The organism is Clostridium tertium (assembly GCF_017873245.1).
Taxonomy (GTDB): Bacteria; Bacillota; Clostridia; order Clostridiales; family Clostridiaceae; genus Clostridium; species Clostridium tertium.
Map to the genome: position 1 here is coordinate 1 of NZ_JAGGJY010000019.1, position 57,671 is coordinate 57,671.

Genomic DNA, 57,671 nt, shown 5'->3' on the forward strand with positions numbered 1-57,671 from the left:
CTTAAGTAAAGTTAATAGGTATATTTTTAATACATACACTTCTATCTCAACTCCTCAACTTTCTTTCTAGCTTTATTAAATTCATTTATGCAGTTCTTTCTATATCTTCACTTGCTATTATTTCTACATTGTTAAAATACCAATTTAAGCAATATCTCTTTAACTCTTCATGTTCTACAAATACTGGCATATTTTCTTCATCTATTTGTGTTACAAATTCTTTAGATTCACCACCTGTTAAATAGACATCTATCCAAGGATATCTTTCATCTATTTCAAAGCTTAATGTTCCAATTTCAACTACTAAAATTGTTGATTCCTCTATCTTTATATCTGTATCTGTTGTTTTTATCATCTTTGACATATTAAAATTCCTCACTTTCTATCAATGGTAAAATATTATTTTTCTTTAATAATTCGTATATGAATAACCTTCCTTTTTGTGTCCACTTAGTAATCATATTCACATCTTTCATGCCATTTTTTCGAGTTATTGGTATAGTTTCAGAGTGTGTATATCCTTTAGCATGATATTTAGAATATAAAAGCCATTGTTCACCTATTTTATATTGAACTTTTAGTTCATGGAGTTTATCATTTAATGCTTGTCCACTAAGTCCATAATCTTTAGCTATTTGTGTGATAGTTACAAGACCTTTATTTTTAAGAATAATATCTGTATAATCTGCTTTAGGTTTAAGTTCTCCTATTATTTGCTTCTGTTGAGTATTTTCTAATCGAAGATTCTCTACTCTCTTATTTGCAATCTCTAAAGCTCTCTTCATTATCATTTCTGGGCTATTCCAAGCCTTTTCTACTTCTAAGAAGTATTTTCTAGCTTGTTTACCTTTTTCATTACGTTGTATCATTGCTATTTCTTTTGCCATGTCTAATTTGATTTCATGATTAATGATAATTCCTTTAGCACTTCTTTGATTCGCTGACATTTTTTCAGCGTCGTCATTTTTGACTTCGCTTGAATTCTTATCATAGTAATGCACCAAATAATCTTCACCTTTTGTAAATCCATACTCTGTCATTCTTTCAAACCATTTTGGATATTCTGTTCCAATATCTAAAAACTCATGAAGTTCTCTACCACTTAATGTAATATCATTTTCATTTGTTTTAATTTTGATTAGTTCATTCATTTTCCATCCTCCTTAATTTTTATTCTGTAAAGTTAGAAGATATTGCCTATATTATCCTCTAACCATTCATCTAATTTAGATAAAATTATTTTCTTTTCCCTTCCTACTTTAATTGCGGGGAAGTCTTTAGCTCTTGTTAATTGCCTTGCTTTATCTATGCTTATATCTAGCATTTCTGATAATTCTTTTGTATTTATTACTTTTTTCATACCCATCCCCCTTGAACTTAATATTTCATTAAATTATTATTTAAGCTTTCTATTAGTTCATTCCAACCTAACAACTCATTTGGTGTAGTTCCTAAAGCTAGACTTAATCTTATAATCTTACTCTCGGTTGCTTCATATTTACCTCTTTCTAATTCAGATAAATAAGATTGACTTATAGATGAGATGTTACTTAACTTCTTTAATGAAATATTCTTTTCTTTTCTTATCTGTCTCAATCTCATTTAGCAATCTCCTTGCTAACTAAAATCTCGTAACGAGAATATTTAGTTAAAAAAAATTTCATCTACTGTTAGTTCTGGGTCATAATTCTTAAGTATATCAGTATACGCAATCATTTCGCTTTTAGTAAAATCACCCTCGCCTTTTTCTTTTTTTCTTAATGTTTTTCTCGATATACCTAATTTATCAGCTACTAATTCTTGTGGAATAGCATATCCACGTCTTAAGAATAAAACTTTGCTCATTTTCTCACCTCTCTTTCTGTGACTATGATTTAATTATATTCTCGTTATGAGAATATGTCAACCCATTAAAAGAAATTTTTTCTCTTTTTGTGAACTTTAATTATAAATAATCGCAAATTGTATATAATATAGTTAAGGTTATGAATGAGGTGTAAACATGAATATTGAAAGTTTAAATACTTTTGGCAAGAGATTAAAATTCCTTTTAGAGCTAAAAGAAATTAAAAACAAAGAGTTGGCAAACGCTTTAAATCTAGCACCTAATAGTATCAGCTCATATTTAAGTGATCAAAGAAGTCCTGATTTAAAAACACTTACTAAAATTGCTGATTATTTAAATGTAAACTCTGATTTTTTACTAATGAGAAGTGATGATTATAGTACTTACTTAAAGACAAATTACAAAGGCCAAGAAATTGTTATTGAATTTAACGATAACAAATTGATTTTGACAGATAAGCAAATCAAGGATTTATTAGAAAAACTTGATAGTGTCGGCTTCGATATAAAGAAGCTATTATAATTTTTAAAAAGTAACTTTCAAAAGTTACCTAGGAAAATATTAACATTGTTGGTATTTTCCATATTTTTTACATTTTAAGAGAACATATGTTCTTTTACGGTATACCGATATTTTAAAGGGGGATTATTATGGTCATTCTAAGTAAAATTAAATCTATCACAATAGATGGAAAGTTAATATATATAAAAGGAGATGGATCAAATGAAAAAGTCGACAAAGAAAGGGAATGGAGAAGGAAGTATAAGTAAAATAGAGAAGAATGGGAAAATGGTATGGAAAGGAACTATATCAATAGGATATGATGAAAATGGTAAACTAAAAAGAAAAGTTTTCTATGGAAATACCAAAATTGAAGTGGTCGATAAAATAGCAGAATTTAAAGCTAGACAAAATCTTGATGATATTCCTAATGATGATAAAATAACTTTTGAAGAATGGTTTTATAACTATTTATTTCAATTTAGAGTACATGATATGAAACCTTCTACTTTTGATAGATATTATGGAATCTATTCAAATTATGTTTTAAATTCTCAAATAGGTAAAAAGAAGTTGATTGATTTAAGGACAATAGATTTTCAAAAGTATTATACTGCACTATTAAAAACTAAACCTGTAAGTACTGTTAAAAGTATAAATAGATATGTATCAACTTGTATAAATGAAGCAGTTAGACAAGGATATATCAGTAAAAATTACACGGTAAATGTGAGGTTGCCAAAGGCTGACGAAAATGAAACCATAAATGTTTTATCCATAGATGAGCAGAAACGGTTTGTTAATTATATAAATACTGCAGATGTTGAATTGAAGAATTTTTTCATTTTAGCTCTAGGAACTGGTATGAGACAAGGAGAAATAATGGGATTAAAATGGAAAGATATAAATTTTAAAGATAGAGCTATTAAAATCACAAGGTCTTTAAAGAAGGTTACATTTATAGATGCAGATGGAACCAGACGAAGTGAATATATAGAGCAAACTCCTAAAACTAAATCATCTATAAGAGAAATTCCTATAAGTGAAAGCGTATATAAATGTCTTAAGGATCAAGAGAAAAAGCAAAAATTAAATAAACTATATATAGATAACTCTATCTACATAGAAAGTGATTATGTCTTTACAGACAAAATAGGAAATACTATAGATAAAAATAAACCCAATAGGCATTTTAGAGCTATATTGAAAGAACTTAAAATTAATCCTATAAAATTTCATAGTCTTAGACATACTTTTGCAACTAGATTATTTGAAAAAGATGTTCCTGTTAAAACTGTTCAGGCATTATTGGGTCATAAAGATATTAATACAACAATGAATATCTACACTCACGTTATGAAAGAGCAGAAAGAAAAAGCTATAAATATACTAGATGATATAATTTAGGGTGCAACTAGGGTGCAACGGAATGAGTTCTTTATAAATAATTATAAATATATATAACTACTCTAAAGCCTTACAAATACTTGTATTAGCGTATAATCCAAGTGTTAAGAAGGCATATGAAATATATATCAGGACAAATCCCTCTGCCGGCACCAATAAGCACTTAAACTCTTGTAACTCAAGATTTAAGTGCTTTATTTTTTATATTTAATTCATCATAAAACAAATTTAGAAATTATCTATACCAAATTGTATAAATATGGTTACTACATAAATATAATTAAGTAACTACTATATCCCCCACTCCACTTTAAGCTTATTAACTATTTTCATCATTTCTCCATCATCTTTTGCTATATCGGGATGATATACCTTTGCTAAAGTTTTATATATTTTCTTATACTTGTCCCTATCCGCTTCATTGTAGTTACTATATTTACTTTTATGGTAACTACTATCAGAATTATAACTTTTGTAGTTACTTTTAAAATCTTCATAGTAACTACGTTGTTGTTCTTTATCTGATTCATATTGTCTTTTTATTTGTTCTAGCATTTCCTTATTTCTAAGTACACCAAAAACATCATAACATTTATCATAAGAGTTAATACCATATATTTTCTGAAATCTTTCTTTATCTTTTAAATATTTATTAATTATTTTTTCGTGTTTTTTGTGAGTTTTATATTCATTTGTTTTCTTATGTTCTTCCTCTATTCCTTCAACTAACGGATTAAGTTTTTTATATATCATTTTACAAAGCTGTTCTTCTGTTATCCCGATTGATTCACATTTATTATTTAAATTGCAATAATCACCTATCCATGTATCAGAATTAGTAGCAATTTCATAATATTCAATTGTACCTAAACTCCATTGTTTCTTTTTAACCTTACCATTTTCCCTATAACTCTTATGAATACTTATTTTATAAGCCTTCTTTATAGATCTTTTAAATCTACCCCCTGTATATTCATACCCATAATATCCACAATTAACACCATATTTAACTGATGATGTATAATATGCCTCAAGTTCTTTGTATTCTCCATAAGTATTTTCTTTTTTAAGTTTTATTTCTTGTATTACACAATACACTTTATATCCCCCTCCTCGTAGTTACTTTAATATAATTTTTAGTAGCTACTCTATACTATATAAATATGCAATAAAACTTCCTATTTAATTTAATTATCTTATTTTTTAAATAATTGGGGGCTACTATATAAGCTTTCTTCATAAACAAATAAATATTTTTAAAATTGTTTATTGACTATATTATTATGCACAAAAAAGGGACTCTTTCTAGAATCCCTTTTATCAATCTATTATCAAAAGTTGTTATTCTTTTTCTCTATTATACTTATCCTTAATAATGTTAATAATTAAAGGAGCTAATTTTATCATAGAATCTCTATAACCTAATTCAATATTGTCAATTAACTTACTTTTGTTCATCATTACGCTTCCAGCTCCATTAACTAATTCTATCTTTTTAGATGGATATATTTCTATGATTTTATTTTTATCGAATCCTTCTTTGTTTAACCTATCCTTATTTGATAAGCCTACAACAATTATTAAATCACAATCATAGTTCTTTAATGGTGCTATTGGAATATTATCAATATTATTTTTAGAGTACTCTGGTGACTTAATTCCTCCATCTGCATATCTATTATTTTCTATTTTTATAGGACTAAAGATTATTGGTATAGCACAAGATGCTAAAACTATATTCAATATTTCTTCATTACTATATTCATTTAACTTGAAGTATTCTGGACTTTCTTTATCTATATTATATGCACATGCATAGATATCTCTATTGTGCATATTTATAGTTTCTATATTTACATACTCCTTTATAAAATTTTCTATACCTATTTGTGATAAAAGTCCTATATCATTGTTTTTTATTTGCTCTATTATACTCTTCTCATAATTACCATGAGTAATAGTCTTTATAAGTTCCGGTATTTTTATACTCCTAGTTCTTTCTTGTAACCTTATAAATCTAGAATATGTTATACTACTCCAACTATCTTTTATAATTTTTCTATCATTCATAGCAAATAACAAAGCATTCACAGATCCTACAGAAGTTCCTGATATAACTTTTACATTATCTACCAATTTCAACTCCCATAATGTTTTAAAAACTCCTGCTTCATAAGATCCCTTAGCTCCGCCTCCAGAAAGTACAAGCCCAATTTTAAAGTCTTCTAACAAACTACCCATCTTAACCTCTCTTAGTAAAATTATCACTATATATTGTAAATATGTAATGTGTTTTCTTAATTAATTGAATTATATAATATCGATATTACATCAGTAAATATTTATTATTTATATTTTTTAACATTGTATATTTATTTTATAATACTAAAGGGGCTATATAAAAACGCCCCTTAATTTAAAATGTATAATTTATTGTTCGAAATTCAATTGTTCTTTCTAACTTAACTAGGAATTAATCTTATAATTTTATCATCCGAAGTATTAATACTTCCTCTTCCATCCCTATTACTTGTTGTAATATAAATAGATCCATCTTTACTCTGAACAACCTCACGTAATCGTCCGTATTTATTTTTAAATAATAAGTCTATGTTATTTACAGCTGTCCCATTTGAATCTAATGATATTACAATTAACTGTTCTCCACGTAAATTAGCCACTAGTAATTTCCCTAACCATGGGCCTTTATTTATAAAAGTCATTCCTGATGGTGCCCATGTAATATTTCCACTTTGAATCAATGGCAATTGTGCTTTTATTTCATTAGAAATTTCATCCCCCTGAACTAAAGGCCACCCATAATTAGCTCCAGGTTTTATAATATTTATCTCATCATGTGCTGTTTGTCCATGCTCTGATTCATATAACACATTATTTGAATTCCATGCTAACCCTTGTGGATTCCTATGCCCTAAACTATAAATTGGTGAATTTTTAATTGGATTATCCCCAGGAATACTTCCATCTAACTCTATCCTTAATATCTTTCCTGCTAAACTTCTAACATCCTGTGCTAAATTGGGGTTTCCTGCATCTCCTGTTGTTATATATAACTTATTATCTTCGCCTATCTTTATACGTCCCCCATTATGAATTTCTCCACCTGGAATTCTATCTAGAATAATTTTATCAATAAATGCTTTATTATTTCTTTCAATTAACCTAACTACTCGATTATAAATTTTATTTTCTTCTAAATATGAATGCATTACATAAATATAATTATTCTCCAAATGATTTGGATCTAGTGCAATTCCCATCAAGCCACCTTCCCCTCTACTGATAAAAGGTGAAGTAAACATAATTAATGGTTCTTCCTTAAGTTTACCATTTTCAATTACCTTAACTGTACCTGATCTTTCTGTAAAATATATTTTACCTTCATTACTTATGTCTATAGCCCAAGGAACAAATAAGTTTTCTGCTATAACCTCTATTTTATATGGAAATTCTTTTGATGAAGATAATTCAGCTTTTGTATTCTTCACATTTTCACTACGAGATAACATATTAGATAAAACACTATATATTATTCTTTTCATAGCAACATCCTCCATATTATAATTAACACTTTCTTTATAATATGAATATATAACTATATTGCATCATCTTTTATTGCATATTACAAATATATATTTTCTTGTATTTAAAAATATAAATAGAAATTAAATCTCTACCTTTTAACACAAACTTTAATATAATTGACCCTAGATATTTTCTTGATTATTCTCAGGATTTTGTTCATCATTTATATTTGGATTTTGCGTAGGCTTGTCTTCCGGAGCATCATTAGGTTTATCTTCTGGAGTATCGGTAGGCTTCTCCTCTTTATCAGGCGTTGGATTTACTTCAGGTTTGTCCTCTGGATTCTCAATAGGCTTTTCAACTGGTACTTCAACTGGTTTATCTTCTGGATTAACAATAGGTTTATCTTCTGGTCTTGAATTTAAATTGGGACTTTGACCTTGTTCGTATGTATTATCAAATTGAATATTTGATTCTTCAATTGTAGTATTAATCGAATTTTCTTCAGCTTTTTCCTCTTCTTTCTTTTTTAACAACTCATTATATAAGCTCTCATAATATAGTAAATCTTTATCTAAATCCCCTTTTAATTCATCTACATTAATGTTGTTATCTAGTTCTTTTATTTTAATTTTTAAAGATTCTAACTTTTCCCCTTTTTTAACTTCTAAATTATTATCCTTGACATTTTTCTCTTGTTCATTTTTTTCAATTTTCTTTGTAGAAAACATTTTCAAAGATAATTTTTCGTTATTTATTTTATTTGAATAAATAATTCCACTTGTAATCACAATTATTAAAATCATTATTAATCCTATGCATATTCCTAATTTTATTTTAAAATTATCATTGACTATTTTAAATATTCGTCTAATAAACTTCATATTAATCCTCCATTTTATATTAAAGTGTTTTTATCTATATTCTAGCAAAATATAGATAAAAATACAAATTAATACTATTCATAATACTACTTTATCATTAATATTTACTTATATAATTAAACTGCTTTTATATTAATTATATAAGTAAAATATTATACAACTCTATATTAATGCTAAGTCCATAAACTAAATAATATCAATTTCTTTCAAAATAATAACTTTTTCATCATTTTTTTAGTAAATATTATACAAAAAATTGTATATATGGTAAAATATCTTATATATTCGTCATTTTATGGAGGTTATATTAATGGAAATTATCAACAAAGAAATAATACGTAACTCTAATAATTTTTATATAGATATAATAAACAATTTACTTTTTACCCCAAATATCTTTATAAATAGAAATTATCTTAAAGATTTAATTGAGGATATGGAAAATAGATTGATTAATGATAAAATCGATAAAAATGAACAGTTTATAATAAAACTTATAATTGGACTTTGTAATGAGAAATTAGAAGAATATTTCTATGCCATAAATATATTTAATGAATTGATTAAAAGTAAAGAATTTATAAAAGATTTATTTATTATAGGTGTCTTATATATTTCTTTGTCCCTTATTAATTTAAAAATAAATAACATAAATTTACAAAAGAAATATTTTAATTTAAGCAAATCATTTTTAGAAGATAATAATCAATTTGAACTTTTACTTTTTCTTTATATAAATACTTCTGTCGTAAACTTAAAAATTTATAAATTTGATATTTACTTATATAATAATATTGATAGTTCATTTAAAATTTTAGCAAAACATGAATATAAATATGCATCTCAAGCATATTTAATACTTGGAATTATATATTATAAATATCTAAATTTAAATAATATATCAATAAAGCTTTTAAGTAAAGCTTTATACATAGCAAAAATTAATGGCCAAAATGAAATACAAATTTTAGCAAAGTATCATATAGGTTCAGTTAATATGCAATTATATAAATTTAAATATAGTAAAAATTTATACAAAAGTATCTTAAAAGATTATGAGCATTTATTGCCTATTAATATTAAAATTGATATCTATATTAAGTTAGTAAAAATATATATTAAATCTAATGCAAATTCAGCTGAGATAACTAAATTATTAAATATTATTGAAAAAAGTATTTATAAATTAGATCTTTATTATATTGATATTTATCTTATAAAGTATAATATACTACTAGTCCAATGTAAGATATCTCAAACCTATGAATCTATAATCGATTCATCATTAAGTGGCTTATTTTACTACTTGGACAATGCATACTATATATATAAAAGTAATATTTCAAAGTTTAAATTTATGGATTTTGATTATTGGCTAGAAATAACGTATGGAAATTTATTTTTTAAATTAAATGACTATGATAATGCATTATTCCATCATAAAAAATCATTACTTTATTCTGAGAAATATAAAAATGAGAATACAATATGTTCATATAAATTAATTTATAAGGATTTTGAAGCTCTTGAAAATTATAAAGAAGCTCTTAGTTATCTTAAAGCTTCAACAGAAACTCTTGAAAGTTATACTAGAAATAAAAAATCTGATCTTTATATTCAATTATTTGATGATTATGAAAATCTAAAATACTATGATTCAATTAAGAACGATTTCTTCTCTAATCTCAGTCATGAACTTAGAACTCCTATTAATATAATTTATTCTTCTGTTCAGCTTATAAGTTCATTAAAAGATAGAGATCCTGATTCACTAAAAGAATGTTTTTTTAAATATGAAAAGAGTGTAAGACAAAATTGCTTAAGGATGTTGAAACTAATAAATAATTTAATAGATATAACTAAAATTGATTCTGGATCAGCTAAATTAAATCTTGTACATCTCGATGTAGTATCCTTTATCGAAGACTTAACCTTATCTATAATTCCCTATACAAGATATAAGAAACTTAATGTCACTTTTGATACAAACGTTGAAAAATTATATATGAATTTAGATACTTATGCATTAGAAAAAATATTGCTAAATCTTCTATCTAATGCAATAAAATTTACCAATCCTAATGGTAATATTTTAGTTAAAATTGATGCTAATAAAAATTTCACTAAAATAATTGTAAGAGATGATGGTATAGGAATACCAAGTAATTTAAAAACCCTTATCTTTGATAAGTTTTTTAAAGTAGATGATACTCTATCTAGAAAAACTGAAGGGAGTGGTATTGGTTTATCAATAACAAAAGGACTAGTTGAGATGCATGGAGGATTTATTATTGTTAATGATGAATATACTAATGGCACTGAATTTATAATTAATTTACCAACCCTTCCTGAGAAGAAAACTTTAGAAAATAGTGATTTTAAATACTTCATAGATGACGAAAAAATTATAAGAGAATTATCTGATATTTATGAGTTATTTTAAATAAATAGTAAGTTATACTGAGTTTTATTATTTAATACTTAGTATAACTTTTTCATTTATTAACTATAATTTCTATTTTTATTATTGTTAAACAAGCTTTACTTATCCCCGCCCTCCCCTAAAGTTTATCATACATTTATTATTAAGTATTCTAATTTACTTTAATTCAATATTAACACATTCTATAATTTATGATTTTAAAATAGTACTTTTTTATTAATTATGTATTTTTTATGACATTTAGTAAATACTAGTATTACATTTTAGATTATTATCTAAATTTATTTTAAGGAGGATTCTAAATGAAAAAGTTTGTTTGTACTGTTTGTGGCTATATCCATGAAGGAAATACACCACCAGAATTTTGTCCTGTCTGTAAGGTAGGTCCTGAAAAATTCCAGGAGATCACTGATGAAATGAACTGGGCAGATCAACATAAAATTGGTACTGTAAGTAATCTTGATCCTGAAATTTTAGAAGCATTGAGAGCTAACTTTACAGGTGAATGTACTGAAGTTGGAATGTACTTAGCTATGTCACGCCAAGCAGATCGTGAAGGATATCCAGAAGTTGCCGAAGCATATAAAAGAATTGCTTATGAAGAAGCTGAACATGCTTCCAAGTTTGCAGAAATTTTAGGTGAAGTTGTTGTTGCTGATACAAAAGCAAATTTGCAAGCTAGAGTTGAAGCTGAATATGGTGCTTGCGATGGCAAAAAGAAGCTTGCTGATTTAGCTAAGCAACAAAACCTTGATGCTATTCATGATACAGTTCATGAAATGTGTAAAGATGAAGCTAGACATGGATGTGCATTCAAAGGCTTATTAGATAGATATTTTAATTAATTATTTGTTAAGAAGGAGAGATTTCAATGCAAAAAATTTATTGTAGCGCAAATAATTGTTCTCATAACAAAGAAAATATTTGTTTTGCTAACCGTATAAACGTTGTTGGGAAAAATTCAGATATTGAATCTGATACATGTTGTGGATCATTCTTAGATAGATATACCTATGGGAATTTAACTAATAATGTTTACGATGAAGGAGATCCTTGTAGTTGTTTAGTATGCAAAGTTAATAGTTGTAAATATAATGAAAATCAATTATGTTCATTAAACTCTATAAATGTTTCCGGAAATGATGCTAAATTATATAGCCAAACTAATTGTGAAAGCTTTTGTAGAGAATGATATAATAAAAAAAATGATATCCCACCACGGATATCATTTTTTTTATTAAGGGGATAAATTATTAATTGCTAAGCTGCGCTAACAACTATATACATATATTACTATGTTTTTATGTCAGTACTGTTACAAAAACTATAAGAAAATATTTCTTTTCCCTTAAGAATATTAATTTTTAATAAATTTGTCTAGCTTTTTTTGAAGACTATATATCCTAACATTAGACTTTAGCTTCGCTATAAATAACTCCTCATCTATTGGTTTAGTTATAAAATCATCTGCTCCACAATCTAAAATTTTAGATAATGCTTTATTATTATCTAACGCAGTTACAGCTATTATTGATGAGTCAATATTACTTCTTCTTATTTTTCTAATTATATCCTTACCAAATTCATTTTTCAAAATAATATCTATTAAATATATATCATACTTTTTCCCACTATCTATTAAAGATTTTCCATCTTTATAGTAATCTACGTTATATATTCTTCTACTTCTTAATATTTCTTTTTCTAACTCTATAAAAAATTCATTATCTTCGACTATTGCTATATTAGCTTCTTGAAGATCTCTCATATACTCATCAGTTCTAAATATACTATCTAAATAATTTCTAACTTCTTCTTCTAAATCTTTCTTTAGTATATACTCACTTATTCCAAGATTAACCAAATCTTTTCTTTTATCATCCATATCTTCACTAGTTACTACAAAGATAGGAATATCAAATCTTTTGTTTATTGCTTCTACAAATTCTTCAATATCTCCACCATTAGCATATAATGATGATATTATAAGACTAACGTTTTGTGAATTTAAAACGTCTCTTGCCTCATTAAAATCCCTTACATTAATATACTTATGTCCCTTTTCTTTAACAATTTTTTCTAATAATTTAGAGAAAAAACCACTTTGTTCTATATGTAATATATTGTACATTTTCTTCCCACCTTTTATATCATTTTAAATCAATTATACATTAAAATTAAATCTGATTCTTTATATTTATCGAAATACTTTTAAATTTATGAATATTTTATAATAAAAAAAATATAATATAATTTCATCTATTCCATCCTTTGCTTTAAGTCAAAGTAACGTCACATATAACACTTACAAACTAACAGCAAGAAATATAAAAATCTTTGAATATTACTTCAAAGATTTTTATTTTAAATATATGTTTCAATTAATAATCTATATAATTAAAACTAGTATCATATTAAATATTAATATGATACTTTAAAATATATATTAGTAAACACATTTATATACATATAAAAATAATAAAATCATTGCAACTCCTAAAAGTACCCATAATACTGAATAAATGATATTTTCTATCTTCTTACTCATTTTTACCACCTATGTTATAGTACTCTATTGCATTTTTTAAGAACTTAACAGTTTGAATAGGTGCTTTTCCTATAGAAGTTTCTCCTGCTAATAAAAATCCATTAATACCACATTTAATAAATTTATAAATGCTTTCAATTTCTGGTAAAGTTGCAGGATGTCCGTTCTTCATGCTATTTAATATATGTGTAGCTACAATCACCTTTTTATCATTTTCCTTTATAGTTTTAATAGCTTGCTCTTGAAGGTTCACAGCATTTAATATACCTGACTCAGGTACTAAATCTCCCCTACCTATAATAATAGAATCTGTTAATTCTAAAATTTCTTTAATATTATTTATACCAGTAGGTGTTTCTACTTTAGCCCATAGCTTGCACTTATTATTTGGATACTTTTCTTTTATTAATTTATTTATTATATTTATATCTTCTTTTCTTTCAACGAAAGATTGACAAATTATATCTACGTCATTAGCTAACGCCCATAATATATTTTCTTTATCTTTTTCACTTAAAAAAGCTTTATCATCATATATATTAGATAAATTACATCCCTTTCCACCTCGTATAATTCCACCTCTAAGAACCTTAGTCTTTATTACACCCTTATCTATTTCTATAATTTCAAAATTCATAGTATTATCCTTCATAGAGATAGCTTTTATATCACTTTTTATTATTTCTTCAGTACCTATTGTTAAAGGAATAAGCTTCATTTCTTTAAGTTTTGAAGTATCTATACTACTATAGAAATCTTCTCCACAAAAATATACTTCTTGTCCATTATAAATCTTATATATATATTTTAACTCTTTAGATACCCTTATTTTTTTCCCACATAAATCAACCAGTATATGTACATCTCTTTTTATCTCCTTAGAAAACTTTATTACATATTCAAATTCTTCTTTATTAAAATGAGAACAATTCAACCTTAATATGTCTACTCCATTTTCTATAAGTTCTTTAATAATCCATTTATCTGTAGATTTTGGTCCTATAGTAGCTATTATCTGCATCATACTCTCCCTATTATTACTAATACTTATTTCTACTACAAAAACTATATTTTTATTACTAAAATCTCTTTATATAATTTCATAAAAATATGATATGAAATTATATTTTCCAAGCAATTTCATACCATATTCAGACTATTATTTTTACTATCACACATTATAAATTAAAATTAGCTAATATATTAACTATTCCTTCTATATTTAATTTTTCCATTATCTCTTCATTTTCTAGTGGTACCCTTATATATAACCCAGGTGCATTTATATTTTTTAGCAAGTAAAGATGCTCACCTTTTTCACAAATCGTTTTTTTTAGGTTATCCTTCAAAAGATTTTCTACCATTTCACAGCAAACTTTTGAATTTCTATCATAGAATATTTCACATATTGAAATATCCTTTTTAAATTCTATTCCAACATAAAAATCTATATTAGTTATATTCGCAATAAGAACTTTTTCTAATAAGTTTTTCCCCATATTTTTATTTTGATTTTTAGATAAATCTACAACAAAATTTCCTGTTTCCTTTAATCCTTGTGAAATGGCATTTAAAATTCTAGTATTATTTATATCTATTCCGTACTTCACCCTGCCTCCAAGGAAAATTGTTATTAGTTTATTCTATTCTCTTTTATTTGAAAATGTTCTAAAGTCTTTTTCATAAGAATAAGTTTATATATAGCTTATTATTTGAGGAGGTACATCGTGAAGAAATATTTTTTTGCTTTTAGTTCTGTATTAATTATATTTTTATTTACTGGTTGCAATTTTAATAAGTCACAATACATAAGACCAAAATCTAAACCTAGTAATAATTACTATACGAATGAAATTCAAGAAAAACTAAATAATAAAGAGTCATATACCATTAAGATTTTCGATTTAAATGTATATAAGTATTATAGTGTTAATGAGGATGAACACAGTATTTTACCTGAATTTATAGAATCCTTAAACAATGAAAACTATGGATCTGAAATAGAAAAAGAGCTTACTCCTGAATATAAATTAATTATAGAGTTTTCAAATGCAAAATATATAATCAATGCATATAATGATAAATTAATATCAATTCATCCTTGGGATGGAGTTTATGAGGAAGATATTATTTCTATGGAAGGTGTCTCTGATTATTATAATTTATATAAATTTTGTGAGTATATAAAGAAAGTCTCAAGTGGATTTGAAGGATAGTTTTAAAGACAGTAGATACACTCTTGTTTTTACCAAAGTCTATCTACTGTCTCATTTTAATCTAACTTATTTTTTATCATAAAATTATTTTAATTATAATTTTATCTACTATTTTATTTTTTTATTTCTTCTAATATTCTAAACACTCTTTTTTTATTTAAAGGATGTATCATGTTAGGAGCTATTTCATTTAATGGAGCTAATACGAATTCTCTTTCCTCCATCCTAGGATGTGGTATTGTTACAAAATCATCACTTGTTACTAAATCATCGTAAAAAATAATATCTAAATCTATTACTCTTGGTCCCCATCTAAATATTCTTTCTCTTTTCATATCCTTTTCAATGTCTAAAAGTAAAGCCATCAATTCTCTTGGGTTTAATATAGTATTTACTTCTATTACAGCATTTTTGAAGCTATCTTGATTTTCATATCCCCAAGGTTCTGTTTCTATTATAGTTGACTTTTTTATCATCTTTATTTGTTTATTGCTTTTAATTTTTTCTATAGCAATATTTATGTTTTCTTCTTTTTCTCCAATATTGCTACCTAATGCAATATAAGCTTTATGCCATCCTCTATTTATTTCCACAGCTGCTGTATCTAAATGTCTTCCTATTGGTGCCCATGGCTTTTTTAATAATACTTTTATATTTTTAACTAAATCATAATTATATAACACATATTCTGCTATCTTTTCTGCGGCAGTTTCTATTAAATCATAACTTTCTTTTTGAAACTCTTTTTCTATATTATGACAAAGCTCTCCATAATGAACAGACTTTGTTAAATCTCCACTTTTAGATGCTAAACTTAAATCTACATCTAATTCTAAAGATAATATAAATTTTTGTCCAAGAGATTTTTCTTCATTAAACACACCATGATTTGCAAATATCTCCACATCTTTTAAATATAACTTATCCATAGCCTACCCTCTATTTCATTTTTAATATTTTATCAGTCATAATGCAAGCTCTTTTATTTTCAAGTACATCATGTACTCTAACCATTTTGCATCCTTTCATTATCCCCATTACAGTAGTTGCTATCGTTCCTTCTACTCTCTCATCTACTGGTAATTCTAACGCTAGTCCAATCATTGATTTTCTTGAAGTTGCAAGTAAAACAGGGAATCCTATATTTACGATTTGCTCCAAATTATTCATTACAATTAAATTTTCTTCGTAATTCTTAGCAAATCCTATACCTGGATCTAAAATAATATTTTCTCTTTTTACTCCAGCATCTAAAGCTACATTTATACTTTCTATTAAATCTTCCAATACATTCTTCATTAAATTTGTATAAGGTTTATCTTCTCTATTATGCATTAATATACATGGAACATTATATTCTGCTGCTACTTTAGCTATATTTTCATCTTTTTTAAATCCCCATACATCATTTATAATATCAGCTCCTGCTTTTATAGCTTCTTCAGCAGTTTTACTTTTATAAGTATCTATTGATATTAAAACATCTAACTCACTTTTTATAGCTTTAATTATTGGAACAACTCTTTTTATTTCTTCTTCTTCAGACACATATTCTGCTCCTGGTCTTGTTGATTCTCCACCTATATCTATTATATCGGCACCTTCTTCTACCATTTGCTTTGCTCTTTTTACAGCTTCGTGAGTTTCATTATATTTGCCACCATCAGAAAAAGAATCTGGAGTTACATTTAATATTCCCATTATATAAGTTCTTTCATCTAAATTTACTATTTTATTTCCTATCTTCATATTTCTCTCCCCTTTAGCTTATGGTTTTATAATATTATAATTTTATTTTTCTTATTTTCATCCCAATAGCAATCATTATAAGATTTACAATTAAAACAATTTCTTGAAAGCTTATCGCTTTTATATATTATTTTTGAAAGCTCATCATCACTTTCCTTTCTATGCTCTTTTATGCATTTAATAATTAATGTTTTATCTGCATCAGAAAAATTTGTATCTTCCAATATTTCTGCTGCTATTATAGCACTTCCCTTATGATGATCTATTCCTTCATTATATTGTAAGACTCTTCCTATATCATGTAATAATGCTATTGAGTATATTACTTCTTTATTATATCTTAATCCTTTTTCTAGAACAGTTATATAAGCAATTCTTGCAACATCTAAAAAATGTTCAAGAGTATGATTACAAAATTCTCTATTTATTTCTAATTCATTTAATTCATTTAATAAGTTTTTATATTTAGGATTATTTAGAATTTTATTAACATTTTCCAAAAATCTACCTCCTATTTTAATAAACTCATTACTTCTTTTCTTAATTCGTAATCTTCTTTAAAACATCCTCTATATGTTGTAGTAACAGTTTTTGTCCCTGGCTTTTTCACACCTCTCATAGTCATGCACATATGTTCACCTTCAATTACTACCATAACACCTTCTGCATTTAAATATTTCATTATTGCATCAGCAACTTCTGTTGTTAATCTTTCTTGTAATTGTGGTTTTTTCGCATAAACTTCTACGCATCTTGCAAGTTTTGAAAGTCCTGCAACCCTTCCTTTTGGTATATATGCAATATGAGCTTTACCATAAAAAGGTACAAGATGATGCTCACACATTGAATAAAATGTTATATCTTTTTCAAGTACTAAATCATTACCTTCAACAGTAAAAGTTTTGGACAATTCATCTTCTGCTTCTTTTCCTATTCCTGAAAAAATTTCTTCATACATTCTAGCTATTCTATCTGGAGTATCTAAAAGCCCTTCTCTATTGGGATCTTCTCCAATACCTTCTAATATTAACTTTACTCCTTCTAATATCTTTTCTCTATCTATCATTAAACGCCCCTCCTATTTTCAATTTTTGATTCATACTCTTCTCTAATCTTAATTGTGATTTTATTTTCTGTCAAAATTCTATTTTCAAATTTACTTACACCCATTATACCTAATAAACTATTTGTTATAAATATTTCATCAGCATTCATCACTTCATCTAAGTTTATTTCTTTTTCTACTACTTGAAAATTTTTAATTACATAATCTCTAACTACTCCTGGAAGTAATCCACTTTTAACTTCTGGAGTCAATATTATGCCATCTTTCACAATAAATATGTTAGATAAACTGCCTTCACATACATATCCTTTTTCATTTAAAAATATAACCTCATTATATCCTTCTTTTAAAGCCTCTTCTCGTTCTAAAAGATTTTCTAAATAATTCATAGATTTTATATATGTTAATTTCGATGTAGAATTTTTTAATGTTCCAGCTACCTTTAATGAAAATCCTATTAAATAATCTCCACTTTTATATACTAGTTCTCTAGTTTCTAATACCATATTTTTTTCAGTCACAACTATCTTTAAAACACAATTTTTTATATTAAAATCCTTTATTATATTATTAATATCTTCTACTTCAACTAATTCTCCAATTTGTAGCATATTAATACCATTATTAAGCCTATTTATATGTTCCTCTAAAAATATTGGCTTATCTTTTACTAGTATAGTTTCAAATACACCTCTTGCAAAAAAATATCCACTATCTATAGTTATCTTATCTTTTCCTACTATTACATTTCTCATTATAATACCCTCATTAAAGCTCTTGCTTTATCTAGTGTTTCATTATACTCATCTTCTTCTATAGAGTCATAAGTTATCCCACCACCAACTCCAAAGTAAGCTTTATTTTCTTTTTTAATAATTGTTCTTATAGCTATATTAAAATCTGCATTTCCCCTAAAATCAAAATAGCCTATGGAGCCTGTATAAAGGTTTCTTTTTAAACCTTCTAATTCTTCTATTATTTCCATAGCTCTAATTTTAGGGGTTCCTGTTATAGATCCTCCAGGGAAACATTCTCTTATACACTTTACTGCAGATACATCATCCTTTAATATTCCCTCTACAGTTGAAACTAAATGGAATACTGTTGCATATTTTTCAAGTTTAAACAGTTCAGTTACTTTTACTGAGTGAGGTTTGCATACCTTACTTAAATCATTTCTTTCAAGGTCTACCACCATTAATAGCTCAGCTCTATCTTTTTCACTATTTATAAGCTCTAAACTATTTTTTATATCTTCTTCTTCATTTTCTCCTCTAGGTCTTGTCCCTTTTATTGGTCTTGTAACTACTTTCCCTTTATTTATTTCTATAAATCTTTCAGGTGAAGAACTTATCACTTGAAAATCTTCAAAATTCATATAAGCAGAAAAAGGTGCCTTATTTATAGTTCTTAGCTTCTTATATATTTCAAAAGACTCTTCTTGATTTTCTGTATAAAACCTTTGAGTCATATTAGCAATATAAACATCACCACTTACAATATAGTTTTTTAATTTAGTAATTGCATTTTTGTAATCTTCTTTTTCAAAGTTAGATTTAAAATTACTATTTACTGATTCAAAATTTTTCTCTTTTATTATAGTTGCCAAACTTATCTTTTCTTCTAAGTAATCTAACTCCTCATTATAACCATAATCAGTTATTGATGTTATGTATTGTTTGTTATTTTCTAAATCAAAAACTATTATATTCCTATAAAAAATAAACTTCATATCGCTTATATTAAAATCTTCATCACTTGTATCTGGAAGCTTCTCCAATATTCTTCCTGTATCATATGATATATATCCTATTCCTCCTGAAATAAGAGGAATATTGTTATAATCATTATCATCACATTTATATTTTTCTATAAGGCGTTCTAAAACTATAAAAGGTTCACCTTCAACTTTTACTTTGTTAATAAATGCCTCTTGTCCCTTTGATTCAAAAATCATAAATGGATTTATTCCTATAAATGAAAATTTAGATAAAACTTTATCTTCTTTAGATGAATCTAATAATATTGTATTTATTTCATCCTTGAAAACATTATACACCTCAAGAGGATTATAATTTATTTTAACTTCTCTTACTTTAACCATTCATATCCTCCTTAAAGTTCTTTGATATTTCAATAAAATTCTTTATTATTTTATGTCCATCTTCTGTCATTTCAGCTTCAGGATGAAATTGAACTCCAAAGATAGGATATTTTTTATGTTTTACTCCCATAACTACATCATCTTCAGTATAGCTAGTTACTTCTAAAGCATTGCTAAGATTTTTATCATCTATTATAAGTGAATGATATCTTGTTACCCTTAATGGATTTTTTACATCTTTAAATATGTCTTTATTTGAATGATTAATATAACTTATTTTACCGTGTACAGGCTCTTTTCCTTTAATTATACTACTAGAAAAATAATGACCTATACACTGATGACCTAAACATATTCCAAGTATAGGCTTAATTCCTTTGAAATTATGTAAAATCTCTAATGATATCCCTGCTTCAATTGGTGTCTTTGGTCCTGGAGAAATTATTATTCCATCTATATCTAATTTTTCTATTTCTTCAATTGTTATCTTATCATTTCTATATATTAAAACTTCTTCTCCTAGCTCTTCTATATATCTAACTAAATTAAATACAAAAGAATCATAATTATCTATCATTAAAAGCATAAATATCCTCCATGTTTTGTATTAAAAGTAAATCTATTGTGTTAAAATATTTTTAATGAATAGATTATATCATAATAATATATAACTTTAAAATTTTAAGTTATATATTATTAATTTGAAAGGAGAAGATATATGTTTAAATGCGATTTGCATATTCATTCTATTTGCTCTGATGGTAGATTTACTCCTAGCGATATAGTAAAAATGGCAAAAGAAAAAAACTTAGACTATGTTTCATTAACAGATCACGATACATTAACTGGTATAAAAGAAGCTTTAAGTGAAGCAGAAGCTCTTAATGTTAAACTAATTCCTGGAATAGAACTATCTACAGAATATAATGGAGAATCAATTCACATTTTAGGCTTTTTTAATAAAGATAATTATAATAATCCAGAGCTTAATACTATATTAAATGAATTTAAAGAAAAAAGAATTTCTAGAGCATATAAAATAGTTGATAACTTAAAAAAATATCACAATATTGAAATTGATATAAATAAAGTTTTATCTAATGGGAAGGATACTATTGCAAGGCCTCATATAGCAAAAGCTATAATTGATGCTGGTTATCCTTACGAGCATGATTTTATATTTGATAATTTTATAGGTAATAATTGTCCTGCTTATATTCCATCAACTAAGCTCTCTACTAAAAAAGGGATTGAGCTATTAAAAAAATATAATGCTTTAGTTTTTTTAGCACATCCTGTATTAGTTAAAAAGACTCCTGTTATAGATATATTAAATTTAGGATTTGATGGACTTGAAGCAATTTATTATAAAAATACAGAAAAAGATACAGAGAAATTTTTAAAACTAGCTAAAGATATGAACTTATTTATTTCAAGCGGATCTGATTGTCATGGAATTCCTAATGATGAAGGGCACGGAAGTGTAGGAGATGTAAATATTCCTCAAGATGATTCTATAATCTCAATGCTAAATTGGGTACTATCCTACAATTAAAGAGCTGTATACAACAGCCCATTAATAATATAAATTGAAATATTTTAGTGTAAAATGCTATACATAATTTATATTTTACATTCTAAATAAAGAGGTGTCTCAGGCATCTCTTTATTTCTTTGATATAAATTTATAGAATATTGTACTTACTATTAATACTGAAATTCCTCCAAATAAAACTACTACATAAGCTTCTATACTTTGAAGTAAAATTCCTGATATTAAATATGATATAGGTACAACTACCTTTACTATACTTATTGTTAAACTTAAAGATCTTGCTCTAAATTCTTCTTCTATATTGGTTTGTAAAGTATATGAAAATGGAATATCAACTAAAGATATACATACTCCCATAAAAATCATTATAACTAAATAGTAAATAACATATATATTTATATTGCTTATGGTATTAATAAAAAGCGGAATAGAAAGTAATATCATATTCACAGACATAATTATCCCTGTTATTGAAAATATACTATTTAATTTATATTTAGCCATGATCTTCTTTACCATAAATGCACCTATTATCATTCCTACTGGAATTGCTCCCTGAATTAATCCAAAACTTTTAGTTGGAATTTCTAATATATTATTTAATATAATTGGTATTGGAATCGTAACTGAAAAGGATATAAAGAAATTAAATATTATAAATATAGCTAGAATCTCAATAATGTATCTTTTACTTATTAAATATTTAAAGCCTTCTGCTATTTCTTTAAAATAATTTAACTTCCCTATAGCAATATTTTCATCAGATTTTTCTTCTAATTCACTATTAGAATTATATTTAAAATCAATTAAAGTATCTAGCATAGCTGAAACTAAAAATGAAATAGAATTTATTAGTATAAAAGACTCTATATTAAATATAGCAAAAGCTATCCCCCCAAATACTGGACCTAGCACCGATGATATGGAATCTATTATCCTATTCCCTGCATTAATATTAACTATTTTTTCTTTTGAAACAATGTTAGGTATTGCTGAATCTATGCTAACATCAAATATAATATTAATGCTAGTAACAACAAAAGTGCTTAAATAAATAATTCCTGTACTTAGGCCTTTCCAATTACTAATTAAATATACTATGAATAGAAATACTCCATTTAAAAGATTAGCTGTAACTACTAATTTCTTCTTATTAAATTTGTCAGCTATAACTCCTACAATTGGATTTAGTATAATTATAGGTAATATACTTAAAATTAGCGTTGTAGAAAAACTAATACTAGATCCAGTAATCTTTAACGTATATAAACTTATTGCAAAAGTATATATAGCTGTCCCAAATATTGATATTAAGCTTCCTAGATAAAATAAGATAGCATTTTTATCTTCTTTATTTTTTATAAGTTTCATACTTATCACCTCTAGAAAATTCTATAATATCTTCTATACACCATATCAAGTATCTAATTTTTATATTTTTATTTAAATTAAAAGAAAAGATAGGGTCAACCCTACCTTTTTCCAAAATACAAATATGAGTAAACTTCTTCACTATTTGAAAAATAATCTTCATATATACTAGGTTTATTTAAATAATCTGATTTTTGTTCTGATATCATATTAAAGTTATATTTGCTTATCTCTTCCTTAATATGATTAATATTAAAATTCTTTCTATTTTCCTCTTTTATAAAATTACTTAATGCAAATTTTTTAAATAAAATATATGATAACCCAACATATGAATCTTCTTTTAAATACTTTAATATATCTTTAATAGAAAAATCATTTTGCTCAAACCAATAATTACTACTACCTCCATAGTCTAAAAATAAATCAATGGATTTTGCCTTTATTGGTATATATTTAAAATCAGTACAAATAAACATTATATTCTTTTTTAAATCACTTCTTTCAATTAATGATTTCAAGTAAATATGCTTTCCAATATTATTATCTATAGCAATATATATACTACTATTATCTAAATCATTATATAAATTTCTTAATAAAAAACCTAATCCAGTTCCTATTTCTAAGATTACCTTATCACTAAAATTAATTTGACAAAGCTTATTGCATGTCCAATCTAATCCCTTTCTTACATTTAAAATGTAATTTTCATCAGTTTCTTTTATATAGTCTTCAATAATATTGTTATATATTTCATTACTACTTTTTTCTAAATATTCATCAACAATTAATATTCCAGATTTTACGCTGTACCCCTTACCACAAGAGCATTTTAATTTTCCATCTAATATGTAGTTATCTTTTATATTACCCTCTTCTAAATATAGATTTCCTCCACAAACAATACATGATAATAAGTTCAAATTTTTAATATCTATTCCTAAATTAAAATTTCTTTTTACCTCTATTTCATTTATATCCTTTATTTGCTTTATCAATTTATTATCTATCTCTACTAATTCATTTATTTTTTTATTTATTTCCTTTTGCTTTAAAGTAAATATATCATGCAATATATTATTTTTTTCAGTAACACTAAGCTTTCCCAATGTCTCATAAACAAAAATAGACTTTATTTCATTTAATGTGAAGCCTAATGATTTTAGCTCTAAAATATTTTCAAGCTCCTTTTGACATTTTTCATTAAATTCATATTGGGCTCCATTTTTATACGGTATTATAAGTCCTAAATCTATATAATGCCTTACAGTTTCTATACTTATTTTATTTATTTTACTAAACTCCCCAATTTTCATATATACTCTCACTTTTCAATAATATAATAACTTAATTTTATATTAATTTATTATGGCTTTCAAATACTTCTAATAATTAAATAGAGATATTATTAAAAATAATATCTCTATAAATAATTATATTTAAATTTATTTACCTATTCTTTTATCGTCATTAAACCATTTGGCTTGAGTTGTAGGATTATTAACTATGCCTAATGCAACTAATATAGATAATATTGTATTAGTTATAGTTTGATATTCTTCTGGCACTATGTGTACACCAAAAGCACTTAAAATCATTGGTATTAATGCAAGAATAGAAACCCATAAACCATAGTTCTTAAATCTTGACCAATCAAAATTCATAGTAAATCACCTCTTGTCTATGATATATTTTATTCACTAAAATCTAATTATGTGAATAAAATATAAAACTGTATCAATATATGTAAAAAACTAATATTGATACAGTCTTAACTCTATTCTTTATTAAACTATTTATTCTAATTCTTCCTCTAAGAAAGCCTTATATCCTCTCATAGTTTCATAGATATCTAGCTTACTTGCTACTTCCCAAGGAGCATGCATATTTTGAAGCGCTACACCACAATCGATAACTTCCATATTATATTCTGCTAAAATATATGCGATCGTTCCACCGCCTCCTTGATCTACTTTACCAAGTTCAGCTGTTTGGAATAAAACATCATTTTTATCCATAACATTTCTAAGCCATGCCATAAATTCTGGATTTGCATCATTACATCCTGATTTTCCTCTAGCTCCTGTATATTTACTAAATACAAGACCCTTACCAAAATATGCAGAGTTTTTCTTTTCCATTACAGAAGGATAATTAGGATCATACGCAGCTGTAACATCTGCTGATAACATCTTTGAATTTGCTAATGCTCTTCTTAATTTTAAGCTTGAATAATCTCTAAGTCTATCCATTACTTCAGCAACAACATTTTCAAAGAATTTTGAGTGCATCCCAGTTGCTCCATTACTTCCTACTTCTTCTTTATCAACCAATAATACTACTGAAGTATATTTGCTTTTATCTAAATCTAAAAGAGCCATTAATGAAGTATAAGCACAAACCCTATCATCTTGACCATATGCCATTATCATACTTCTATCTAATCCATATTCTCTAGCTCTTCCTGCTGGAACTACTTCTATTTCTGCTGATAAGAAATCTTCTTCTTCAAAATCATACTTTTCTTTTAGCATATTAAGAATATTTGCTTTAACAGCATCCTTTTCGCATCCTTCTAAAGGCATATTTCCAACTAATAAATTTAAATCTTCACCTTCAATAACTGCATTAGCTTTCTTTTGAAGTTGATCTGCAGATAAATGTATTAAGAGATCAGATATTCCTACAACAGGATCATTATTATCTTCACCAATTACTACATCAATTTTTGTACCATCTTTCTTAACAACAACTCCATGTAATGCTAAAGGTAATGTAACCCATTGATATTTTTTTACTCCACCATAATAGTGTGTTTCCATCATAGCAAGGTTAGAATCTTCATATAAAGGATTTTGCTTTAAATCTAACCTTGGAGAATCTACATGAGATCCTATTATTCTCATACCTTTTTCAATTGGCTCCTCACCAATAAGAAATAGTGCTAATGCTTTATCCTTATTATTGATAAATATCTTATCACCAACTTTTAAAGTCTCCCCATTTTCTATAACTTCTTCTAAATCTCTATATCCTAGAGCAATAGCCATGTCTACACTTGTTAAAACACATTCTCTTTCTGTTTTGCATAAAGACATATAATCTATATATCCTTTACAAAAATCAAATAACTCCTCTTTCTTATCTCCTGTATATTTTAACCAAAGATTTTTTTTATCTTCCTTTTTGTCCATATTAGCCCTCCTAATTTTATTTATTGTAATTATTATTTAAATCTATACTATATTAATATAAGTATTATTCTATTATCTTATCCATTCTACTTTCAATTATATCTACTGGAGTAACATCAGACATAAGTGAATGTCTATAATTTACAGCAGCAGCTTCTATTATAACAGCAATATTTCTGCCTGGTCTTACAGGAACTCTAAGTTTTTTAACCTTAACCCCCAATATATCTTGACGATCATCATTTAATCCTAGTCTATCGTAATCCCCATCATCTTTCCAATGCTCAAAATGCATAAGTAATTGTATGTCTTTTTCAGGTAATATGGAACTTAATCCATATAATGATGCAACATCTATTATTCCAATTCCTCTTACTTCAAGCATACCTATAGTAATTCTTGGCGACCTACCAATTAGTTCCCCATCAATTTCTTTTATATCTACTGCATCATCAGTTACTAATCTGTGACCTCTTTTTATAAGTTCTAAAGCAGTTTCACTCTTGCCAATCCCACTTTCTCCTGTTATTAATATTCCTATTCCATACACATCAACCAACACTCCATGAAGTCTAGTTTCTGGTGCTAATTGACCGGTAAGATAAATTGTTAATTTACTAATAAACTTTGTTGTAACAAGCCTAGTTCTCATGAGCCAAATTTTATTTTTCTTAGCTGCTTTTAATAACTCCTCTTGAGGTTCTAAATCCCTTGTAATTACTAAACATTTTAAATTGAAACTAAAATATTTGTCTATTCTTTTCTTACGAAGTTCAAGAGCCATAGCCTCTAAAAAACTCCATTCAGCTTTTCCTATGACCTGTATTCTTTCAGGAGCAAAATAATTATAAAATCCTGATAGCTGTAATCCTGGTCTATTTATATCATTGACAAATATTTCTATATCTTTTTCCCCTTCGACTAATACTTCCATATCAAAATCTTTTATTATCTTTTCAACTGTAACTGACAAATTTATCACCCTTTAATTTCTTTTTTTTGGTTCTACGGTTTCTAGTTGAGCTCTAAAATTATTTTTTACACTATCTATATATCTTCTTCTTAAAATTTGTTGTTCTTCTTTTTCTAAATCGTTTAATCCCTCTTCCTTACTCTTCTTATAAAGTTCATTAATTCTTTTTATTACATCATCAATTTTCATGTTTTGATAATCCATCTTTAGTTCTCCTTTTATTTTAATTTTAATTTAACTCTTTCTTATATTTTACCCTCTATTTAAATCAATATCAACTTATATAATTTCGACAAATCACTTACCATTATTTTACAAATTACTTTCTTAACATTTTTTATTTTTAATCAATATCCTTTACATGATTTTCATTATGTTCTATAATATTACAAATTATGATAAAAATTACAGTAAAAAATTAGACAAATTTGTTGTTATTTGTTTTATGAATTCATTTTACATTTTTACACTTTTTGGTATAATATTGTTATAACGAGATGTATTTTGTAAATAGATGGAGGTGCTACTAAAAATGATAAAGAATTGTAGGAGACAAATACTACTAAAGAAAGCTATACTTAACTTCTTGTTAGGATATCTTTCTCCAAGCAACAAATTAATAATTTATCTTTCACAAGATTTGGACAAGCTAATAAGTAAATCACAAAAGAATATCTATAAAAGATATATTAGAAAACACATTGGTAGCAACCCTTTGAAAAAGGTTGCTTAAATAGTCTACTAAATATTTATTATGTGTAAATTTCATGATTACTTTATTTATAAATTAGTTAAATATAATTCCTTATAAATCAAAAAATATAGAAACTTTTTTAGCTATTAGCTTAAAAAAGTTTCTATATTTTTTCGATAAAAAAACACCTTATCAAATAAGGTGTCATTAACAAATATATTCCCAACATGCCGTTCACTTAAATATTCATACCTGCGGCTCGCAGGTGGGTTAAGCTCACTAATTCGCTGCCTTCTCCTGCCACATAAAGTGAATTACTGAAGCCTGACATTGTTTTAGTTGTTGCAAATCCCGTATCAATAATGTAGGTTGAATATTATAAGCTTAGCGCACATCTCAGGATTTATTTTATGATTTTATTATATCATAGATTATTTCATATGCAATAGAATTTTTTTCATATGTATCTATCAATTAGCAAATAAATTCTTTGACAACATCCTCAATAGATAAATCACTATCTTCCTCAGTAAATAATGCCATAAATTGAATGCTTTCACAATTTACTGAATCAATTTGAAAAGCCATAACCTCTCCTGAAATTTCTAACTCTTCAACTATTTCTTCAATTATATCAACAACTTCATCATTTCCATATTCATAAAGGTAAGGAATGAAGTATTCTTTATACCATTGAATACTTTCTTCTTCATAATCACTTTCTTCATTTGAATAACTTCTTGCTGCCTTTAAAACATCTTCATCAAAATCTAAAAAGAATTTTACTAGGAATAGACCATCTTCTTTTTTTAATTCTTCAATTTCAGTTAAACAATTTTCATCTAATATTTCTATAATCTTACTACAATTCATAATTTCCTCCAATTAATATAACAATTTTTTATATTCCTTTTTAACAGCTAAAAACTCCTTATCATCCTCTACTAAGTTTAACTCTTCTTTTCCATTTACATCATCTACTCTAAAGACATATACATCTTCGCTCTTTTCATCCATTGGAGCTAATAATAAATATTCTATTTCTTCTAAGTAAATTCTTGCTACAGCTTCAAAATCTACTTTATTCCCATCTTCATCTAAAAAGCTCATTATCTTCTTTTCATTATCATCTAAATTTAGTTCTTTATTATCCATTTTGTTCTCCTTTAATTTAATTATCAAATAATATTTTATATTTAAAAAAGATTTTTTACCACTATTTTTTTACTTTATTATATTTATATACAATCAACTTTTGTAACTATATGCATATTTTTTTCATATTATGAAGTAATAATAATTTCAGAGGACAAATTTATGCTAGAAACAATATTATTAGTTTTATCAGTATCAATAGATTCATTCCTAGCAAGTATTGCATATGGAACTAGTAAAATCAAAATCCCACTGACCTCTGCTTTTATAGTGGATATAATCTCAGCTAGCATGCTAGGATTTTCCCTTCTAGTTGGTGGATTCCTTCAAAATTATATATCTGCTAATGTTGCAAGAATTATAAGTTTTCTTGTACTTTTTCTTTTAGGAGTATATAGACTTTTTGAAAGCTTATTAAAATCTTATATAAAAAATAAATCAAATAATTTATCTCCATTAACTTTTAAATTATTTGATTTTAATGTTGTTCTGCAAGTATATGCTGACGAAACAAAAGCTGACTTCGATAAATCTAAAATACTTACATCAAAGGAAGCTTTATACCTTGCATTTGCCCTATCGTTAGATAGTTTAGCTGTTGGATTTGGTAGTAGTCTTATATCTATCAATTATATACAAGTTTTTGCAGTTGCTCTTTTAATTGGTATAGTCGCTATTTTACTTGGTGCTTTTATTGGAAAGAAATTTGTTGAAACTACAAATATAAATCTTTCATGGTTGTCAGGTGCAATGCTTATAATTTTAGCTTTTTTAAGAGCATTTTAAAGGCTGCTAAAAATAATTTAGCAGCCTCAATTTTTTAATATAATTTATTTATTTTCTTCTTTTTTCTTTTTGTTTAATAACATAAATGCTCCAGCTCCAACTATAATCACACCTATAATTATTAAATAGATAGGATTATTTCCACCAGTAGCTGGTAAAGTAACTCCATTTTCATTATTAACTTTTTCTGCAATTATAAACTTACTAAAATGTGATGTTTTAAATGTTAATTCATTTCCATTTATAGTTGTTTCCATTTGCTCGAATGTTTTAGTTTCCTCATTATAGTAGAATACAGCTAAGTTGCCTCTATTTAATCCCTTTAAATCTTCATCTGTTAACTTTAATGTTACAGTTGCAACTCCATTTTTGAAATTATGAATTTTAACTAAATTATCGCCAGTCTTAACAAATAAATTAAATTCAAATACTTTTTTAACTCCTTTAATTCCAGCAATAATAGTTGAATCTTCATTAACTTTCATTTCAAAAATTATACTTGAACCTTCTTTTAATAGCTCTTTATCAATTAAACTAAATGGTAGTACTATAGTATTTTCTCCATTCTTAATTTCAAAATATCCATTTCCAGCTTTTATAGATTCAATATCTTTTATTTCAAGTCTAATTTCATTTGATGGATTTTTTATAACTACTTCATTCTTTCCATTAGGATTTTCTACTTTATCTACTATATTTTCTATAGGATTAGTTGTTCCATTATCATCTTTTACAATAACTTCACATGTAGCTTTAAAGCCTCCATCCTTTGTTGTTACTGCTATTGTTACTTTTCCTGGTCCTACTGCTATTACTTTTCCATTTGCATCAACCTTTGCAATCTTTTCATCACTTGATGTCCATGTTGCATCTTTATTTGTTGCATCTGCTGGTGAAATGCTAGCTTTTAATCCTAAACTTTCATTTATCTTTAATTCTACTGATGTCTTATCTAAGCTTACTCCTGTTACTTTTACTACTTGTACTTCTTCATTTTTCACAGTGATATCACATGTAGCTTTAAAGTTTCCATCCTTTGTTGTTACTGTTATTGTTGCTTTTCCTGCTCCTACTGCTGTTACTTTTCCATTTGCATCAACCTTTGCAATCTTTTCATCACTTGATGTCCATGTTACATCTTTATTTGTTGCATCTGCTGGTGAAATGCTAGCTTTTAATCCTAAACTTTCATTTATCTTTAATTCTGCTGATGTCTTATCTAAGCTTACTCCTGTTACCTTCACATCCTCATTATCTTGTAACTTTTCTATTTCTGCTGAGTCTCTAACTCTTAGTCTATGACCTTCTGGATCTTCAGATGCAAGTCCTATTGCAGAAATTTTATCTCCTACATTAATTCTAGCTTTCCATTCATCATCTACACCTGGATTTTTACTACTTCGTACATAACCTTCAACATATACTCTTGATTCTCCAGAACCGTCATCTACAAATATACTTTGTCCTTCAATCCTAGTTACTTTTCCTTCAACTTTAACTAAAAGACCTTCTTTTTCTTCTAGCATACTATCTTTTGTTGAAAGTTTTATCGGCTTTACTAAATTAATATTTTCATCAATTATCTGTAATCCTAAACTTTCATTCTTAAGAGCTACTTGGGCATCATTTAAATATGATGAAACTTTTCCTTTAATTCTTACTTTTTGACCTAATTTTACTGCTGTTGTTGAAACACCGAATATAGTTAACCCTGCTGTTTCATCTTGAACATAAATAACATCAAAGAATGAATTTCCAGGTGCAGCTACATTAGAGGCTGCTGTTACATATCCTTCAACTACTACTGTTTCACCAAATCTATCTGGAATGTTATCGTTATTATTATCTATTCTAACATCAGCAATTTTACTAACTTTAAGTTCTGGAGCTGGAGCAAGTTCTTTAAGTACTTTTTCACTTATTTGATAGTTTGAATAATCTAATCCATCCATTTCAAAGTTTGAGAAGAATGTAGCTCCTGATACTACAACTTTAGATCCATTACTTAATGTCTCAACAGCTAATCCAATAACTTCTCCTTTTCCTACAGCTGCATTATCACCTTGTTTATCAGCATCATTTCCATAAGTAGTTGCATGTCCTCTTACTAAAATATCAATATTTGTTGCATCAGGTGGCATTATAAGTGTTGATCCACTATAGAAACTATATTTTTTAGTAGCGTCTATTCCGTTCATCCAGCTACTTTCTGTATTATAGTCATCAAAATATAATCTATAATTTTGCCCACCATTTTCATTATCATCAGTTGCCTGATCATCATTAAATCTTATTTTTGCACCTATTGCTTCAAGTACAGAATTTCCTTGCCTTGCATTTCCATACTCATCCTTAGCATCTCCATAATCTGCCTTAGAAGTTATTGCAATATTTCCACCATTTTGAACAAATCTAGCTATTGCAGCTAATTCATCCTCAGTATATTTTTGTGGCGTCAATCCATAAGTATCTTTTACTGTACTTTGAGGATCTGACATTATAAGTAGTGATGCTCCCTTTAGTACTTCATCTGTTATAGGCTTAGTATTTATTACTGACTTAATATTATTTTGAGCCATTAATGCAGTTAAAGTTGTAACTTTTCCTGAATAATCTCCTGAAACATATTGATTTTGATGTGCGCCATCTATAACAACTTTAGAAACTTCATTTGCTCCTAAAACTTCAACTTCAATAGCTCCTTTAAACTCTTTAACTTGTCCGTTAATAGTAGCTGTCACTTTTACTTGGAAAGAATAATCTCCCGCTTTCTCAAATTTATGTGGTAGCTTTGCAACAATTGATGAACCTGCATCTACTTTTTCAATAGTTTCAGTTTTTATAGCTTCAGTTCCATTATTTAAATAATATTCTACTTTAATATTATTTATAGGTGTCGCTTCGTTGTTATATATAGTAGTTCCTATATTAAATTCTTCACCAGCAATAATCACTTCTGTGTCAGAATCTACTGTAGAAATTCCAAAGTTTTCTCTTTCTCCAACCCAAACTGCAGATGTAACAGCTATATCACTATCTGCTTGATCTACTCTTACATAGTAATATGAACTTGTTGATTTATCTAATGTAAATGACCAGTTCTTAGTTGTAGAGTTTATATTATCAATTGATTTAACAACTTTACCACCATCACCTATTATTGAAATCTTTTTAATGTTATCTCCAGAATTTATATCCTCCACATTAACATTAAACTCTAATAAATCGGTTTGTGGTATTATTGATCCCATGGTATTTCCATTAACCTCATAAGAAATTTTTAAATTTTCATCTTCTGTTGCATAAACTCTTCTTTCTTTTATTGCATCATAAACAGATTCCCTTGAAAGATCAGATGCTTCTACAACAGTTCTTGCAGTATTTGCATTACCCCACTTACCTTTATGGTTATCTTGGTTATTAGTTGGTGCAACGTGCCATCCTTTATCAAGTGCTCTTGTATAATATTCATATGAAGGGAAATATCCTGATCCTCTAATAGCACCCTCACCATTTCCAACTTCAATTAATGTAACTTGCTTATCTATTTCAGCATCATAATAGGCAAAGTCACTAAAATCTCCAAAAGTTTTTCCTGGGTGATTTAATTGTGATATGGATTGTTTTTGGGTTTTTAAAGCATTATAGTAATTTTTCAAATCCATTTTGCTATTTGTTCTTGTCTCAAATCCTGGCGTATTAAAAGTATTAATATGACCATATCCACCAGTAGAACCTGACCAAGTCATTTCATATCCATAAATAGCTACGAAATCTCCATTTTTATTATACCTATCTGCAGCATTTAAACCCTTTTTCCAAGCTTCACTCATTGATCCATCAGCTATGCTCGCTAATTTATCATTATCAAACCAATTTGAGTGATCTGTTACAGCTAAGAAATCTACCTTTGCATTATTTTCTGCATATTGATATGCCTCATCAACTGTACCAGTACCATCTGATATATTAGTATGTGAATGTAATTGTCCAAAATATAAGTTTTTCTTAACTTCTCCAATTGTAAACTTCCATTCTTGAGATGTTAAATTTCCTAAAGAATCTTTGACTTCAACTAAAACAGTATGAATACCATCAGCTAAATCTTCTCCTACAGAATATTTTATAGTTTTATCATCTTTAGATATGTTAGCGCTTACATCTTTTCCATCAAGTGATACCTTAATTGAATCCTTATCTATTCCTGATTCATCATTAAAAGTTGCACTAATTTCAGGACGTCTTAAACTTCCTATATTTTCTCCATTAGCTGGCTTTAAATCATTAACTGTTGGTCCAACCTTATCTGTAGCTTTATTTACTGTTACGATACATTCTGCTTTTATATCAGGTTTTATTGTTGATTTTACTTTTATAGTTGTTTCCCCTTCTTTAATAGCAACCACTTTTCCATCTTTATCTACAGTTGCTATTTCAGGGTTCAAACTTGTATATTCAACACCTTTTTCTGTTGTATTTTCAGGGATATAAGCAAGTGTTAAACTTTTATTTTCTCCAACTTCAAGAGATATACTTTCATCAATTCTTAATCCAATTAATGCAATGTCCACAGATGAATATTTTGAATTTCTAGGAGTTGGTTCTTTTGCGTAAAAATCACTTCCATTATTATTAGTATCCCAACCATTAGTTATTCCATTATTTGAACCATCATTATCTTTGCGTTGAGCACTCAAACTAGCGCTAATTGCAGGTGCAGCCTTATCTCCTTCAAAAGTTGTCGCTGTTCCAACTCCAACAAAATCTATAGATGCCCCTTCTGCATTTACTAATCTAACCTTTAAGTTTGTAGCTCCCATATTTAAGTTTCCTAGAATATCTGGATCAGGTAAGAGTTCTTTTCCACCATCAGCACTTGTTCCAGCTGCTTGTTGAGTTAAAAAATAACTATTTGCTTTAATTAATCCACTTAACTCACAATTATTATTTCCAAATTCTCCAGTAGCACTTGCATACTGTAATTTCCATCCATCAATATTTATATCACTATCTGTTGGATTATAGAGCTCTATGAAATCGTTTTTATATTTAGACCCAAAATTTCCTCCGCCGCCATATACTTCACTTATTACTACGCCACTTGCTTTTTCTGCTTTAACTTCTTTTACTGGTACAGTTATTAGTCCTACTATCATTGTAAGTGTCATAAATGAGCTTAATATCCTGCTTTTTAAAAGCTTTTTCATATTCATCCCCCTTAAAATATTTTAATAAGCTCTTGATATAAGTATTTCTACTTATATCTCTGATTAATTATGTCAAACTTATAATGCAAATTTTAAATAGAATTTCTTTGTACCTCCCCCAAAAAACTCCTCCCTCCATCTTTTACTAATTTAATTTTATCATTTAGTTTCTGTTCTTCAAGTCGAATATGATTATATATAATAATTATTTTTATTCATATATCGACATAATATTTAGTATTTTAATTAATATTCTTAAAATATTATACTATTTTTATTATTTATTTATTATATAGCAACCTATATTAAACTTTTCTACATTATGTTAATCAATTTAGATTTATTATGTTAAGTAAATCTTCAGTTAAATATATTAAAGAAATTTAAAAAAGGATTATATTTTTATTATTAAATATAACCCTTTTCAAGTTGATTATTTTATTGTTAATTTATTCTTTTTATTAAATACAAAAAATGTTCCTGCTAGTACTAATAGAAATCCGAATATTATTCCACTTATAGGATTATTTCCACCAGTAGCTGGTAATGTTACTCCACTTTCATTACTAGCTTTTTCTGCAATTATAAACTTACTAAAATGTTGTGTTTTGAATGTTACTTCATTTCCATTTATAGTTGTTTCTAATTGTTCAAAAGTCTTAGTTTCTTCATTATAGTAAAATACAGCTAAGTTTTCTTTATTTAATCCTTTTAAATTTTCATCTGTTAATTTTAAAGTTACAGTTGCAACTCCATCTTTAAAGTTATGAATTGTAACTAGTTCATCTCCAGTCTTAACATATAGATTAAATTCAAATACTTTCTTAACTCCTTTAATTCCAGCTGTAATAGTTGCATCCTCATTAATCTTCATTTCAAAAATTATACTTGACCCTTCTTTTAATAGATTTTTATCAATTAAACTAAATGGTAATATTATTGTATTTTCTCCATTTTTAATTTCAAAAAATCCATTTCCAATCTTTATAGCTTCTATATCTTTTATTTCAAGTCTAATTTCATTTGATGGATTTTTTATAACTACTTTATTCTTTCCATTAGGATTTTCTACTTTATCTACTATATTTTCTATAGGATTAATTGTTTCATTATCTTCTTTGTCAGTTTTTACACTAACTTCACATGTAGCTTTAAAGTTTCCATCCTTTGTTGTAACAGTTATTATTGCTTTTCCCGCTGCTACTGCTGTTACTTTTCCATTTTCATCTACCTTTGCAATCTTTTCATTACTTGTTGTCCAAGCAACTTCCTTATTTGTTGCATTTGTTGGTGAAAGGCTAGCTTTTAACCCTAAACTTTCATTTATCTTTAATTCTGCTGTTACCTTATCTAAGCTTACTCCTGTTACTTTCACTACTTGTACCTTTTCATTTTTCACTGTAACTTCACATGTAGCCTTAAAGTTTCCATCTTTTGTTATTACTGTTATTGTTGCCTTTCCTGATGCTATTGCTGTTACTTTTCCATTTTCATCAACCTTTGCAACCTTATCGTCACTTGAAGTCCAAGTAACTTCTTTATTTGTTGCATCTGATGGTGAAATGCTTGCCTTTAATTCTAAGATTTCATTTATATTTAATTCTTCTGATGTCTTATCTAAACTTATTCCTGTTACCTTCACATCCTCTGGCTTTTCCTCTTCTGGCTCTGCTGTACAATTAATTTTCATTATTATTGTCTTAGTCGCTTGTCCAGCTCTACCGTCATCGGTATACCAAGGTAAATCAATAGTTTCTTGTGTAGGCTCAATATGAAGCTTAAATTCATTCATTCCTGGTTTTAACCCTATTTTTTCTACATATACATTGCCATATTCGTCCATAGCACCAGTGTATAATTTATTAATATCTTCATCATTTATTGTAAACTCTACTCCATATGGCACTGTAGCTTTTAATGTAAATTCCTTTTTATCAGTTTCATATTCTATACTATCTCCATAAGATATTCTTGGCATAGAAGCCATCATAGGCATATCTACCCAACGAAGTACATAATCATCTACAATCATTGAATTTCCACCTTGATTCTTAACTGTTAACTTCATATTAGTATCAGTTGAACTATATGCCCAATTTCCATAATCCTCAGTGTCATTTTGAACACGATTATGACTTGTAAATGCTTCTGTACCCCATGAACCTCTTGTATACTTATATTGAATGCTCTTTCCTGCCATCATTTTAAATTTATATTCTACTACATCTCTAGATGTTGCTCCACTTGGTACTGTAAGTCTTCCACCTGATGCATTCCACCCATTTAAATCTCCCGCAATATAAATATCATCTGTTGCAGGTGTATAGTTTGGAATATGAAGTCTTAATGTTACATCAACCATAACTAATTTTGGAGTAACAGATTTTTCTTCTGAATATGATCTATTATAATACTTATCATATGCAGCAATCTTATAAGTATAGTTTTTATCATTACTTACTGTAAAGTCTACAAATTCTTTAGAAGCTTTATCTTCTACAGAAACTTTTAAAAATTCACCATTACCTTCTTTACGATATATCTCAAATCCTTCAACATCAACTCCGTCTGATTCCCAATTAAGTTTTGCCCTATTAGATTCTACAAGTATATCACTAAGTATAGGTGATGATGGTGCAGTATTATCTTCACTACTCATTATTGCAGTCATTGATGCTTCATCTGATTCTGTATAGTTATCACCAGCATTAGTTGTTGCTTTAGCATAATATTTATATATTCCAGCTTCTGTTGCTTCAAATGTTGCATAATAAGCTTTTGATCCATCATCTAAATCAGATTTATATCTTAACTTTGTACTATTTGCATTATCTCTTGATGTTCCATCCTTATAATACATAAGTTTAGCTTCAAAGTTTGGAACTTCTTTGCCCCTATATTCATCATTGTCAGTTAATCCTGGAATATTTATATTTACAACTATTTCATCAGTTTTATTACCTACTCCAATAGTTAAATCATTTACAGAGTTAGGTTTACTAATGGATTTAATATTAAATGATGGTAATGCAGTTACAGAATCACTAAATTCACTTTCGCCACCTTCTTTAATAGCTGTAACATAATAATAATATCTTGTTCCATCTACAACATTTTCATCAATAAAACTTGTATTAGTTCCTTCTCCAACCTTTTCAGATTTTTGACCTTCAAGATTAGTTCTATAGATATTATATTTTGTAGCACCAGAAACTTCATTCCAAGTAAGAATAACCTTTCCTTGTTCGGCTTTTGCCTTAAGTCCTTGCACTTTATCAACTGTTACTATTTTATTGTTAGATACCATCATTAACCCTGTTTGAGCTGGAATTGTTATTTTTACTTTTCCATCTTTTACAGTTGAAGATATATTTCCATATAACTCATCCCTTAAAATTAAACCTTCTGGTAAGAATCCCGTTACATCTGCTTCAATAGTTTTCTCTGTATTTGATTGATTTAAAACTAATAATGCTCCCTTTTCAGAATTCTTTCTTGCATAAGCAATAACATTATCATTTGCATAAGCAGTTTGAAGTTCACCAGTTGCAAACAAATCAAGATTTTCATTTCTGACTCTTGCAGCATTTTTATATACATTAAATAATTCTGAATATCTATCTACAGCAGAATACTCTCCATTAGATTCTGAAACTCTTTCCCATGGGAATGATCTTCTTGAATCCGGATCCTTTGTTCCAGTTACACCAACCTCATCACCATAGTAAATTGTAGGTGCTCCTGCATATCCCATTTGGAATATAGCTGTTAGTGCTTGTAGTTTTAATGCATTGTCTGATGCTTCCGGAGCAATCTTAGTGTTTTCTTCTTCCCATGTAGGATTATCTATCTTAGTTATATTACGTATAGTATCATGAGAATCTACTAAATTTAACATTGCTTGCCATGCTTCTTTAGGATAGTTTTCTCTTATTACTTCTAATGCATTGTTAAAATTCACTGCATTACCACTTATTATATAATTTTGAAGAGCAGCTCTAAATTGATAATTCATAACTGAGTCAAATTGATCTCCTAGTAAATAATGAGTTGCAACTCCCCATTCTTCTCCTAATATAACTGGATCATCTATTACATTCCCATTAACATCTAGTCTTCCAGCAGTTGATTTTACAGCTTCTCTAAATTTTTGCCATGTACTTGTTGATACATCTGGTGCAACGTCTAATCTCCAACCTCTTGCACCCATCCACATCCATCTTTGAGATGCTGCATATTCCATATTTTTTTCTGCTTCTCTATCACTCATACCTGTTAAATCGTATCCAATAACATTTTCTCTATAATCAACATTATTCCATTCATGATTTCCATAAATTGCTAACTTATCACCTTCTTGAGGCGCTTTTGCCTCCATTACTGGTAATGACTCATATCCCCACCAGCCTTCATATTTATAATGCTGATCTTTTGCATCTAAAGCATTTCCATCCTTATCTCTTATAACCCATTCATTTTCTACTTTAAACCAAGTTGTAAACTTAAAGTCTTCTGGATAAGAATAATTTTTACCAGTTAAAGGGTTTTTTGTATTTTCAAATTCCTTAATAACCTCTTTTTCTGCTTTCTCCTGAGATTTTCCTGTATTAACTTTATCCCATACCTTTCTCCAATATTCATAAGCCCCAATTTCTGGATACTTCTCATATCTATCAAAATATATAGAATCATCGCCAACATGGTTAAATACGCCATCTGCTATTAACTTAATTCCATTCTCTTCAGCAGCTTTTGCAAAAGCTTGATATACTCTATCTGAAGATGCTCTAGTTGCTTCATAATTTAATCCTGAAGTAGGATCACCTTCTTTATTATAAACAGGTTGTCCAAACATTGGATCTAATGATTTATAATCAGTTGCATCATATTTATGATTAGATGCAGCCCAAGCCACTGGATTTAAATATATAGCTGATATTCCTATTGATTTTAAATACTGAAGTTTTTCTTCTATTCCTTGAATATCTCCTCCATAAAATTCATTAGTCCATATATTATCTGTTTTTGAATTAGGATAATATGGTTTATTTTCAGGAGTTGCATGTCTTGGATTTTCAGGATAATCACTCCACTCACCCCATACCTTTGATGATGCTGGATCATTTTTTACTCCTCCATCATAATATTGAATATCATATGACTTAAGATTCCCATCAGCATCAATATAACCTCTATATCCATCTAATAGTTTAGCTCTATTATTTTCTTCATTTCCATCAAAAAATCTATCAGGGAATATTTGATATACAACTGATTCCTTCATCCAATCTGGAGTTTTATAATCTTTATCATATACTGTTAGATTATATGGCAATGCACCTTCTTCTGCTGTTGTACCATTTCCTCCACTCAAACCATCATCACCATATTCTAGCTTTGCTTTTCCATCGACTAATATAAATTTATAACCCCAAATTCCAATACCCTTAAAATCTGTTTTGGGTACTATTACTTCATAGTAATCTGTTTCATTAATTGTAGTTGCTTTTCTCATATCATAGCTTTTTGCTACTCCGTTACCATCTATAAGTTCAACCTTTGCAACTTGAACATCATCTTTTGCTACTCCAATTCTTAGAGTTAAATCTTCACTTTCCTCTTTTATTGCTCCAAATGGCTTTTTGTAAGTGATACTTCTTGAATCAAATGTTATTGCTGATTTGTTTATGAGCCCATCAAAATTTCCTTCTGCTACCTTATAATTATGAGTTAACTTTTTATCACCTTTATAATTTATGGTAAATATAACATCTGCTGGGTCTAGAGTATTTACTATTAAATTACTTCCACCTTCATCTGCTCCATAACTCTCATCCCAATTTGCCCCAAAAGCTACTTTTGTTTCAAATTTTCCTGCTGGCAGATTTCTTTGTAGCTTATATACACTTCCATCAAAATTATAATCTACAAACATTTGCTTAGCGTTCTCTGGAGACCATTTTCCTTCACCAAATATTTCTTGAATATCTCCAACTAATCTTGGCCACTTGTCATTACTTAATTCTGAAATATATTGAGGTATTCCATTAACTCCAGGTACATTTATCTTAACTTGATTTAATTCTTCATTAACATAAAAATTAACTTTAGTCTTTTCAGTTAAATTCAAAATAAAGTTATCTCCATCATTGCTAAATCCATCCCAAGTTCCATTCTTAACAATTTTAAATTCATGCTTACCTGCTTCTAAAACTGTTGAATATTCAAAAAATCCATCTACTAAATGTTTTAATTGAGTTTCAGGGTTACTATTATTCCAATTTTGAAATGATCCTGCTATAAACCACTTATTTTTTCCTCCTGGCTGATTAACTAATTCATCAGCTATTATTTCTCCAGTCTCTGGAGACTCTTCCTTTGGAGGTTCAACATTTGTAACAGGCTTTACATAATATGTTTTACTATCATCTTTTTTATAATAAACTTCTAAGTTTCCATTACAATCAAGATATGCTAAATCTATTATTCTTTCAAAACTATCCTCTTTTTCCCAATTACCACATTTTCCCTTTGTACCTATTGTCCTTGAATCACTAGTAATTCCTGTATAAGAAATTGTTGTTTCTACTCCAAATTCATTCTCTTTATTAAATAGTCCTTCTTTACCTTCTGGACCACCTGTAATCCAATTCCATAAGGACCACCCTTCATAATCTTTATTAGGTCTATTATAATTTACTTTTATATTAATATTTGAAAAATTCTTGTATAATTCTTCATATTCAATACTTTTCGGTTCCGGATTGCCTTTATCTAGAACTCCCGATGTTATTATAATTTCTTTTTCACCTTTAGATAAATCATATTTAACATCTCCTGTAGCCTTATTTTCCCACTCTCCCTTTTTTATAATCATTCCAAGTTCACCTGATTTAGGTACATCAATTACAGCATACACACCCTTTTCATCCTTATGTGTAAATTCAACTACATGTCCATCATTACTTGGCCACCAAGTCCAAATATTCCACCCTGAATAATCATTATCTTCTTTTAAAAATCTAACTTTAACTTTTTGATTTCCAGTAGTTTCTGCTTTAACTACATTGTTTGGAATAGGTATTAATGTTAGACAAAATAGTATAACTGTAAATATGCTTAGCTTAGCTTTGTGTTTTAAAACACTATTTCCCCTCATAAAAATCCTCCTTTTTATTAAATTATCAAAGATCTATTTCGGAAACGTTTCCAATAAGCTTGTTATTAGTTTTATTTATATAAAAATAATTATAGAAACATTTCTTACCCCAATTGTAAATGATTACTACATTTTTTTCTATAGATTTTATTTTTTTTGTATATTAGTACAAACTTAAATAATATTAATTCTGACAACTTATTTTTTATAATAGCTTGTCAATTTTATTTATATATATCATAATATTATTATGGTATATAAAAGGGAAATTTTAGGAGGTATTTTATGAAAAAAACTTATAGTTTAACAAAAAAAATATTTATTTCAATGTTATTAGGTGCACTATTTGGAATTTTAGTACAAAGTTTAAAATCTGAATTCATTCGGGACACTATTATTTTAAATGGATTTGTAAAGGTTTTATCCAGTGTATTTTTATCATCAATAAAGATGATGGTAGTTCCTCTTGTATTTGTTTCATTGACATGTGGTGCTGCTTCAATTGAAAGCATAAAAAAACTTGGAAGAGTTGGTGGAAAAACATTTTTCTTTTATATCACTACAACATGTATCGCAATAACTATAGGAATTCTTCTTTCTATATTAATAAAACCTGGTACTGGACTTTATATGTCTCATCTATTAGTAAATGAACCAGTAATTTCACAAAATAAATCTTTTATAGATATTATAATTGAAATAGTTCCTACTAATCCATTTGAATCATTTGTTAAAGGCAACATGCTTCAGGTTATTTTCTTTTCAATTTTATTTGGTTTATCTATAAGTATGGTTGGAAAAAAGTCCTCTTTTGTAAAAAACTTTTTTGATTCATTAAATGAAGTAATAATGAAATTAGTTCAATTAATTATGAATTTTGCACCCTTTGGTGTTTTTGCATTAATGACAAATACTTTTGCAACTATTGGATTTAATGCAATGATCCCACTTATTAAATATATGATAGTTATACTTCTATCTTTACTTATACACTCCTTTTTCATATATGGAGGACTATTTAAGGTATTTACTAAACTAAGTATAAAACCCTTCTTAAAAAAATTTATCAAACCAGCTTCTATAGTTTTTTCAACTGCTTCAAGTAACTCTGCTTTACCTGTTACATTGGAAGCAATGGATGAAATGGGAGTTGATAATTCAATTTCGTCCTTTACCATTCCTCTAGGATCAACTATTAATATGGATGGCACTGCTATAATGCAAGGTGTAGCTGCTATATTTATTTCTCAAGCTTATAATATGAATTTAAGTATCACAAATATTTTAACTATTATATTAACAGCAACATTAGCATCAATTGGAACCGCTGGGGTACCTGGTGTTGGTATGGTGATGCTTTCAATGGTCCTTCAGTCAGTTGGATTACCTATTGAAGGTATAGGATTAATTCTTGGTATTGACCGAATATTAGATATGTGTAGAAGTACAGTCAATACAATGGGCGATTGCATATGTACTATTATAATTAGCAAATCTGAAAATTCTTTTAATGAAAATAAATATTATTCAAACTCAGATAATTTAGAAAATTTAGAGGATTTAAATGAACTATATGAAAATGCTGATAATTCTATTTAGCTTAAAGAATAAATAAGTAATTAAAATCTTATATAATATCATAATCATCTCAATTTTTGACGTAAATTTACACTTTATTTATATAAAAATATTGATTGACAACATTTCTCCCTATTGCTAAAATGATATAGTTAGTATAGTTTAACTCCAAGTTTACTATTACTAAACTTTTATGTGATTTTAGGAGGTTTCATGAGTGAAGCATTTTTGCTAATTAAATATTTATCTATTGGATGGAACTAAATTTTACAATTTATGGAGGGATTTTTATGAAAATTGAACAACTAGGAAGACATATTTTGGTGGAATACTATAACTGTGACAAGGATATTTTAAAAGATTATACTATCATTGAAGATCATATGAAAGAAGCTGCTATTGTATCTAATGCAACTATAGTTACAAGTTGTTTCCACAAATTTAATCCCTGGGGAGTAAGCGGTGCTGTTATAATCCAGGAATCTCATCTTACAATTCATACATGGCCTGAATATGGTTATGCATCAGTAGATCTATTTACTTGTGGTGATACTGTTAATCCTTGGCTTGCATTTAAGTATCTTGAAGATGCATTAAAAGCCGAAAGAAGTGAATCTACTGAAGTCGCAAGAGGTTTAGTTGATAAAGTTAAAACTTTTTCTAATGGAGCATACGATAATATTCAAGTAAAGCATAAAATGGAGGGTTAAGATATGGATATGGAATTATGGTACACTGAAAATCAAACTCAAAACGTAAATTTTTCTATGAAGGTTAAAAATCACTTGTATTCTGAGCAAAGTCCATTTCAAAAAATTGATGTATTGGATACTTATGAATTTGGAAGAGTACTTGTAATTGATAACTGGACAATGGTTACTGAAAAAGATGAGTTTATTTATCATGAAATGATAACTCATGTAGCTATGGCTACTAATAAAGATATTAAAAATGTTTTAGTAATAGGAGCTGGTGATGGAGGTACTGTTAGAGAATTAACTAGATATAAAACCATTAAAAATATAGATATGGTTGAAATAGATGAGTCTGTTGTTAAAGCCTCAAAAGAATTTTTGCCTTTTACATCAAATAAGCTAGATGATGAAAGAGTAAACTTATTTTTTGAAGATGGAATTAAATTCGTTAAAGGCAAGCAAAGCTTATATGATTTAATTATAGTAGATTCTACTGATCCAATAGGACCTGGAGAAGGCTTATTTACCAGTGAATTTTATAAAGATTGTTTCTCTGCTTTAACTGAAAAAGGAATTCTCATAAACCAATGTGAAAGCCCTTATTACCCTCATAATTCAAGAGAAATGAAAAGATCATTTAGTAAACTAAAGGGAATATTCAATATATGTGAAGCATATCAATATCATATGCCTACATATGCTTCTGGACATTGGATGTTCTGCTTTGCTTCTAAAGAATTGCATCCATTAAAGGATTTTGATGCTAATTACTGGAACTCATTAGGCTTAACTACAAAATATTATAACACAGACCTACATAAAGGAGCATTTATGATTCCAAATTATGTTAAAGAAATCTTAAATAATTAGTTAATAAAGCGCCGATAGGATTTTAAATCTTATCGGCTATTTTATTTCTATATAAAAATAAATATTTAAATTAATCCAACAAAAAATATCAAAATAAATAAACTTATATAATATCTTTTTTGTCTTTAATATCAAATATCTATTCACTTATTATATAAATTTTTATATCATAATACTATAACAATTATTCTAAGAGGTTTTAATGTACGGAAAATCCACAAGTGCACAAACTACAAGTCTTTCGCTAACAGTATATAATAATATAGCTTTAATAAATGAAACTAGAGATCTTCCAAGATATAAATCTGATTCTAATCCTTATATTTCTATTGAATACTTTGATATAAGCAATTATATAGATGAAACATCTGTTATAATTACAGGCATGGATGACTTTATAATGGTATTTAACTATCTTTGTTGTAATGATAAAAATCCTAATCTATCTCCATGCAGTACATGTGAAAATTTAATACCTAATTCAATATTAATTAAGGGAAATAGTATTGATTCAAAAGAAATAAAAACATATTATTTGACTGATAACATTAGATGGTCTAGTAGCTATACAATAATTCTAGATGAAAAAACATTGGAAATTCACTGTTGGTTCAATCTTATAAATAAATCAGGTATAGATTATAATAATGCTACTTTAAAAGTTATTGCTGGAGATGTGAATTTAGCTTACAAAAACCTTTACATTTCTAATGCTCCAATTCAAGCTACTAAATTAGAAAGTAGTACTCCTATTGCTGATATCGGCATTGCTGATTACTATATTTATACAGTACCAGATAAATATAATTTTCTTAACAATACACTAAAGAGAATAAAAAGCTTTTATAAAAATGGGATTGTATATAGTAAACTTTATGACTTTGGATATGATTCTATAAATGCTAATATAATAATTAAATTTCAAAATACAACTGAAAACAATTTGGGTATTCCACTTCCTTCTGGCAATATAAATTCTTTTACTCGTTTTGATGGTAATTTAGAATTTGTAGGAGGAAGCTCAATAAAAGATATCCCCAAGGATAGGGAAGTTTCCTATATAATAGGAAAAGCATTTGATGTCACATCACAAAGAAAAATAATTGCTTATCAAAAATATGCAGATTATATTCTTAAAGAAGTACAATATATAGTTACTAATACCAAAAATGAAACCATTCATATAAAAATATGCGAGCCTATATCTGCACCTTGGGAAATGACTTTTGCTACTGATAGATATGAAACTGATAAAAATGGAAATCCATGTTTCCAAACTACAATTGAATCTAATTCAAAAAAAGAAATAATGCTTAGTTACAAATATGATGTTAAATCTAATTAGTGTTTAAGCAAGGTATTATTAAATATAGATATATTTAATAATACCTTGCTTATTTAACTTACTTTCTTATTTTAAACACATTGATAGATTCAATTAATTTTTTTGAGCTCTCCATAGCATTATTTGAGTTAATTATGGTTTTGTCTGATTTACTACTTGCATCCACAATTTTATTTGCAATATTAGCTATTCCACTACTACCTTCTATTGTTGCTTTAGATACACCGTTCATAATGTCTGAAATCTCCTTAATAGATATTAATAAGTCATTAGAAATTTTATCAAACTCATTTACTATATTATCTATCAATATTCCATCATCTTTATATGTTTCTGTTACTCTTATCATATTAGAAAATTCATTTTGTAAATCCTTATCCATAAAACTAATTAAACTATTTGAACTATCTATAAGACTGTTAACTGCTGCAGATATATCATTTCCTGTCTCCTTTATCTTAATAACAGATTCTTTTGAAGCTTCCGCAAGCTTTCTTATTTCTTCGGCAACTACTGCAAATCCTCTTCCTGCCTCTCCTGCTCTTGCAGCTTCTATTGATGCATTTAAAGCTAGAAGATTAGTTTGTTCTGTAATCTCTATAATTATTTCTGATAGTTGATATATCTTATTAATTACTTTAGTTTGTTCTATGGCATCTTTCAATGTTATTTTAGTACTTTCCAAAACTTCATTTGTATTCTTAAGGCCCAAATTAACAGAATTCTTATTATTTAATGCTCTATTACTTATTTCTCCTGCAATCTTTGACCCATCCTTTGCTTTATTTGCAATTGATTCAGCAGATATTTCTATAGCTTCAATTGAATGACCTATTTCTTGAGTTGATGCAGATGTTTCTTCCATAATTGCCGTTACTTCTTCAGATGTAGCTGCCATATTTTCTAAGCTAATATTTAAATCATATATATTTGAATTAATATTCATAATAGAATACTCTGTATTTTTTGATTCTATTTTAACATTTTCTAATAAAATACTAAGTGAATTCTGAATTATAGTTATATACTTTAATATAATTCCAAGTTCATCTTTTCTATTTAAAACTTTTTTATCTATTTCTTTTGAGAAATCTCCCTTTGAAATTATCTCCATTTCACTGACAGCTACCCTCAAAGGTTTAACTATATTCCTTGTTATAACTGCTGCCGCAATAATTCCAGTAATTAATACAAATATTATGCTTGTAAGCAGTAATGAAATTAATTTTTTTATAGCTTGCTCATTTTCGATTTTTATACTTTCTGCTATAGTATTGCTATAATTAGCAAGCTTGTTTAATTCGTATCTAAATCCTTCACCAAAATCAAGTTCAACTAATTCAAGTTGTTTTTTAGCTTCATCCCCATTTCCTGAAATAGCTAAATCAATGATTTCATTTTGCTTATCTCTATAAGGTTTTAATTTAGTTTCAATTCCTATTATTGCTTTACTTGTATGATCATCGATATATATATTTTTATAATTGCTAAAATTTTTATCAAAGTTTTCCTTACTCTTAATTACTTTCTCTTTTTCTTCTTCTTGAAAATTCTTATTGCCAACGTTTAAAATAATTTTATAAATACTTGTTTCAATACTACGTTCTTCATTTATGCTATTATTCAAGCTTAATACAGATGAAAAATTTTCATTATACATTTTTTGCATTCTTTCATCAGCTTTATTAAGTTGAAATATTCCTATTCCACCTATAACAAGCATCATTAAAGTTAACGTAGTTGTTAAGATAAATATTTTCACTCTAACTTTTAAGTTTTTAATCATATATGCACCCCGTTCATAATTGAATTTTATACAATTTAATTATCCATTATAATCTCATTATAGTCAAAATATTCCTTTAACATTGTCAAAACTTTATAATAATTGTCAAAATACTTTATAGAAAATAAGAAAAGAGACTGTATTAAAATAAATTTTTATATTAGTCAATAAAAATGGAAGTTTCAATTCTAGCTTTCCTTTTTTTTGCACATATAAAATAATAGCTAAAAATTTCTATTTAAGATTAAAAACGTCTAAGTAAATAAAATCAATAGTTTAAAAGGGCTCGCGAAACGCGAGCCCTTTTATAAAAATAAAAGATTAACTTTTTAAGTAAATAAAGCTTACTTGAAATTGAATAAATTTTATATTAAATAGATTTATGATACCTCGCCTTTTCTTTAATATTTAGAATTGTATTTCTACTACTTCATTTTTTTCAAGGCTTTTTAACACATCTATCACCCGTTGATTACTTGATCCTCTATATTTTAAAGATATATTTCTTTTATCTATTTCAAACCTTCCATCAATAAGTACATCTACTAAAGACAATATAGATAATCTATTTTCGTTTTTTATTATATCCTCATATAAATAACCAGACCATAACCAAATACTTTTTTTAGTTTCTTCTTTTATTCTTTTTAATAAATTAAACAAATCTTTATCTTGTATTTGTTCCATAGGTTCTCCACCTAAAATATTAACTCCCTTTACATTTGGATTCTTAACATATCCTATAAATTCTTCTTCTGTTTCCTTTGTCCACTTATCACCATAATTGAAATCTTGTAAATCTTTATTAAAACAACCCTCACAATTATTAGTACATCCACTTACAAATAATGTAGTTCTTATACCTGGTCCATTACTAACATCAAATTTTCTTATTTTAGAATAATTCATTTAGCAAACCTTCCTTATAAATGTAATACTCTATCTCCAATTTCAGCAGTTCTCCCTTTATTCCAATAATTAGTTCCTATATAACCACAAGTCCTTCTCATTACTTGCATTTCCGCTTCTTCTTTATTTCCACAGGATGGGCAAAACCATTCTAAATTATCATCTAATTTAATTTCACCAGTATAGCCACATTTATAACAGATATCTGGTTTAGTATTTATTTCTGCATATTGTATATTATGATATATAAAGTTTATAATTTGCTCAATTGCATCTAAGTTTTTGCTCATATCAGGAACTTCTATATAAGAAATACATCCCCCTAGGCTTATGTTATGGAATTGAGATTCAAATTTTAATTTACTAAATGCATCTATTTCTTCACAAACATGAACATGATAAGAATTAGTATAGTATAACTTATCTGTTACATTTGGAATAACTCCAAATCTATTTCTATCTAGCTTACAAAATCTATATATTAAATTTTCTGCTGGGGTACCATATAAACTAAATCCTAAGCCTGTTTCTTCTTTCCACTTTTGACACGCTTCATTCATATGATTCATTACAGCTAAAGCAAACTTTTCTCCCTCTTCACTTGTATGACTTATTCCAAGCATTGATTGAACCATTTCATGTATTCCTACATAACCTAATGACAATGTTGAGTACCCATCTTTTAATAACTTATCTATTTTTTCTTCTTTTTCTAACCTTGCTATTGCACCATGTTGCCAATGTATAGGAGAAACATCTGAAAGTGTTCCAATAAGCATATTATGTCTTGTTAAAAGAGCTTCCTTACAAAGTTCTAATCTTTGATTTAGCATATCCCAGAATAACTCCATATCTCCATCAGCAATTATACCTATTTGAGGTAAGTTTAAACTAATTACCCCTTGATTGAATCTTCCATACCATTTATAGTTACCTTCTTCATCTTTCCATGGTGCAAGATGTGATCTACATCCCATTGGTGGGAAAGTATTTCCTTCATAATTCATTCTCATCATCTTTGCTGATTGATAATCTGGAACTAATCTTCTTGCCGTACATTTTGCAGCTAATTTAGTTATATAATCATATTTCCCACCTTCAAGACAATTGTGTTCATCTAATAAATAAACAAGTTTTGGAAAAGCCTCTCCTATTTCTTGTCCTTTATAATTTTTCATACCTTCTAATCTTTGTTTTATCATTTCTTCACAAATTAAGGCCATTTCTTCTTCATACTCATTACCTTCCTCAATCTCTAGGTAAATTGTACTAAACGGAGCTTGACCATTGGTAGTTTGCAATGTTGATAATTGATATCTTATAGTTTGAACTCCATCTCTTAGCTCCTTAAACTTCATATCTTTAGCTAATTCTCTTGCAAGTTCTTCATTATTATATTTTTCTAAATACATCTTATAAGTTTTTTCTTCAGTTACTCGTAAAAATTTAGCAAGATGTTTTATTGTTATGCTTTGTCCACCATACTGATTACTTGCAACTTGAGCCATTATTTGAGTAGTAACAGTACATGCTGTACTAAAGGATTTAGGCGTTTCTACAAGTTTATCATTTATAACTGTTCCATTATTCAACATATCTTCTAAATTAATTAAGCAACAATTAAATATATTTGAAAGAGTATAATCCATATCATGCCAATGTATTACCCCTTCATCGTGTGCTTGAACTATATAGGTTGGAATAAGTCTTCTTCTAGATATATCTTTTGAAACTTCTCCCGCAATTAAATCTCTTTGTGTTGCTGCTATAACAGAATTCTTATTTGAATTTTCTTTTATAACATCTTCATTAGTTTTATTTAAAAGACTTAGTATACTTTCGTCTGTTGTATTTGTGTTTCTCTTAAACTCTTGTACCGCTCTATATCCTTCATAGGATTTAGCTGTTACGATTTGCCCATAGTGAACAAGTCTATCGTAAACATAAGATTCGATTTTATGTATAGTTGGAGTATCCCCTTGTTTTGAAAAATATTTTTCAGCATCACTTGCTATAAGCTTTGCTATATCTGCTAAATAAATACCGCTTCCATTTTTCATTGCTTTAGAAATTGCAGCCCTTATTTTATTCTTATCAAAATCAACTATACTTCCATCTCTTTTAATAACTTTCATTTAACCCATCTACTCCCCTTTAAAAGTTTTAAAACTTTTATATTTTGCCTTCTTTTAGCACTCATTTTCTAATTATACAATAAAACATTTTTCATTGCATTTTTACAACTACTCGTTTTTTTAAACAATCCTTATAAATTTTCGCTTATCTCAAAATTACCTTTGTTTTATGGATATAGTTGATATTTTTTTAATTAACATATATTTTTATATTTTAATCCTCGATAAATTTTCAATATTCACCCCTAGGTAGCATTAATACTATGGTTAACATTTTATACAAAAATAAAAACTTAAAAGCTATACTAAATTAAACATTAAAATTAAAATAGCATAGCTTTAAATTTATAATTTTTCATCAATCAATTTTATTTTACTTTGTGTTTCATCATTTATAGGTATACCTTCATACCATTTATCATTATTTATCTTTGCTACATCACCAAAATATTTACTTTTCAATATTATTTCTGGTCTGTACTCAAAATGTAAAATATCAAAATGCTCCCATTTTCCACCCCAGACAAATCCATTATCTTCAAATACTCTAACTAACTCTTTAGGATAACCTTCAATTCTCTTGCTTCCTTTAGTTTTATCAACCCATTTCCAATAATCTGCATCATTTCTGCTTAAATCTATAGCTATTCCATAAGCATGCGGACTAAGTCTTCCAGTATCTTGTATAACCCTATAATTATAACCCCCACTTATAGGGAAGATATAATTGTTGATTTTATTATTTGTTTTAGCTACTTCTCTTGCTTCATTTAAAGCTTTCTTTAAAGATTCACCTGCTTTAGCATTTTTATTAAACATTACATTACCACAAGATGTTGAAAAAGAAGATAAATTCTTTTCTATTTGATTCTGGTTGCTCCCATAAATACTATTAAGAAAAGAATAAGCTCTTCCTCTACCAGGATCCATTCCATCTACAACCATACTTATACTCTCTAATGGATATATATCCTCCAATGTATCTTGTAAATCTGCATTTGCTGTTTTCATATCTTTACTTTTTTCTTTTTTATCGTCATACAAAATCTTTTTATCGTTATTTAGTATTAAATATATATATCCATCTTCAGATACATCTATATCCTTTATTTCTTCTGGATAAGCTAACATTAAAACTAATAAATCTCGTTTAGCATTATTTATATATGTACCTTCTTCCATAACCATAGCTTGTGGCTTATATTCTATTAAGCTAAATAAAAGTACTATACAATATATAATTATAAATTTCTTTTTCATATTTTCACCTACTTATATTTTATATTTTTATTATTCCTAAAAAAAATAAACATACTCTGATAATTTAATAATTTTTAATTTGAGATTTTTTTAAATTACTGTTAATATATAGTAAATACTTTTTATAAGGGGGCAAAATATGAGTATTATAGTTTCTAAATTTGGAGGAAGCTCTCTTGCTGATGGTAATCAATTTAGAAAGGTAAAGGATATTCTTTTATCTGACAATAGAAGAAAATTTATTATACCTTCTGCACCAGGAAAGAGGAACTCTAAAGATTTTAAAATTACAGACCTTTTATATCTTTGTCAAGCACACATTGAATCTAGTATTCCACTAGATGATGTATTTAATCTAATATCTAATAGATATAAAGCTATAGTTTATGAGCTTGACCTTTCATTGGATATAGACATTTATTTAAATGAAATAAAAAAGGATATAGAAAATGGAGCATCTAAAGAATATGCTGCAAGTAGGGGCGAATATCTAAATGGTATTATTCTTGCAAATTATTTAGATTTTAAGTTTATAGATGCTAAAGATGTCATTATATTTAATAAATATGGAAGCTTAGATAATGAAGCTACATATAAAGCATTAAAAAATACACTTTCTAATTACGAAAAAGCCGTAATTCCAGGATTTTATGGATGTGATCCTCTTGGAAATATAGTTACATTTTCTAGAGGTGGCTCTGATATTACAGGAGCATTAGTTGCAGCAAGCATGAATGCTGATTTATATGAAAATTGGACAGATGTATCTGGTTTTTTGATGGCTGATCCCAAAATAGTCGAAAATCCCATGCAAATCAAGAAAATTACTTATAGAGAATTAAGGGAGCTTTCTTACATGGGAGCATCTGTATTACATGAAGATTCTGTTTTTCCTGTAAGAAATGCTGGAATACCTATTAATATAAAAAATACTAATCTTCCATCCAATCCAGGAACACTTATTGTTAAGGATATGGAGCCTGATTATAATAATCCTATAAAAGGAATTGCTGGCAAAAAGGATTTTACCGTAATTTCTATTGAAAAAGCAATGATGAATTCAGAACTTGGATTTTGCAGAAAGGTTCTATCAATATTAGAACAAAATTGTGTTTCTTTTGAAAACATGCCTTCTGGTATAGATACTGTTTGTGTTGTTATATCAGATTCACAGCTTAATAATAAAATAGATATTTTAGTTGATGAAATAAAAAGAGCATGCAATCCAGATTCAATTGTAGTCCATCCCAATATGGCTCTTATTGCAACAGTTGGTAATGGAATGTCTTCAAATAAAGGTATTGCGACTAAAATCTTTTCATCTTTAAGTGATTCTAATATTAATATAAGAATGATTGATCAAGGCTCTAGTGAAATAAATATCCTTATAGGAATAGAAAATGACGATTTTGAAAAAGGAATTAACTCAATTTATAAAGCATTTATTTAAATTATAAAATTAAAGGCAAAATGCTAGTTTACTCTACATTTTGCCTTTTAAATTATTTCTTTAAATTATTTTTTCTAGCCATTTATAGCTACTATATCTACTCCATTTTCATCTTCTCTTATCGTTATTTCCATTTTTAGATTTCCAGTTGTTATACTTCCAACTATTTTTATTCTACTAGTTCCCTTTTTTATATTATATGTATCTTCCCCTAATTTAGTATGCTCTAAAATATTTATAACATTATTATATGGATCTATCAAAACCACTTTAAACTTTCCAGACTCAATATTAGAACTATATTTTATATTGATTTCCGTATCATTATTAGAGATAACCTGCCAAATAGTATCCATTCCTGTAAACTTGAAAGTTATATCTGTATTGGAATTTTCATTTATTCCTCTTTTTTCTAAATAGGAATAATTATCATTTATTGACACTATCTTTGAATTATCATTATATATACACTTTTCATTATTATAAAAATAAAATTTATCTAGAAACCTATTTATGGTTATTACTATTCCTGATACTATAATTATAGGTACGATAAAATAAACGAGCTTTTTATTACTCATATTCCTCACTTCTCCAAATTTCGTAAACTCTGGAAAGTATTATACCATATAATTATATTTAATTCATATATTATACAAAAAATAATAAAATATTTATTATTTTATTATATATGTTAAATTATTCAAATTAATTATTTCTCTCTCTAGTAAGTTTTATTATTATATCCCTATGTTCTGGATATAGGTTTAAAAGATACTCTCTTTCGAATAATTCAAAATCCTCATATTCAAATGCTGGAGCAACCATACATCCAACTAAAGAAAAGCCCTCATTATTCATAGCTGAGCCAAATATATATCCTTTTGGAACTAAAGCTTGTGGAACCTCCCCATTTTCTATATTTATCCCAAGTTGTTTTGTTATAAGTTCTCCCTCTGGACTTATCATATAAATTGTAAGTGCTTCTCCATCGTGGTAATACCATAACTCATCAGATTTTAATCTGTGAAAATTTGATACCTCACCTGTTCTTAAAAGAAAATATATACTACTCCATAAGTTTTTATTTTCTCTCACCTTCTCTTCTGATAAAAATGATTCTTTGAAATATCCACCTTCAACATGTGGTAACATTTCTAAATTTTTTATGTAATATTCTGCATTTTTCATTTTATATCCCTCCCTTTATTTATTAATATTATATACTAAGTTTCTAAATATTACATTTCTAATTCCAATACTTCTTCCTCTTGGTATTCAATAAGATTCAACTTATCTTTCTCATTTAACACCTCTAAAATTCCTTATATAAAGTCTATATTTTTGTTTTTTATCAAGTTTAAGCATTTCTAATCCTTTCCTAAATAGCATTCTAATATCAGTTATTACTAAATCAGGGACAATTTACTTATTACCGCTAATCCTTCCTATCTATCTTCTATTTCTGCTATAACTGTAAAACCTATAGATAGCCAATCAATTGTATGAACTAAACTTTTTCTTATTATTTCTTCATCTTCAACTATTATAAGCTTATACACTTTACCTCCCACTATAGTATACGATAAAATTATTTTAACTGAGGTACCCTTATCTTCTTCACTTGATATTCCTATTTCATATTCTTCTTCATATACCAATTTGACTATTTTATGTACATTATATAATCCAATGCTTTCCGTATCATTATCATCTATTGATGCACAAATAATAGTAGCTAAAACTTTTTTTCATTTAAAATTTCTCCTAATATTTAATAATTTCTTTTGACCTTTCCTTGTTGTAAATTAATAATATCTGATGTAAACGTATAAACAAACCTTAATATCTGCACAAATATCTTGTTTTATGAACAACACTTTATATGTTTACATTTATTTCATATTTATTTCATTTATGGTAAAATATAGCGTATATAAAATATATTATTAAAGGAGATATATAAATGAAATTCATTTTTAAGTTTAAGAGTTTACTATTTATATTTATTATTGCTTTTTTCACTACTACATTAGTTGCATGCAATAATAAACCTATAGAAAAGGAAGTCTCAAAAGGGTATATATGGGAGGCAACTAATGGCAGTACTAGTGTAAATTTAGTTGGAACTATACATCTTGGTAGTAATAATATCAATTTTTTAAATGATGATATAAAAAGAATAATTGATGAAACTGATGTTTTATCTGTAGAACTCGACTTATCACTTAAGGAAAATATAGAGAAAACTCAATCCTCTGGATATTTAAAAGATGGAAAAACTATAGAAAATTATTTATCTGAAGATGAAATTAATAAATTATCTTCTATTATTAATACATTAAGTCCTAAATTCAATATAAAAGAAATAAATAATTTAAATTCTTTCTCGCTAATTAGTTTACTGACTAATCTCTGTTATGCTAAAGCTGGAATACTTGGAAATGGATTAGATTTAATTATGATAAACGGAGTGAAATTACGTAAAGCTAATGGAGATAATATAACAATTAATGAACTTGAAGGAGTTGATTACCAACTTGAAGGAGTTGATTACCAACTTGAAGGAGTTGATTACCAACTTGAAACAATAAATAAAACTTTTACTTGGAAATATCTAAAAAAATATTTAAATGACTATTCAAATTCTAATATTGATGAAGAAGTTGATATAGCAAAAAATCTTTTTAATGCCTATAAAACTGGAGATATTGAATTTATTGAAGAAGCAAATAATAAAATGAAAAATGATAACCCGGAATACTATAAAATAATGCTTACAGATAGAAACATTGGTATGACAAATAAAATCGATGAATTAATTAAAGATGGTAAAAATCATACAGTTGCAGTTGGAGCCGCTCATTTTATCGGTGAGGATGGCATATTGAAGTTGCTAGAAGAGAACGGTTATAAAATAACTAGAGTAAATTAAAAACTATATATGGAGGTTCATTTATATGTATGAATATAAATTTATAAGACTAGAATTAAAAGGTTTTATAGAATCAAAACCAAGGCAAGACTATCATCAAATAGTAACTGATCATGCAAAGGAAGGATAGAGATTAGTACAAATTCTTACTCCACCAACTGGTGCTTATGAATCTGCTACTCATTTTGAATTAATATTCGAAAAACAAATTTAATAAAAACATTATTCAATTATAAAGCAAAACAAGAAAGATTAGCACCTCTCTTTCTTCTTATTTTGCTTTATTTCTTTAAATATAATT

Annotated in this window: 51 protein-coding genes; 16 read left to right on the forward strand and 35 right to left on the reverse strand. The window is 27.2% G+C overall.

Features of this window, described 5'->3' with window-relative positions; genetic code table 11:
* Positions 1-85: 85 nt before the first annotated feature.
* From J2Z25_RS16445 to J2Z25_RS16465, 5 genes are read right to left on the reverse strand one after another with little or no spacing between them, the layout of a single operon-like run.
* Entirely contained in the window at positions 86-364 is a 279-nt protein-coding gene (locus tag J2Z25_RS16445) for a hypothetical protein (protein WP_245173449.1), read from the reverse strand.
* 1 nt (position 365) lies between these two features.
* Positions 366-1,151, reverse strand: a complete 786-nt coding sequence (locus tag J2Z25_RS16450) for a phage antirepressor KilAC domain-containing protein (protein ID WP_245173455.1) — start codon at positions 1,149-1,151, stop codon at positions 366-368.
* 32 nt (positions 1,152-1,183) lie between these two features.
* Positions 1,184-1,360: a helix-turn-helix domain-containing protein gene (locus J2Z25_RS16455; protein ID WP_245173457.1), complete on the reverse strand. Its 177-nt coding sequence runs from the start codon at positions 1,358-1,360 to the stop codon at positions 1,184-1,186.
* Between the two features lie 17 nt (positions 1,361-1,377).
* A complete protein-coding gene (locus J2Z25_RS16460) occupies positions 1,378-1,602 on the reverse strand; it encodes a helix-turn-helix domain-containing protein (protein WP_209741339.1) in 225 nt (74 codons plus the stop codon).
* 42 nt (positions 1,603-1,644) lie between these two features.
* Positions 1,645-1,845: a helix-turn-helix domain-containing protein gene (locus J2Z25_RS16465; protein ID WP_209741340.1), complete on the reverse strand. Its 201-nt coding sequence runs from the start codon at positions 1,843-1,845 to the stop codon at positions 1,645-1,647.
* A 157-nt stretch (positions 1,846-2,002) separates the two neighbouring features.
* Between J2Z25_RS16465 and J2Z25_RS16470 the strand changes: the two genes are divergently transcribed.
* Positions 2,003-2,368, forward strand: coding sequence for a helix-turn-helix domain-containing protein (locus tag J2Z25_RS16470; RefSeq protein ID WP_209741341.1), 366 nt, complete (start codon positions 2,003-2,005; stop codon positions 2,366-2,368).
* Between the two features lie 201 nt (positions 2,369-2,569).
* Complete coding sequence (locus J2Z25_RS16475) at positions 2,570-3,754, forward strand: tyrosine-type recombinase/integrase (RefSeq protein WP_209741342.1); 1,185 nt, start codon at positions 2,570-2,572, stop codon at positions 3,752-3,754.
* A 291-nt stretch (positions 3,755-4,045) separates the two neighbouring features.
* Here J2Z25_RS16475 and J2Z25_RS16480 read toward each other — a convergent pair whose 3' ends face one another.
* The 4 genes from J2Z25_RS16480 to J2Z25_RS16495 form a co-directional block, all read right to left on the reverse strand.
* On the reverse strand, positions 4,046-4,852 hold the full coding sequence (locus J2Z25_RS16480; RefSeq protein ID WP_209741376.1) for a hypothetical protein: 807 nt from the start codon (positions 4,850-4,852) through the stop codon (positions 4,046-4,048).
* Between the two features lie 243 nt (positions 4,853-5,095).
* Positions 5,096-5,995, reverse strand: coding sequence for a patatin-like phospholipase family protein (locus J2Z25_RS16485; protein ID WP_209741343.1), 900 nt, complete (start codon positions 5,993-5,995; stop codon positions 5,096-5,098).
* A gap of 221 nt (positions 5,996-6,216) precedes the next feature.
* Positions 6,217-7,317, reverse strand: coding sequence for a PQQ-dependent sugar dehydrogenase (locus J2Z25_RS16490; protein WP_209741344.1), 1,101 nt, complete (start codon positions 7,315-7,317; stop codon positions 6,217-6,219).
* A gap of 165 nt (positions 7,318-7,482) precedes the next feature.
* A complete protein-coding gene (locus J2Z25_RS16495) occupies positions 7,483-8,184 on the reverse strand; it encodes a hypothetical protein (RefSeq protein WP_209741345.1) in 702 nt (233 codons plus the stop codon).
* A gap of 310 nt (positions 8,185-8,494) precedes the next feature.
* Between J2Z25_RS16495 and J2Z25_RS16500 the strand changes: the two genes are divergently transcribed.
* The 3 genes from J2Z25_RS16500 to J2Z25_RS16510 all read left to right on the forward strand — a co-directional run bounded on the left by J2Z25_RS16500 (position 8,495) and on the right by J2Z25_RS16510 (position 11,819).
* Complete coding sequence (locus J2Z25_RS16500; RefSeq protein ID WP_209741346.1) at positions 8,495-10,627, forward strand: sensor histidine kinase; 2,133 nt, start codon at positions 8,495-8,497, stop codon at positions 10,625-10,627.
* Between the two features lie 302 nt (positions 10,628-10,929).
* A complete protein-coding gene (locus J2Z25_RS16505; RefSeq protein ID WP_209741347.1) occupies positions 10,930-11,472 on the forward strand; it encodes an NADH peroxidase in 543 nt (180 codons plus the stop codon).
* Positions 11,473-11,498: 26 nt separating this feature from the next.
* Positions 11,499-11,819 (forward strand): DUF1540 domain-containing protein, encoded by a 321-nt coding sequence (locus J2Z25_RS16510; protein WP_008679659.1) that lies wholly within the window; start codon positions 11,499-11,501, stop codon positions 11,817-11,819.
* A gap of 165 nt (positions 11,820-11,984) precedes the next feature.
* On the opposite strand, the gene J2Z25_RS16515 is transcribed toward J2Z25_RS16510, so the two are convergent.
* From J2Z25_RS16515 to J2Z25_RS16525, 3 genes are all read right to left on the reverse strand, one after another.
* Positions 11,985-12,758 (reverse strand): response regulator, encoded by a 774-nt coding sequence (locus J2Z25_RS16515; protein WP_008679660.1) that lies wholly within the window; start codon positions 12,756-12,758, stop codon positions 11,985-11,987.
* A 409-nt stretch (positions 12,759-13,167) separates the two neighbouring features.
* Positions 13,168-14,196, reverse strand: a complete 1,029-nt coding sequence (locus J2Z25_RS16520) for a pyruvate kinase (RefSeq protein WP_209741348.1) — start codon at positions 14,194-14,196, stop codon at positions 13,168-13,170.
* Positions 14,197-14,353: 157 nt separating this feature from the next.
* Complete coding sequence (locus J2Z25_RS16525) at positions 14,354-14,785, reverse strand: hypothetical protein (RefSeq protein ID WP_008679666.1); 432 nt, start codon at positions 14,783-14,785, stop codon at positions 14,354-14,356.
* A gap of 117 nt (positions 14,786-14,902) precedes the next feature.
* On the opposite strand from J2Z25_RS16525, the gene J2Z25_RS16530 reads away from it, so the two are divergent.
* Positions 14,903-15,391 carry a DUF4883 family protein gene (locus J2Z25_RS16530; protein WP_209741349.1) on the forward strand — a complete coding sequence of 163 codons (489 nt, stop codon included), beginning with the start codon at positions 14,903-14,905 and terminating at the stop codon, positions 15,389-15,391.
* A gap of 113 nt (positions 15,392-15,504) precedes the next feature.
* On the opposite strand, the gene folK is transcribed toward J2Z25_RS16530, so the two are convergent.
* From folK to J2Z25_RS16565, 7 genes are read right to left on the reverse strand one after another with little or no spacing between them, the layout of a single operon-like run.
* Entirely contained in the window at positions 15,505-16,320 is an 816-nt protein-coding gene (gene folK, locus J2Z25_RS16535) for a 2-amino-4-hydroxy-6-hydroxymethyldihydropteridine diphosphokinase (protein ID WP_209741350.1), read from the reverse strand.
* 10 nt (positions 16,321-16,330) lie between these two features.
* Entirely contained in the window at positions 16,331-17,140 is an 810-nt protein-coding gene (gene folP, locus J2Z25_RS16540; RefSeq protein WP_008679669.1) for a dihydropteroate synthase, read from the reverse strand.
* A 26-nt stretch (positions 17,141-17,166) separates the two neighbouring features.
* Positions 17,167-17,640: an HD domain-containing protein gene (locus J2Z25_RS16545; RefSeq protein ID WP_209741351.1), complete on the reverse strand. Its 474-nt coding sequence runs from the start codon at positions 17,638-17,640 to the stop codon at positions 17,167-17,169.
* 11 nt (positions 17,641-17,651) lie between these two features.
* Positions 17,652-18,206 (reverse strand): GTP cyclohydrolase I FolE, encoded by a 555-nt coding sequence (gene folE / locus J2Z25_RS16550; protein ID WP_008679671.1) that lies wholly within the window; start codon positions 18,204-18,206, stop codon positions 17,652-17,654.
* Complete coding sequence (locus tag J2Z25_RS16555) at positions 18,206-18,961, reverse strand: aminotransferase class IV (RefSeq protein ID WP_209741352.1); 756 nt, start codon at positions 18,959-18,961, stop codon at positions 18,206-18,208. Before J2Z25_RS16555 ends, folE begins: the two co-directional genes overlap by 1 nt.
* Positions 18,961-20,310 carry an aminodeoxychorismate synthase component I gene (gene pabB / locus J2Z25_RS16560; RefSeq protein WP_209741353.1) on the reverse strand — a complete coding sequence of 450 codons (1,350 nt, stop codon included), beginning with the start codon at positions 20,308-20,310 and terminating at the stop codon, positions 18,961-18,963. Before pabB ends, J2Z25_RS16555 begins: the two co-directional genes overlap by 1 nt.
* On the reverse strand, positions 20,303-20,896 hold the full coding sequence (locus J2Z25_RS16565; protein ID WP_209741354.1) for an anthranilate synthase component II: 594 nt from the start codon (positions 20,894-20,896) through the stop codon (positions 20,303-20,305). Before J2Z25_RS16565 ends, pabB begins: the two co-directional genes overlap by 8 nt.
* 132 nt (positions 20,897-21,028) lie before the next feature.
* Here J2Z25_RS16565 and J2Z25_RS16570 point away from each other — a divergent pair, with 132 nt between their 5' ends.
* On the forward strand, positions 21,029-21,865 hold the full coding sequence (locus tag J2Z25_RS16570; RefSeq protein WP_209741355.1) for a PHP domain-containing protein: 837 nt from the start codon (positions 21,029-21,031) through the stop codon (positions 21,863-21,865).
* A gap of 111 nt (positions 21,866-21,976) precedes the next feature.
* Here the strand turns inward: J2Z25_RS16570 and J2Z25_RS16575 are convergent, their stop codons facing one another.
* The 6 genes from J2Z25_RS16575 to J2Z25_RS16600 form a co-directional block, all read right to left on the reverse strand.
* Positions 21,977-23,236: an MFS transporter gene (locus J2Z25_RS16575; RefSeq protein ID WP_209741356.1), complete on the reverse strand. Its 1,260-nt coding sequence runs from the start codon at positions 23,234-23,236 to the stop codon at positions 21,977-21,979.
* 101 nt (positions 23,237-23,337) lie between these two features.
* Positions 23,338-24,555 carry a MerR family transcriptional regulator gene (locus J2Z25_RS16580; RefSeq protein WP_209741357.1) on the reverse strand — a complete coding sequence of 406 codons (1,218 nt, stop codon included), beginning with the start codon at positions 24,553-24,555 and terminating at the stop codon, positions 23,338-23,340.
* A gap of 129 nt (positions 24,556-24,684) precedes the next feature.
* Positions 24,685-24,903, reverse strand: coding sequence for a phage holin (locus J2Z25_RS16585; protein ID WP_008679681.1), 219 nt, complete (start codon positions 24,901-24,903; stop codon positions 24,685-24,687).
* Between the two features lie 132 nt (positions 24,904-25,035).
* On the reverse strand, positions 25,036-26,433 hold the full coding sequence (locus J2Z25_RS16590; protein ID WP_209741358.1) for an aminopeptidase: 1,398 nt from the start codon (positions 26,431-26,433) through the stop codon (positions 25,036-25,038).
* Positions 26,434-26,497: 64 nt separating this feature from the next.
* Complete coding sequence (gene hprK / locus J2Z25_RS16595) at positions 26,498-27,406, reverse strand: HPr(Ser) kinase/phosphatase (RefSeq protein ID WP_099346434.1); 909 nt, start codon at positions 27,404-27,406, stop codon at positions 26,498-26,500.
* A gap of 12 nt (positions 27,407-27,418) precedes the next feature.
* On the reverse strand, positions 27,419-27,610 hold the full coding sequence (locus tag J2Z25_RS16600) for a DUF896 domain-containing protein (RefSeq protein ID WP_008679684.1): 192 nt from the start codon (positions 27,608-27,610) through the stop codon (positions 27,419-27,421).
* Positions 27,611-27,938: 328 nt separating this feature from the next.
* On the opposite strand from J2Z25_RS16600, the gene J2Z25_RS16605 reads away from it, so the two are divergent.
* Positions 27,939-28,139 (forward strand): hypothetical protein, encoded by a 201-nt coding sequence (locus J2Z25_RS16605; protein ID WP_099346433.1) that lies wholly within the window; start codon positions 27,939-27,941, stop codon positions 28,137-28,139.
* Positions 28,140-28,574: 435 nt separating this feature from the next.
* Here J2Z25_RS16605 and J2Z25_RS16615 read toward each other — a convergent pair whose 3' ends face one another.
* Both J2Z25_RS16615 and J2Z25_RS16620 read right to left on the reverse strand, forming a co-directional pair.
* On the reverse strand, positions 28,575-28,973 hold the full coding sequence (locus J2Z25_RS16615; RefSeq protein ID WP_097033800.1) for a hypothetical protein: 399 nt from the start codon (positions 28,971-28,973) through the stop codon (positions 28,575-28,577).
* A 12-nt stretch (positions 28,974-28,985) separates the two neighbouring features.
* Complete coding sequence (locus tag J2Z25_RS16620) at positions 28,986-29,255, reverse strand: DUF1292 domain-containing protein (RefSeq protein WP_008679687.1); 270 nt, start codon at positions 29,253-29,255, stop codon at positions 28,986-28,988.
* A gap of 162 nt (positions 29,256-29,417) precedes the next feature.
* On the opposite strand from J2Z25_RS16620, the gene ytaF reads away from it, so the two are divergent.
* A complete protein-coding gene (ytaF, locus tag J2Z25_RS16625) occupies positions 29,418-30,041 on the forward strand; it encodes a sporulation membrane protein YtaF (protein WP_142690393.1) in 624 nt (207 codons plus the stop codon).
* 44 nt (positions 30,042-30,085) lie between these two features.
* Here the strand turns inward: ytaF and J2Z25_RS16630 are convergent, their stop codons facing one another.
* Together J2Z25_RS16630 and J2Z25_RS16635 are read right to left on the reverse strand one after the other, a co-directional pair.
* Complete coding sequence (locus J2Z25_RS16630; RefSeq protein WP_209741359.1) at positions 30,086-35,248, reverse strand: Ig-like domain-containing protein; 5,163 nt, start codon at positions 35,246-35,248, stop codon at positions 30,086-30,088.
* Between the two features lie 433 nt (positions 35,249-35,681).
* Positions 35,682-42,407: an Ig-like domain-containing protein gene (locus tag J2Z25_RS16635; protein ID WP_209741360.1), complete on the reverse strand. Its 6,726-nt coding sequence runs from the start codon at positions 42,405-42,407 to the stop codon at positions 35,682-35,684.
* A 285-nt stretch (positions 42,408-42,692) separates the two neighbouring features.
* Here J2Z25_RS16635 and J2Z25_RS16640 point away from each other — a divergent pair, with 285 nt between their 5' ends.
* The 4 genes from J2Z25_RS16640 (at position 42,693) to J2Z25_RS16655 (ending at position 46,895) form a co-directional block, all read left to right on the forward strand.
* On the forward strand, positions 42,693-44,006 hold the full coding sequence (locus J2Z25_RS16640; protein ID WP_209741361.1) for a dicarboxylate/amino acid:cation symporter: 1,314 nt from the start codon (positions 42,693-42,695) through the stop codon (positions 44,004-44,006).
* A 269-nt stretch (positions 44,007-44,275) separates the two neighbouring features.
* Positions 44,276-44,695 (forward strand): adenosylmethionine decarboxylase, encoded by a 420-nt coding sequence (speD, locus tag J2Z25_RS16645; RefSeq protein WP_209741362.1) that lies wholly within the window; start codon positions 44,276-44,278, stop codon positions 44,693-44,695.
* A gap of 9 nt (positions 44,696-44,704) precedes the next feature.
* A complete protein-coding gene (speE, locus tag J2Z25_RS16650; protein ID WP_035285892.1) occupies positions 44,705-45,550 on the forward strand; it encodes a polyamine aminopropyltransferase in 846 nt (281 codons plus the stop codon).
* Between the two features lie 202 nt (positions 45,551-45,752).
* Positions 45,753-46,895: a DUF4139 domain-containing protein gene (locus tag J2Z25_RS16655; RefSeq protein WP_209741363.1), complete on the forward strand. Its 1,143-nt coding sequence runs from the start codon at positions 45,753-45,755 to the stop codon at positions 46,893-46,895.
* A 58-nt stretch (positions 46,896-46,953) separates the two neighbouring features.
* On the opposite strand, the gene J2Z25_RS16660 is transcribed toward J2Z25_RS16655, so the two are convergent.
* From J2Z25_RS16660 to J2Z25_RS16675, 4 genes are all read right to left on the reverse strand, one after another.
* Positions 46,954-48,681 carry a methyl-accepting chemotaxis protein gene (locus J2Z25_RS16660; RefSeq protein WP_209741364.1) on the reverse strand — a complete coding sequence of 576 codons (1,728 nt, stop codon included), beginning with the start codon at positions 48,679-48,681 and terminating at the stop codon, positions 46,954-46,956.
* A gap of 408 nt (positions 48,682-49,089) precedes the next feature.
* A complete protein-coding gene (nrdG, locus tag J2Z25_RS16665) occupies positions 49,090-49,590 on the reverse strand; it encodes an anaerobic ribonucleoside-triphosphate reductase activating protein (RefSeq protein ID WP_209741365.1) in 501 nt (166 codons plus the stop codon).
* 14 nt (positions 49,591-49,604) lie between these two features.
* A complete protein-coding gene (gene nrdD, locus J2Z25_RS16670; RefSeq protein ID WP_209741366.1) occupies positions 49,605-51,725 on the reverse strand; it encodes an anaerobic ribonucleoside-triphosphate reductase in 2,121 nt (706 codons plus the stop codon).
* 345 nt (positions 51,726-52,070) lie between these two features.
* Complete coding sequence (locus tag J2Z25_RS16675; RefSeq protein WP_209741367.1) at positions 52,071-52,985, reverse strand: M15 family metallopeptidase; 915 nt, start codon at positions 52,983-52,985, stop codon at positions 52,071-52,073.
* A 139-nt stretch (positions 52,986-53,124) separates the two neighbouring features.
* On the opposite strand from J2Z25_RS16675, the gene J2Z25_RS16680 reads away from it, so the two are divergent.
* The gene (locus J2Z25_RS16680) at positions 53,125-54,435 is read left to right on the forward strand and encodes an aspartate kinase (protein ID WP_209741368.1); all 1,311 of its coding nucleotides are present in this window, start codon (positions 53,125-53,127) and stop codon (positions 54,433-54,435) included.
* Between the two features lie 74 nt (positions 54,436-54,509).
* Here J2Z25_RS16680 and J2Z25_RS16685 read toward each other — a convergent pair whose 3' ends face one another.
* Both J2Z25_RS16685 and J2Z25_RS16690 read right to left on the reverse strand, forming a co-directional pair.
* The gene (locus tag J2Z25_RS16685) at positions 54,510-55,016 is read right to left on the reverse strand and encodes a hypothetical protein (protein ID WP_209741369.1); all 507 of its coding nucleotides are present in this window, start codon (positions 55,014-55,016) and stop codon (positions 54,510-54,512) included.
* A 127-nt stretch (positions 55,017-55,143) separates the two neighbouring features.
* Positions 55,144-55,626: a cupin domain-containing protein gene (locus tag J2Z25_RS16690; protein WP_209741370.1), complete on the reverse strand. Its 483-nt coding sequence runs from the start codon at positions 55,624-55,626 to the stop codon at positions 55,144-55,146.
* A gap of 775 nt (positions 55,627-56,401) precedes the next feature.
* Here J2Z25_RS16690 and J2Z25_RS16695 point away from each other — a divergent pair.
* Together J2Z25_RS16695 and J2Z25_RS16700 are read left to right on the forward strand one after the other, a co-directional pair.
* Positions 56,402-57,370 carry a TraB/GumN family protein gene (locus tag J2Z25_RS16695; RefSeq protein ID WP_209741371.1) on the forward strand — a complete coding sequence of 323 codons (969 nt, stop codon included), beginning with the start codon at positions 56,402-56,404 and terminating at the stop codon, positions 57,368-57,370.
* Positions 57,371-57,395: 25 nt separating this feature from the next.
* The gene (locus J2Z25_RS16700) at positions 57,396-57,500 is read left to right on the forward strand and encodes a DUF4177 domain-containing protein (protein WP_209741372.1); all 105 of its coding nucleotides are present in this window, start codon (positions 57,396-57,398) and stop codon (positions 57,498-57,500) included.
* The last annotated feature ends 171 nt before the right edge of the window (positions 57,501-57,671 follow it).

Excerpts from the sequence above, each read along its gene's own strand:
- J2Z25_RS16445 (WP_245173449.1), bottom strand. The coding sequence starts at position 364 with ATGTCAAAGATGATAAAAACAACAGATACAGATATAAAGATAGAGGAA.
- J2Z25_RS16450 (WP_245173455.1), bottom strand. The coding sequence starts at position 1,151 with ATGAATGAACTAATCAAAATTAAAACAAATGAAAATGATATTACATTA.
- J2Z25_RS16455 (WP_245173457.1), bottom strand. The coding sequence starts at position 1,360 with ATGAAAAAAGTAATAAATACAAAAGAATTATCAGAAATGCTAGATATA.
- J2Z25_RS16460 (WP_209741339.1), bottom strand. The coding sequence starts at position 1,602 with ATGAGATTGAGACAGATAAGAAAAGAAAAGAATATTTCATTAAAGAAG.
- J2Z25_RS16465 (WP_209741340.1), bottom strand. The coding sequence starts at position 1,845 with ATGAGCAAAGTTTTATTCTTAAGACGTGGATATGCTATTCCACAAGAA.
- J2Z25_RS16470 (WP_209741341.1), top strand. The coding sequence starts at position 2,003 with ATGAATATTGAAAGTTTAAATACTTTTGGCAAGAGATTAAAATTCCTT.
- J2Z25_RS16475 (WP_209741342.1), top strand. The coding sequence starts at position 2,570 with ATGAAAAAGTCGACAAAGAAAGGGAATGGAGAAGGAAGTATAAGTAAA.
- J2Z25_RS16485 (WP_209741343.1), bottom strand. The coding sequence starts at position 5,995 with ATGGGTAGTTTGTTAGAAGACTTTAAAATTGGGCTTGTACTTTCTGGA.
- J2Z25_RS16490 (WP_209741344.1), bottom strand. The coding sequence starts at position 7,317 with ATGAAAAGAATAATATATAGTGTTTTATCTAATATGTTATCTCGTAGT.
- J2Z25_RS16495 (WP_209741345.1), bottom strand. The coding sequence starts at position 8,184 with ATGAAGTTTATTAGACGAATATTTAAAATAGTCAATGATAATTTTAAA.
- J2Z25_RS16500 (WP_209741346.1), top strand. The coding sequence starts at position 8,495 with ATGGAAATTATCAACAAAGAAATAATACGTAACTCTAATAATTTTTAT.
- J2Z25_RS16505 (WP_209741347.1), top strand. The coding sequence starts at position 10,930 with ATGAAAAAGTTTGTTTGTACTGTTTGTGGCTATATCCATGAAGGAAAT.
- J2Z25_RS16510 (WP_008679659.1), top strand. The coding sequence starts at position 11,499 with ATGCAAAAAATTTATTGTAGCGCAAATAATTGTTCTCATAACAAAGAA.
- J2Z25_RS16515 (WP_008679660.1), bottom strand. The coding sequence starts at position 12,758 with ATGTACAATATATTACATATAGAACAAAGTGGTTTTTTCTCTAAATTA.
- J2Z25_RS16520 (WP_209741348.1), bottom strand. The coding sequence starts at position 14,196 with ATGCAGATAATAGCTACTATAGGACCAAAATCTACAGATAAATGGATT.
- folK (WP_209741350.1), bottom strand. The coding sequence starts at position 16,320 with ATGGATAAGTTATATTTAAAAGATGTGGAGATATTTGCAAATCATGGT.
- folP (WP_008679669.1), bottom strand. The coding sequence starts at position 17,140 with ATGAAGATAGGAAATAAAATAGTAAATTTAGATGAAAGAACTTATATA.
- folE (WP_008679671.1), bottom strand. The coding sequence starts at position 18,206 with ATGATAGATAGAGAAAAGATATTAGAAGGAGTAAAGTTAATATTAGAA.
- J2Z25_RS16555 (WP_209741352.1), bottom strand. The coding sequence starts at position 18,961 with ATGAGAAATGTAATAGTAGGAAAAGATAAGATAACTATAGATAGTGGA.
- pabB (WP_209741353.1), bottom strand. The coding sequence starts at position 20,310 with ATGGTTAAAGTAAGAGAAGTTAAAATAAATTATAATCCTCTTGAGGTG.
- J2Z25_RS16565 (WP_209741354.1), bottom strand. The coding sequence starts at position 20,896 with ATGCTTTTAATGATAGATAATTATGATTCTTTTGTATTTAATTTAGTT.
- J2Z25_RS16570 (WP_209741355.1), top strand. The coding sequence starts at position 21,029 with ATGTTTAAATGCGATTTGCATATTCATTCTATTTGCTCTGATGGTAGA.
- J2Z25_RS16575 (WP_209741356.1), bottom strand. The coding sequence starts at position 23,236 with ATGAAACTTATAAAAAATAAAGAAGATAAAAATGCTATCTTATTTTAT.
- J2Z25_RS16580 (WP_209741357.1), bottom strand. The coding sequence starts at position 24,555 with ATGAAAATTGGGGAGTTTAGTAAAATAAATAAAATAAGTATAGAAACT.
- J2Z25_RS16585 (WP_008679681.1), bottom strand. The coding sequence starts at position 24,903 with ATGAATTTTGATTGGTCAAGATTTAAGAACTATGGTTTATGGGTTTCT.
- J2Z25_RS16590 (WP_209741358.1), bottom strand. The coding sequence starts at position 26,433 with ATGGACAAAAAGGAAGATAAAAAAAATCTTTGGTTAAAATATACAGGA.
- J2Z25_RS16600 (WP_008679684.1), bottom strand. The coding sequence starts at position 27,610 with ATGGATTATCAAAACATGAAAATTGATGATGTAATAAAAAGAATTAAT.
- J2Z25_RS16605 (WP_099346433.1), top strand. The coding sequence starts at position 27,939 with ATGATAAAGAATTGTAGGAGACAAATACTACTAAAGAAAGCTATACTT.
- J2Z25_RS16615 (WP_097033800.1), bottom strand. The coding sequence starts at position 28,973 with ATGAATTGTAGTAAGATTATAGAAATATTAGATGAAAATTGTTTAACT.
- J2Z25_RS16620 (WP_008679687.1), bottom strand. The coding sequence starts at position 29,255 with ATGGATAATAAAGAACTAAATTTAGATGATAATGAAAAGAAGATAATG.
- ytaF (WP_142690393.1), top strand. The coding sequence starts at position 29,418 with ATGCTAGAAACAATATTATTAGTTTTATCAGTATCAATAGATTCATTC.
- J2Z25_RS16630 (WP_209741359.1), bottom strand. The coding sequence starts at position 35,248 with ATGAAAAAGCTTTTAAAAAGCAGGATATTAAGCTCATTTATGACACTT.
- J2Z25_RS16635 (WP_209741360.1), bottom strand. The coding sequence starts at position 42,407 with ATGAGGGGAAATAGTGTTTTAAAACACAAAGCTAAGCTAAGCATATTT.
- J2Z25_RS16640 (WP_209741361.1), top strand. The coding sequence starts at position 42,693 with ATGAAAAAAACTTATAGTTTAACAAAAAAAATATTTATTTCAATGTTA.
- speD (WP_209741362.1), top strand. The coding sequence starts at position 44,276 with ATGAAAATTGAACAACTAGGAAGACATATTTTGGTGGAATACTATAAC.
- speE (WP_035285892.1), top strand. The coding sequence starts at position 44,705 with ATGGAATTATGGTACACTGAAAATCAAACTCAAAACGTAAATTTTTCT.
- J2Z25_RS16655 (WP_209741363.1), top strand. The coding sequence starts at position 45,753 with ATGTACGGAAAATCCACAAGTGCACAAACTACAAGTCTTTCGCTAACA.
- J2Z25_RS16660 (WP_209741364.1), bottom strand. The coding sequence starts at position 48,681 with ATGATTAAAAACTTAAAAGTTAGAGTGAAAATATTTATCTTAACAACT.
- nrdG (WP_209741365.1), bottom strand. The coding sequence starts at position 49,590 with ATGAATTATTCTAAAATAAGAAAATTTGATGTTAGTAATGGACCAGGT.
- nrdD (WP_209741366.1), bottom strand. The coding sequence starts at position 51,725 with ATGAAAGTTATTAAAAGAGATGGAAGTATAGTTGATTTTGATAAGAAT.
- J2Z25_RS16675 (WP_209741367.1), bottom strand. The coding sequence starts at position 52,985 with ATGAAAAAGAAATTTATAATTATATATTGTATAGTACTTTTATTTAGC.
- J2Z25_RS16680 (WP_209741368.1), top strand. The coding sequence starts at position 53,125 with ATGAGTATTATAGTTTCTAAATTTGGAGGAAGCTCTCTTGCTGATGGT.
- J2Z25_RS16685 (WP_209741369.1), bottom strand. The coding sequence starts at position 55,016 with ATGAGTAATAAAAAGCTCGTTTATTTTATCGTACCTATAATTATAGTA.
- J2Z25_RS16690 (WP_209741370.1), bottom strand. The coding sequence starts at position 55,626 with ATGAAAAATGCAGAATATTACATAAAAAATTTAGAAATGTTACCACAT.
- J2Z25_RS16695 (WP_209741371.1), top strand. The coding sequence starts at position 56,402 with ATGAAATTCATTTTTAAGTTTAAGAGTTTACTATTTATATTTATTATT.
- J2Z25_RS16700 (WP_209741372.1), top strand. The coding sequence starts at position 57,396 with ATGTATGAATATAAATTTATAAGACTAGAATTAAAAGGTTTTATAGAA.